The organism is Bradyrhizobium sp. AZCC 2230 (genome assembly GCF_036924495.1).
Taxonomy (GTDB): Bacteria; Pseudomonadota; Alphaproteobacteria; order Rhizobiales; family Xanthobacteraceae; genus Bradyrhizobium; species Bradyrhizobium rifense.
The window spans coordinates 5,750,009-5,805,617 of the sequence record NZ_JAZHRS010000001.1 but is presented as its reverse complement, the minus strand read 5'-3'; the positions used below and the strand labels follow the sequence as shown (position 1 = coordinate 5,805,617).

The 55,609-nt window shown below is 64.1% G+C and carries 57 protein-coding genes (2 of these 57 cut by a window edge); 32 read left to right on the top strand and 25 right to left on the bottom strand.

Annotation, left to right across the window (positions count from 1 at the left end):
• Positions 1-298 carry the end of a pyridoxamine 5'-phosphate oxidase family protein gene (locus V1280_RS27800; RefSeq protein WP_334531620.1) on the top strand. 359 nt of this gene lie to the left of the window's left edge, so the window shows 298 of its 657 coding nt (coding positions 360-657); its start codon lies off the left edge, out of view; it ends in the stop codon at positions 296-298.
• Between the two features lie 4 nt (positions 299-302).
• Here V1280_RS27800 and V1280_RS27795 read toward each other — a convergent pair whose 3' ends face one another.
• Positions 303-1,448, bottom strand: coding sequence for an acyl-CoA dehydrogenase family protein (locus V1280_RS27795; RefSeq protein WP_334531618.1), 1,146 nt, complete (start codon positions 1,446-1,448; stop codon positions 303-305).
• A 134-nt stretch (positions 1,449-1,582) separates the two neighbouring features.
• A complete protein-coding gene (locus V1280_RS27790; protein WP_334531616.1) occupies positions 1,583-2,527 on the bottom strand; it encodes an SDR family NAD(P)-dependent oxidoreductase in 945 nt (314 codons plus the stop codon).
• 75 nt (positions 2,528-2,602) lie between these two features.
• Between V1280_RS27790 and V1280_RS27785 the strand changes: the two genes are divergently transcribed.
• Entirely contained in the window at positions 2,603-3,259 is a 657-nt protein-coding gene (locus tag V1280_RS27785) for a TetR/AcrR family transcriptional regulator (protein ID WP_334531613.1), read from the top strand.
• A gap of 24 nt (positions 3,260-3,283) precedes the next feature.
• On the top strand, positions 3,284-3,961 hold the full coding sequence (locus tag V1280_RS27780; protein WP_334531610.1) for an alpha/beta hydrolase family protein: 678 nt from the start codon (positions 3,284-3,286) through the stop codon (positions 3,959-3,961).
• A gap of 3 nt (positions 3,962-3,964) precedes the next feature.
• On the opposite strand, the gene V1280_RS27775 is transcribed toward V1280_RS27780, so the two are convergent.
• Positions 3,965-4,939, bottom strand: a complete 975-nt coding sequence (locus tag V1280_RS27775) for a ketopantoate reductase family protein (protein ID WP_334531607.1) — start codon at positions 4,937-4,939, stop codon at positions 3,965-3,967.
• Positions 4,940-5,100: 161 nt separating this feature from the next.
• On the opposite strand from V1280_RS27775, the gene V1280_RS27770 reads away from it, so the two are divergent.
• Complete coding sequence (locus tag V1280_RS27770) at positions 5,101-5,904, top strand: enoyl-CoA hydratase-related protein (protein WP_334531604.1); 804 nt, start codon at positions 5,101-5,103, stop codon at positions 5,902-5,904.
• Positions 5,905-5,910: 6 nt separating this feature from the next.
• Here the strand turns inward: V1280_RS27770 and V1280_RS27765 are convergent, their stop codons facing one another.
• The gene (locus V1280_RS27765) at positions 5,911-6,795 is read right to left on the bottom strand and encodes a LysR family transcriptional regulator (protein ID WP_334531601.1); all 885 of its coding nucleotides are present in this window, start codon (positions 6,793-6,795) and stop codon (positions 5,911-5,913) included.
• A 111-nt stretch (positions 6,796-6,906) separates the two neighbouring features.
• Here V1280_RS27765 and V1280_RS27760 point away from each other — a divergent pair, with 111 nt between their 5' ends.
• The 4 genes from V1280_RS27760 (at position 6,907) to V1280_RS27745 (ending at position 11,072) form a co-directional block, all read left to right on the top strand.
• Positions 6,907-8,271: an FAD-dependent oxidoreductase gene (locus tag V1280_RS27760; RefSeq protein ID WP_334531599.1), complete on the top strand. Its 1,365-nt coding sequence runs from the start codon at positions 6,907-6,909 to the stop codon at positions 8,269-8,271.
• Positions 8,272-8,304: 33 nt separating this feature from the next.
• Entirely contained in the window at positions 8,305-9,309 is a 1,005-nt protein-coding gene (locus tag V1280_RS27755; protein ID WP_334531597.1) for an ABC transporter substrate-binding protein, read from the top strand.
• Between the two features lie 175 nt (positions 9,310-9,484).
• On the top strand, positions 9,485-10,258 hold the full coding sequence (locus tag V1280_RS27750; RefSeq protein ID WP_334531595.1) for an ABC transporter ATP-binding protein: 774 nt from the start codon (positions 9,485-9,487) through the stop codon (positions 10,256-10,258).
• Positions 10,251-11,072 carry an ABC transporter permease gene (locus V1280_RS27745; RefSeq protein ID WP_334531593.1) on the top strand — a complete coding sequence of 274 codons (822 nt, stop codon included), beginning with the start codon at positions 10,251-10,253 and terminating at the stop codon, positions 11,070-11,072. The genes V1280_RS27750 and V1280_RS27745 overlap by 8 nt, the downstream gene beginning before the upstream one ends.
• Positions 11,073-11,191: 119 nt before the next feature.
• Here V1280_RS27745 and gtdA read toward each other — a convergent pair whose 3' ends face one another.
• Entirely contained in the window at positions 11,192-12,232 is a 1,041-nt protein-coding gene (gtdA, locus tag V1280_RS27740) for a gentisate 1,2-dioxygenase (protein WP_334531590.1), read from the bottom strand.
• Between the two features lie 108 nt (positions 12,233-12,340).
• On the opposite strand from gtdA, the gene maiA reads away from it, so the two are divergent.
• Positions 12,341-12,973, top strand: a complete 633-nt coding sequence (gene maiA / locus V1280_RS27735) for a maleylacetoacetate isomerase (protein ID WP_148776040.1) — start codon at positions 12,341-12,343, stop codon at positions 12,971-12,973.
• On the top strand, positions 12,963-13,475 hold the full coding sequence (locus tag V1280_RS27730; protein ID WP_334531585.1) for a MarR family winged helix-turn-helix transcriptional regulator: 513 nt from the start codon (positions 12,963-12,965) through the stop codon (positions 13,473-13,475). The genes maiA and V1280_RS27730 overlap by 11 nt, the downstream gene beginning before the upstream one ends.
• 197 nt (positions 13,476-13,672) lie before the next feature.
• On the opposite strand, the gene V1280_RS27725 is transcribed toward V1280_RS27730, so the two are convergent.
• The 5 genes from V1280_RS27725 to V1280_RS27705 all read right to left on the bottom strand — a co-directional run bounded on the left by V1280_RS27725 (position 13,673) and on the right by V1280_RS27705 (position 19,000).
• Positions 13,673-15,286 (bottom strand): benzoate-CoA ligase family protein, encoded by a 1,614-nt coding sequence (locus V1280_RS27725; RefSeq protein ID WP_334531582.1) that lies wholly within the window; start codon positions 15,284-15,286, stop codon positions 13,673-13,675.
• Positions 15,283-16,437, bottom strand: coding sequence for an FAD-dependent monooxygenase (locus V1280_RS27720; RefSeq protein WP_334531579.1), 1,155 nt, complete (start codon positions 16,435-16,437; stop codon positions 15,283-15,285). The genes V1280_RS27725 and V1280_RS27720 overlap by 4 nt, the downstream gene beginning before the upstream one ends.
• Before the next feature lie 190 nt (positions 16,438-16,627).
• Positions 16,628-16,843: a hypothetical protein gene (locus tag V1280_RS27715; RefSeq protein ID WP_334531576.1), complete on the bottom strand. Its 216-nt coding sequence runs from the start codon at positions 16,841-16,843 to the stop codon at positions 16,628-16,630.
• A 119-nt stretch (positions 16,844-16,962) separates the two neighbouring features.
• Positions 16,963-17,784 carry a cysteine rich repeat-containing protein gene (locus V1280_RS27710; protein WP_334531574.1) on the bottom strand — a complete coding sequence of 274 codons (822 nt, stop codon included), beginning with the start codon at positions 17,782-17,784 and terminating at the stop codon, positions 16,963-16,965.
• Positions 17,785-17,998: 214 nt separating this feature from the next.
• Positions 17,999-19,000, bottom strand: a complete 1,002-nt coding sequence (locus V1280_RS27705; protein WP_334531572.1) for an NADP-dependent oxidoreductase — start codon at positions 18,998-19,000, stop codon at positions 17,999-18,001.
• Positions 19,001-19,209: 209 nt separating this feature from the next.
• Here V1280_RS27705 and V1280_RS27700 point away from each other — a divergent pair, with 209 nt between their 5' ends.
• Both V1280_RS27700 and V1280_RS27695 read left to right on the top strand, forming a co-directional pair.
• Positions 19,210-20,505 carry a dicarboxylate/amino acid:cation symporter gene (locus V1280_RS27700; protein WP_334531570.1) on the top strand — a complete coding sequence of 432 codons (1,296 nt, stop codon included), beginning with the start codon at positions 19,210-19,212 and terminating at the stop codon, positions 20,503-20,505.
• A 12-nt stretch (positions 20,506-20,517) separates the two neighbouring features.
• Positions 20,518-21,438, top strand: coding sequence for an amino acid ABC transporter substrate-binding protein (locus V1280_RS27695; protein ID WP_334531567.1), 921 nt, complete (start codon positions 20,518-20,520; stop codon positions 21,436-21,438).
• Positions 21,439-21,489: 51 nt separating this feature from the next.
• On the opposite strand, the gene V1280_RS27690 is transcribed toward V1280_RS27695, so the two are convergent.
• The 3 genes from V1280_RS27690 to V1280_RS27680 form a co-directional block, all read right to left on the bottom strand.
• Entirely contained in the window at positions 21,490-22,527 is a 1,038-nt protein-coding gene (locus tag V1280_RS27690) for an IS4 family transposase (protein ID WP_334531564.1), read from the bottom strand.
• Positions 22,482-22,799 carry a hypothetical protein gene (locus tag V1280_RS27685; RefSeq protein ID WP_334531561.1) on the bottom strand — a complete coding sequence of 106 codons (318 nt, stop codon included), beginning with the start codon at positions 22,797-22,799 and terminating at the stop codon, positions 22,482-22,484. The genes V1280_RS27690 and V1280_RS27685 overlap by 46 nt, the downstream gene beginning before the upstream one ends.
• A 344-nt stretch (positions 22,800-23,143) precedes the next feature.
• Positions 23,144-23,950 (bottom strand): ATP-grasp domain-containing protein, encoded by an 807-nt coding sequence (locus tag V1280_RS27680; RefSeq protein ID WP_334531558.1) that lies wholly within the window; start codon positions 23,948-23,950, stop codon positions 23,144-23,146.
• Between the two features lie 385 nt (positions 23,951-24,335).
• On the opposite strand from V1280_RS27680, the gene V1280_RS27675 reads away from it, so the two are divergent.
• The 4 genes from V1280_RS27675 (at position 24,336) to V1280_RS27660 (ending at position 28,305) form a co-directional block, all read left to right on the top strand.
• Entirely contained in the window at positions 24,336-25,109 is a 774-nt protein-coding gene (locus V1280_RS27675; protein ID WP_334531556.1) for a ferredoxin--NADP reductase, read from the top strand.
• 129 nt (positions 25,110-25,238) lie between these two features.
• On the top strand, positions 25,239-26,117 hold the full coding sequence (locus tag V1280_RS27670) for a patatin-like phospholipase family protein (RefSeq protein ID WP_334531553.1): 879 nt from the start codon (positions 25,239-25,241) through the stop codon (positions 26,115-26,117).
• Between the two features lie 213 nt (positions 26,118-26,330).
• On the top strand, positions 26,331-27,956 hold the full coding sequence (locus V1280_RS27665; protein ID WP_334531550.1) for an FMN-binding glutamate synthase family protein: 1,626 nt from the start codon (positions 26,331-26,333) through the stop codon (positions 27,954-27,956).
• A gap of 106 nt (positions 27,957-28,062) precedes the next feature.
• A complete protein-coding gene (locus tag V1280_RS27660; protein ID WP_334531547.1) occupies positions 28,063-28,305 on the top strand; it encodes a PilZ domain-containing protein in 243 nt (80 codons plus the stop codon).
• A gap of 22 nt (positions 28,306-28,327) precedes the next feature.
• Here the strand turns inward: V1280_RS27660 and V1280_RS27655 are convergent, their stop codons facing one another.
• The 4 genes from V1280_RS27655 to V1280_RS27640 form a co-directional block, all read right to left on the bottom strand.
• Positions 28,328-29,626 carry a hemolysin family protein gene (locus tag V1280_RS27655; protein WP_334531544.1) on the bottom strand — a complete coding sequence of 433 codons (1,299 nt, stop codon included), beginning with the start codon at positions 29,624-29,626 and terminating at the stop codon, positions 28,328-28,330.
• 127 nt (positions 29,627-29,753) lie between these two features.
• Positions 29,754-31,730, bottom strand: a complete 1,977-nt coding sequence (locus V1280_RS27650) for a carbohydrate porin (RefSeq protein WP_334531539.1) — start codon at positions 31,728-31,730, stop codon at positions 29,754-29,756.
• 408 nt (positions 31,731-32,138) lie between these two features.
• Entirely contained in the window at positions 32,139-32,399 is a 261-nt protein-coding gene (locus tag V1280_RS27645) for a hypothetical protein (protein WP_187437280.1), read from the bottom strand.
• 139 nt (positions 32,400-32,538) lie between these two features.
• Entirely contained in the window at positions 32,539-33,345 is an 807-nt protein-coding gene (locus V1280_RS27640) for a creatininase family protein (protein ID WP_334531534.1), read from the bottom strand.
• A 140-nt stretch (positions 33,346-33,485) separates the two neighbouring features.
• Between V1280_RS27640 and V1280_RS27635 the strand changes: the two genes are divergently transcribed.
• The 7 genes from V1280_RS27635 to V1280_RS27605 all read left to right on the top strand — a co-directional run bounded on the left by V1280_RS27635 (position 33,486) and on the right by V1280_RS27605 (position 39,887).
• Positions 33,486-34,508: an ABC transporter substrate-binding protein gene (locus tag V1280_RS27635; protein WP_334531531.1), complete on the top strand. Its 1,023-nt coding sequence runs from the start codon at positions 33,486-33,488 to the stop codon at positions 34,506-34,508.
• 203 nt (positions 34,509-34,711) lie between these two features.
• Positions 34,712-35,527 (top strand): ABC transporter ATP-binding protein, encoded by an 816-nt coding sequence (locus V1280_RS27630; protein ID WP_334531529.1) that lies wholly within the window; start codon positions 34,712-34,714, stop codon positions 35,525-35,527.
• Positions 35,524-36,342: an ABC transporter permease gene (locus V1280_RS27625; RefSeq protein ID WP_334531526.1), complete on the top strand. Its 819-nt coding sequence runs from the start codon at positions 35,524-35,526 to the stop codon at positions 36,340-36,342. Before V1280_RS27630 ends, V1280_RS27625 begins: the two co-directional genes overlap by 4 nt.
• Complete coding sequence (locus tag V1280_RS27620) at positions 36,342-37,331, top strand: 2-hydroxyacid dehydrogenase (RefSeq protein ID WP_334531523.1); 990 nt, start codon at positions 36,342-36,344, stop codon at positions 37,329-37,331. The genes V1280_RS27625 and V1280_RS27620 overlap by 1 nt, the downstream gene beginning before the upstream one ends.
• A complete protein-coding gene (locus V1280_RS27615) occupies positions 37,331-38,023 on the top strand; it encodes a protease inhibitor Inh/omp19 family protein (protein WP_334531519.1) in 693 nt (230 codons plus the stop codon). Before V1280_RS27620 ends, V1280_RS27615 begins: the two co-directional genes overlap by 1 nt.
• Positions 38,024-38,170: 147 nt before the next feature.
• Positions 38,171-38,569, top strand: a complete 399-nt coding sequence (locus V1280_RS27610; protein WP_334531516.1) for a YciI family protein — start codon at positions 38,171-38,173, stop codon at positions 38,567-38,569.
• 31 nt (positions 38,570-38,600) lie between these two features.
• Positions 38,601-39,887, top strand: coding sequence for an RNA polymerase sigma factor (locus tag V1280_RS27605; RefSeq protein WP_334531513.1), 1,287 nt, complete (start codon positions 38,601-38,603; stop codon positions 39,885-39,887).
• On the opposite strand, the gene V1280_RS27600 is transcribed toward V1280_RS27605, so the two are convergent.
• Entirely contained in the window at positions 39,884-41,365 is a 1,482-nt protein-coding gene (locus V1280_RS27600) for a peptidoglycan-binding protein (RefSeq protein ID WP_334531510.1), read from the bottom strand. The two genes, V1280_RS27605 and V1280_RS27600, sit on opposite strands and share 4 nt — an antisense overlap.
• A 281-nt stretch (positions 41,366-41,646) precedes the next feature.
• Between V1280_RS27600 and V1280_RS27595 the strand changes: the two genes are divergently transcribed.
• Positions 41,647-42,021 (top strand): hypothetical protein, encoded by a 375-nt coding sequence (locus V1280_RS27595; RefSeq protein ID WP_334531507.1) that lies wholly within the window; start codon positions 41,647-41,649, stop codon positions 42,019-42,021.
• A gap of 159 nt (positions 42,022-42,180) precedes the next feature.
• A complete protein-coding gene (locus tag V1280_RS27590) occupies positions 42,181-42,486 on the top strand; it encodes a YMGG-like glycine zipper-containing protein (RefSeq protein WP_148776013.1) in 306 nt (101 codons plus the stop codon).
• Between the two features lie 59 nt (positions 42,487-42,545).
• Here the strand turns inward: V1280_RS27590 and V1280_RS27585 are convergent, their stop codons facing one another.
• The gene (locus V1280_RS27585) at positions 42,546-42,971 is read right to left on the bottom strand and encodes a tautomerase family protein (protein ID WP_334531503.1); all 426 of its coding nucleotides are present in this window, start codon (positions 42,969-42,971) and stop codon (positions 42,546-42,548) included.
• 159 nt (positions 42,972-43,130) lie between these two features.
• Between V1280_RS27585 and V1280_RS27580 the strand changes: the two genes are divergently transcribed.
• Positions 43,131-43,712 carry a TetR/AcrR family transcriptional regulator gene (locus tag V1280_RS27580; RefSeq protein WP_334531500.1) on the top strand — a complete coding sequence of 194 codons (582 nt, stop codon included), beginning with the start codon at positions 43,131-43,133 and terminating at the stop codon, positions 43,710-43,712.
• 25 nt (positions 43,713-43,737) lie between these two features.
• Positions 43,738-44,142: a VOC family protein gene (locus V1280_RS27575; protein ID WP_334531497.1), complete on the top strand. Its 405-nt coding sequence runs from the start codon at positions 43,738-43,740 to the stop codon at positions 44,140-44,142.
• A 14-nt stretch (positions 44,143-44,156) separates the two neighbouring features.
• On the opposite strand, the gene V1280_RS27570 is transcribed toward V1280_RS27575, so the two are convergent.
• The 3 genes from V1280_RS27570 to radC form a co-directional block, all read right to left on the bottom strand.
• The gene (locus V1280_RS27570; protein WP_334531494.1) at positions 44,157-44,948 is read right to left on the bottom strand and encodes a bestrophin-like domain; all 792 of its coding nucleotides are present in this window, start codon (positions 44,946-44,948) and stop codon (positions 44,157-44,159) included.
• 229 nt (positions 44,949-45,177) lie between these two features.
• Positions 45,178-46,413, bottom strand: a complete 1,236-nt coding sequence (locus V1280_RS27565) for a prenyltransferase (RefSeq protein ID WP_334531492.1) — start codon at positions 46,411-46,413, stop codon at positions 45,178-45,180.
• Positions 46,414-46,480: 67 nt separating this feature from the next.
• Positions 46,481-47,194, bottom strand: a complete 714-nt coding sequence (radC, locus tag V1280_RS27560; protein ID WP_334531490.1) for a RadC family protein — start codon at positions 47,192-47,194, stop codon at positions 46,481-46,483.
• Positions 47,195-47,387: 193 nt separating this feature from the next.
• Between radC and V1280_RS27555 the strand changes: the two genes are divergently transcribed.
• Together V1280_RS27555 and V1280_RS27550 are read left to right on the top strand one after the other, a co-directional pair.
• On the top strand, positions 47,388-47,954 hold the full coding sequence (locus tag V1280_RS27555) for a TetR/AcrR family transcriptional regulator (RefSeq protein WP_334531488.1): 567 nt from the start codon (positions 47,388-47,390) through the stop codon (positions 47,952-47,954).
• A gap of 54 nt (positions 47,955-48,008) precedes the next feature.
• Positions 48,009-48,977 carry a quinone oxidoreductase family protein gene (locus V1280_RS27550; RefSeq protein ID WP_334531485.1) on the top strand — a complete coding sequence of 323 codons (969 nt, stop codon included), beginning with the start codon at positions 48,009-48,011 and terminating at the stop codon, positions 48,975-48,977.
• A gap of 42 nt (positions 48,978-49,019) precedes the next feature.
• Here the strand turns inward: V1280_RS27550 and V1280_RS27545 are convergent, their stop codons facing one another.
• A complete protein-coding gene (locus V1280_RS27545) occupies positions 49,020-49,859 on the bottom strand; it encodes an intradiol ring-cleavage dioxygenase (RefSeq protein WP_334531482.1) in 840 nt (279 codons plus the stop codon).
• 248 nt (positions 49,860-50,107) lie between these two features.
• Between V1280_RS27545 and V1280_RS27540 the strand changes: the two genes are divergently transcribed.
• Both V1280_RS27540 and V1280_RS27535 read left to right on the top strand, forming a co-directional pair.
• Positions 50,108-50,548: an antibiotic biosynthesis monooxygenase family protein gene (locus V1280_RS27540; protein ID WP_334531480.1), complete on the top strand. Its 441-nt coding sequence runs from the start codon at positions 50,108-50,110 to the stop codon at positions 50,546-50,548.
• Between the two features lie 66 nt (positions 50,549-50,614).
• Positions 50,615-51,532 carry a sigma-70 family RNA polymerase sigma factor gene (locus V1280_RS27535; protein WP_442895169.1) on the top strand — a complete coding sequence of 306 codons (918 nt, stop codon included), beginning with the start codon at positions 50,615-50,617 and terminating at the stop codon, positions 51,530-51,532.
• 22 nt (positions 51,533-51,554) lie between these two features.
• Here the strand turns inward: V1280_RS27535 and map are convergent, their stop codons facing one another.
• Both map and V1280_RS27525 read right to left on the bottom strand, forming a co-directional pair.
• Positions 51,555-52,373: a type I methionyl aminopeptidase gene (gene map, locus V1280_RS27530; RefSeq protein WP_200470446.1), complete on the bottom strand. Its 819-nt coding sequence runs from the start codon at positions 52,371-52,373 to the stop codon at positions 51,555-51,557.
• A 120-nt stretch (positions 52,374-52,493) separates the two neighbouring features.
• Complete coding sequence (locus V1280_RS27525; RefSeq protein WP_334531473.1) at positions 52,494-53,810, bottom strand: mechanosensitive ion channel family protein; 1,317 nt, start codon at positions 53,808-53,810, stop codon at positions 52,494-52,496.
• Positions 53,811-54,024: 214 nt separating this feature from the next.
• On the opposite strand from V1280_RS27525, the gene V1280_RS27520 reads away from it, so the two are divergent.
• Positions 54,025-55,609: the 5' portion of a potassium/proton antiporter gene (locus V1280_RS27520; protein WP_334531470.1), read on the top strand. The gene runs 209 nt beyond the window's last position; only the first 1,585 of its 1,794 coding nucleotides appear in the window; the start codon lies at positions 54,025-54,027; its stop codon lies off the right edge, out of view.

The following is a 55,609-nucleotide window of genomic DNA, read 5'->3' as shown; positions in this document are numbered from 1 at the left end:
AAAGGAGCGCCTGGTCGCAGCCTTCGTCGAAGACATCATGCCGGGCCACATCGTTCGTCCGCCGAAGAAGAAGGAGTTGGCCGCAACGATCTTCCTTCGCTTTCCCATTTCCGAGGCATCGGCGAAGATTCGAAATCACGGCGTCGTCGACCCGGAAGAAGATCATGCCTTGGACGTCTGGGCGGGTGTCGTGCCCCTGAAGCTCGTGGCCGGCGAGCCTCGGAATTGCGCGGATCTCAAGTCGGGCATTTCCACGCCGGACTATGCGAAGCGCTACACGCGGCCAACAACGAAATAGCTGACTACAGCGACCTTGCGATCAACAGCTTCATGATCTCGTTGGTTCCGCCATAGATCTTCTGGATGCGGGAATCGATGAAGATGCGCGAGATCGGGTATTCCTGCATATAGCCGTAGCCGCCGAACAGCTGGAGGCACTCGTCGGCGGTCTGGACCTGCTTGTCCGAGCACCAGTATTTCGCCATCGAGGCGGTGACGGTGTCGAGATCCCCAGCGACCAGGCGCTCGATGCACCAGTCCACGAAGACGCGCGCGATCATGGCTTCGGTCTTGCGCTCGGCGAGCGTGAAGGCGGTGTTCTGGAAATCCAGCAGCGGCTTACCGAACGCCTTCCGCTCTTTGGTGTATTCGGTGGTGAGCTTGATGGCGCGCTCCATCGAGGCGACGGCGCTGACCGCGAGCGACAGCCGCTCCTGCGGCAGTTGCTGCATCAGCTGCGCAAAGCCCTGACCTTCTTCCTTGCCGAGCAGGTTTTCCGGCGACACCGTGACATTATCGAAGAACAGCTCTGACGTGTCGGAGGCGTGCAGGCCGATCTTGTCGAGGTTGCGCCCGCGCTTGTAGCCATCGGCGCCCGCGGTCTCGACCACGATCAGCGAGATGCCCTTGGCGCCGGCCTCGCCAGTGCGCGCGACGACGACGACGAGATCGGCAGCCTGGCCGTTGGTGATGAACGTCTTCTGGCCGTTGATGACGTAGGAGTTGCCCTGCTTCTTCGCTGTGGTCTTCACGGCCTGCAGGTCCGAGCCGGTGCCGGGCTCGGTCATGGCGACGGCGCCGACCATCTCGCCCGAAGCCATCTTCGGCAGCCAGCGCTTCTTCTGCTCCTCCGATCCGTAATTGAGGATGTAGTGCGCGACGATGGCGCTGTGCACCGAAACGCCGGTCGTCAGCTCCGGCACGGTGCTTTCGAGATCCTCCAGCACGGCGGCGTCATAGGCGAAGGTCGCGCCCAGGCCGCCATATTCCTCCGGCACACTCGCGAGCAGCGCGCCCATCTCGCCCAGCCCGCGCCAGGCGGAGCGGTCGACCATCTTCTGCTCGCGCCATTTTTCGGCGTGCGGCGCCAGATCCTTGGCGAGATACTTCCGGAACTGGTCGCGGAAGACGTCGAGCTCTTCGGTCATCCAGGAGGAGCGGTAGGGCATGGCGGCCTCGATCGTTGATGGCGATGTGCCCGCTCAGCCGTGCCACAACGCCGGACGCGGGCGCAAGCCCGCAGCCTTGCTACGCCTGCCGGCGCTGCCAATGATTGTGTCTTGAGGCTGCGCCGGCGGATGCCCTATCCGGCCTGCGCGGTCTTGCCGCCATCGACGACGAACTGGCCGCCCGTCGTGTAGGGATGATCGTCAGAGGCGAGCACGAGTGCGAAGGCTGCGATCTCCTCCGCGGTCGCCACGCGCTGCATCCCCGGCACATGGGATTTGGCCCATTGCGCGATGGCCAGGTGCCAGGCGGCATCAGGGAGATTTTCCATGCCGGCGAGCCTGCGGATGAATGGCGTGTCCGTGGTGCCGGGGATCAGGGTATTGATGCGGATGCCGTACTGGGCATATTCGAGTGCCGCGGCCTGAACCATGCCGACAAGCCCGCGCTTGGCCGCGGAATAGGCCGAGCGATTTGCCGTCGTGGCGATGGCGTTGGATGAGGAGGTGACGACGATCGATCCACCCTCCTGCAGCATGTGTGGAATCTGGTACTTCATCGAGAGGAACACGCCGCGCAGGTCGGTATTGATCACGTCATCGAATTCGGCCGCGCTGTACTGATGCAGCGGCTTTTCGATGGAGATTCCGGCATTGTTGAACGCCACGTCGAGCCGGCCATGGAGATCGATCGTCTTGTCGACCAATGCCTTGACCTCGGCCTCGTTGCGCACGTCGGCCCGGACAAACGCCGCGTCGCCGCCGCCCGCCTTGATCTCGTCTTGCACCCTCGCCCCGCGCTCGACGTTGCGTCCGCAGAACACGACCTTACCGCCTTCGGCGGCGAACATCAGCGCGGCGGCGCGGCCGATGCCGGAGGTGCCGCCTGTCACGATGATAACCTTGTCGGCGAAGCGGCGCCTCCCGCTGGGCTTCTGCTGCGGCAGCGTCGCGCCCTGGCCGAGCGCGATGCCGCCGGCAAGGCCGCCGACGGCGCTTGCCAGCATGCCCAGCGCGGCGCCGCCGACCAGATGCCGCCGCTTTACGCGCGAGGCTGCGGTGCTATGCTGCATTTCGGTCATTTCGAACTCCCGGCTGTCCAATCTTAACAGTGTTAAGATAGATAGCCCTCAATCTGAACAGTGTCAAGTTTGCGCATGACGAAACCGATCGCGCCCGCGCGCGCCAAGCCGAGCCACAAGGTTCCGAAGCCGGAAGCCGGCTATCATCATGGTGAACTTCAGGAAGCCCTGATCGCGGCCAGCGAGGCCATTCTCGCCGAGCACGGCGCCGAAGCTTTCACGCTGCGCGAGGCCGCCCGCCGCGCCGGCGTGTCTCCGGCGGCGCCGTCGCATCATTTCGGCAACGCGCAGGGCCTGCTGACCGAGGTGGCGATTCGCGGCTATGATGCACTTGCAGGCGCGCTGCGGGACGCCGCGTCCCGCAAGCAGGATACGCGCGAAAAGCTCCACGCTCAGGGCCTGGCTTATGTCGAATTCGCGCTGAAGCATCCCGGCCGCTTCCAGATGATGTTTGCGAACAAGCGCCTCGTCGCAGATGATCCGCGTCTCAGGCAGGCGAGCAGAGCGGCCGGCCGCGAGTTCGAGATCATCATCGCCGAGCTCGTCGGCGGGACGCCCAAGCAGGCGAAGACGGCGGCTGCGGCAGCCTGGTCGACCGTTCACGGCTTTGCCAAGCTTGCCCTGGAAGACAAATTCGGTTCAGTCAGGAGCGAGGCCGGATACCGCGAGATCATGACGACGCTCAATCACATCCTGAACTATCTCTGGCCGGCGAGCAGTGCGCGCCGCTAAATGCAAATCAAGGGGTGAACGCGTATGATAGCCAAGGCGACAGAGTTCAAGCTCGACATCGCCCGCATCGGTGCGGTTTCCGCGATCCTGATGCGGCCGGACAATGCGCGCGCTTGCTACGTTCTGGCGCATGGCGCCGGCGCGGGGATGCGGCATGCGTCGATGGACAAGATCGCGGAAGGCCTCAGCGATCGCGGCGTCGCGACGTTCCGCTTCAATTTTCCCTACATGGAAAACAAGCAGGGCCGTCCCGACCAGCCGGCGGTCGCGCATGCCGCTATCCGTGCGGCGGTCGAGGAGGCGGCGCGGCTCTGCCCCGGACTAAAGCTGGTGGCCGGCGGAAAATCGTTCGGCGGGCGCATGACGTCGCAGGCGCAAGCCAAGGCGGCGTTGCCGGGTGTGAAGGGGCTCGCCTTCCTCGGCTTTCCCCTGCATGCCGACAAGAAGCCGTCGACGGAGCGGGCCGAACATCTCGCCCATGTCGAGCTTCCCATGCTGTTCCTGCAAGGCACGCGCGACGGGCTCGCCGATCTCGGCCTTCTCAAGCCCGTCGTCGCGGCGCTCGGCGTAAAGGCGACGCTGCATGAGATCGAAGGCGGCGACCACTCCTTCGCAGTGCTGAAAAAGTCGGGCCGCACCAACGATGAGGCGCTTGCCGAGGTGCTCGACACGCTCGCGGCCTGGATCGACAAGCTCGCCTGAGGTTCACGCCAAATAGAGCCCCTTGTCGCGCGCCTTCTGGATCGCCAGCGCTGCGATGAGATCGAGCGTCGGCGTCGACAGGCCGGCGGTGCGCGCGAAGGCGGCGGGCGCCTTCACCAGCACGTCGATCTCCATGGCGCGGCCGAGCTCGTAATCCTGCAGCAGCGATGGCTTGTGATTCGGGGCGGGGCCGCTGCGCGTCACGCGCTTGACCTCGGGGATGAAGTGCTGGGCGATGTCGTTGGCCTCGTTCAGCATGCGCGGGATGAGCTCGGAGAAAGCGGGGTCGTCGCGCACGCCGCGCGCGGTCTGGCCGGTCAGCAGGCACAGCACCGATAGCGACATGTTGGTCAGCAGCTTTGACCAGATCGCTTCGCGGATCTCGGCCACCGGGGGCGATTCCAGCCGTGCGTCATTGAAGACGCCACGGAGTTTCGTGATGCGCTCGCAATTGCGGTCGTCGCATTCGCCGATCAGGAGGCGATTGCGGTCCGGCGTCAAATTCTGCACCACGCCGGGCGCAGTCACCTCGTTGGAGGAGAAGACCACTCCACCGATGATCCGCTCCTTCGGGATGCAGGCGCGCAACCGCCCTCCGGGATCGAGGAAGGAAATGTCCGGCGGCGTCGGGTGCCGCGGCGGCAGGCCGATACCGTACCACCAGGGAATGCCGTTCTGGGCGAATACGATGGCGGTGTCGTCCTGGAGCAGCGGCTTGATGCTGGAGACCAGTCCGGTCAGAGCCGTGGCCTTCAGCGTCGAGATCACCACATCCTGCGGACCGAGCTGGGCCGCATCGCCGGATGCGTTCACCTTGGCCGAGACCTCGGAATCGCCGACGCGCAGCTTCAGGCCATTGGCGCGCACCGCCTCGAGATGCGCGCCGCGCATCACGCATGAGACCTCGTGGCCGGCGCGTGCGAGCCTGACCGCGAGATGGCTTCCGACGGCACCCGAGCCGAAAATGCAGATGCGCATATATATATGTCCCGTCCCTGATCCCTTTGGTCGTCGCCCGGCGCCACCATGACACAAGCCGCCATGCGATGGGCGCGACCGCCCCACGCCGGAAAGATATGGATCGGGGTCTATCGCCTCGTCCATAGTGCGCGGCAATCAATCTGACCGGAGGATCGCCGATGACTGCCAGCCCCGTCCTGTGGACCTTCGACAAGCGTGGGGTTGCGACCGTCACGTTGAACCGGCCCGAGGTCAACAATGCCTATGACGGCGCCTTGATTGCCGGCGTGCTCGCGGCCATGGACGAATTGGGCAAGAAGCCCAACCTGCGCGTCGTCGTGCTCAGAGGCAATGGCAAGCATTTTCAGGCCGGCGCCGACCTCAAATGGATCAACGGCGTGCGGCCGCAATCGAAAGAGGCCAACGAGGCCGCGTCCCGGGCGACGTTCGAGGCCGTGCAGCGGCTCAACACGCTGCCGATCCCGACGGTGGCGTTAGTGCAGGGCGGCTGCTTTGGTGGCGGCACGGGCGTGATTTCGGCCTGCGACGTCGTGATCGCCGCCGACAACGCCCTGTTCTCGATCACCGAAGTGCGCTGGGGCCTGACCGCCGCCATCATCATCCCCCAGCTCTGCGACGCCATTAGTGTACGGCAAGTCCGCCGCTACGCACTGACCGGCGAACGCTTCGGCGCCGAAGACGCCCGCCGCATCGGCCTCGTCCACGAGGTGGTACCGCTAGCTGATCTCGAAGCCGCCGGTGCCAAGGTGGTCGAGCAGTTGCTCGCCAACGGCCCGGAAGCGATGGCCGAGACCAAGCGGCTCGCGCTGGAAAGCTCATTCGGCGGGATGGCGGTGGACGATGCGGCCTACACGCGGCTCGTGCAATTGCATTCGCTCAAGCGCCAGAGCCCGGAGGCGGCGGAGGGGCTGGCGTCGTTCGCCGAGAAGCGCGCGGCGAACTGGGGCGGCGGGAAGGGCTGACGCAATTCACAGCGACGACGCGAGCGACGTTTTCAGCAGGGTCAGCAGCGCCTGCACCGCAGCCGCATTGCGCCGCCGTTCGGGGATCGCGGCCTTCACCCATAATTCCGGAATCGGAAAGTCGCGCAGCACCGGCTTGAGCGTACCGTCGCGCAACGCATCCGCGACGAGATAATGCGACATCAGCGTGATGCCGTTGCCGGCGATCGCGCTGCGCGCCAGCACATGTCCCTCGTTGGACGACAGCAGCGGGCTGACCTGGATGTTGATGCGACCGCGCGGTCCGTCAAAGATCCATTCCGGGCCGGTCGGCAGGAAGCTGAGGCAGCGATGCTCGACGAGGTCGCGCGGATGCTTTGGCGTGCCGTGTTTCTTCAGATAGGCCGGTGAGGCGCAGAGCAGCCGCTTCAGCGCGCATAACGGTTCGTCGACGACGCCGCCGAAGGAGTGAGGGAAGGCGCCGATGGCGATGTCGAAGCCTTCGGTGACGGGATCGACCGGGCGGTCGATCAATACGATCTCCAGCTTCAGCCGTGGATTCTGGGTCTGGAAAGCGCTGAAGGCGTCGGCGAGCCGCGCCACCGTCAGCGACGTTGGCGCCTTGATGCGGAGATGATCGACGAGATCATGGCCCTTTTCGCCCATGCGCGAGAGCAGATCGGTGGCATCGGTGACCACGCCGCGGGCGCGATGCACATAGCGTTGGCCGGCCTCGGTCAGCCGCAATTGCCGGGTCGAGCGGTGAAACAGCGGCGTGCCGATCCGCGCCTCCAGCTGCGTGACGCGCTTGGCCACGACTGAGGTCGAGACGCCAAGCTTTCGTGCGGCGGCGGAGAAGCCGGCTGCGTCCGCCGTGGCGAGGAACGCCTGAAGGTTTACCAGGATGTCCATTTTGACCTTTCTCGATTCGAGAAAGCTGATCGCGTATATTGGTGGATTGTAGCGCACCTCGCGTTAATTCATAGTCGGCCCCAAGCAAGAGATTTGGGAGAAGGACGCGCCATGCGGGCCACGATGATCGAAGAACCTGCGCGCCAGGTGCCGCTTTACGGCGAATATGAAGTCGTCGTGCTCGGCGGTGGCCCCGCCGGCATCGTGGCAGCGGCGTCAGCCGCGCGCGCCGGGCGGAAAACGCTGCTGATCGAGCGCTACGGCTTCCTCGGCGGCATGGGGACAGCGGCCGGCGTCACCAATTTCTGCGGCCTGCATGGCAATGTTTACGGTGAGGCCGTCCGGCTGGTGCAGGGCATGGCGTCCGACCTGCTGGCGCGGATCGATCGTCTGAACGGCCTCAATGCGCCGCATCTGATCCTCGGCAAGGTCTTCGCCCAGGCCTATGACACCGCGGCCTACAAGATCGCAGCCGACGAGCTGCTGGCGAGCCACAAGGTCCACATTCTCTTCCATGCGCTCGGTGCCGGCGTCGTGATGGGCGATGACCGCCGCATTGACGCGCTGATGGTCGAGACCAAGGCGGGCCGGCAGGCGGTACGATCAGAGATTTTCATCGATTGCTCCGGCGACGGCGATCTCGCGGTCTGGGCCGGCGCGCCGTTCGACATTGGCGATGAACACGGCCATCCGATGTACCCGTCGATGATGCTCCGCCTCAACGGCATCGATCCCGCAAAGGCGGGCGATGCCTGGCGGACCATCCCGCAATTGATGGAACAGGCCACCGCAGCCGGCACGCACAAATTCCCGCGCAAGAGCGCGATCGTGCGGCCGCAAAAATCCGGCATCGAATGGCGGGTGAATTTTACCCAAATCGCGCGCGAGGACGGCTACGCCATCAACGGCGTCGAGCCCGACGATCTCACTCGCGGCGAGATCGAGGGCCGCAAGCAGGCGCTCGCAGCCTATGAATTCCTGCGCACCGTGCCGGGGTTTGAAAAATCCTACATCGTCGATCTGCCGCCGCAACTCGGCATCCGCGAGACCCGGCGCATCAAGGGCGGCTACCAGCTCAGCGGCGAGGATGTGCTCGGCTGTGCCTCGTTCGAGGATTCCATCGGCGTCAATGGCTGGCCGATCGAGGCCCATGTTCCCGGCGACGTCGTCTTCACCTTCCCGCCGATCCCGGAATCGCGCGGCTATAACGAGCTGCCGTACCGGATGCTGGTGCCCGAGGGCGTCGATAACCTCTTGGTCGCCGGCCGCTGCGCCTCGATGACCCATGAGGGGCAGTCGGCGGCGCGGGTTTCCGGGGCCTGTTTCGTGATGGGGGAGGCCGCGGGCTCCGCAGCCGCCCTGGCGCTGTCCGGAAATCGGGTCCCGCGTGACTTACCCGTTGAAAAATTGCAGGAAACGTTGAAACAACAGGGCGCCTTTATCGGGCGGGACCAGCCGGTGCCCGAGGGCCTGTAACGGACTGCAAGAAGAACCATTGGAGGAAGCGGGATGATCGGGATTGCGCGGCTCGCGGCAGCTGGCCTTTTGGCGATGATGGCGATGGGCACGGCCCGGGCCGAGGACGCACTGAAGGCCAAGATCGGCGTGCTCCGCCTGTCGTCCTCCGCGCCGGTCTTCATCGCGCAGGACAAGGGCTACTTTCGCGAGGCCGGCCTCGACGTCGAGCTGAAATTTTTCGACGCGGCGCAGCCGATTGCGGTCGCCACCACCTCGGGCGATGTCGATTTCGGCGTCACGGCTTTCACCGCCGGCCTCTACAACCTCGCCGGCAAGGGCGTGCTGAAGGTGATCGGCGGTATGAGCCGCGAGAAGGCCGGCTATCCCCTGATCGGTTATTTTGCCAGCAACAATGCCTACGCGAGCGGCCTCAAGACGCCGAAGGATCTCGCGGGCAAGCGCATCGCGGTCACGCAGGTCGGATCGAGCTTCCACTATTCGCTCGGCCTGCTCGCCGACAAATACGGCTTCAAGCTCTCTGAAGTGAAGATCGTGCCGCTGCAGTCATTGTCGAACGCAGCCGCCGCGCTGAAGGGCGAGACCGTCGATGCGGCGCTGCTGCCGGTCTCCACCGCGCGAAAGCTGATGGATGAAGGCGGCGCAAAATTCCTGGGCTGGGTTGGTGACGAGACGCCCTGGCAATTGGGCGCGGTGTTCGCCTCGCCGAAGACGCTGACCAACAAGGTGCTGGTGACAAAATTTCTCGATGTGCTCGCAAAAGCCGATCGCGAATATCACGACGTCATCCTGGCTTCGATGAAGGACGGCGTCGCTCCGATCAACGAGCAGACAAAGCCGCTGCTGGAGATCATCGCAAAATACACCAACCTGCCGGTCGAGCAGGTGGTTGGCAACTGCGCCTATATCGACCCGGACGGCAAGCTCGACGTCAAGAACGTCGACAACCAGATCAAATGGCTCCAGGAGCAGGGCTTTGCCGACAAGGGCTTTGATGCCAATACGATCATCGCCAAGGACTTTGTGAAGGCGGATTGATGCTGCGCTCACCTTTCCAGACCCGTCATCCTGAGGTGCGAGTAGCGCAGTGCACCTGCACTGTGCTGCGAGCCTCGAAGGATGAACGGCCGAGCTACATCCGGGCCGTGCACCCTTCGAGGCTCGCTTCGCGAGCACCTCAGGATGACGGGGCGCGACTGGGGGCGTGTAGCTAATGGACCTAATCGCCAACCACATCTCTCACCGCTTCGGCGATCTCGCCGTGCTCGACGACATCTCGTTCACGGTGAGTGCGGGCGAGGTGGTGGCGATCGTGGGGCCCTCCGGCTGTGGCAAGAGCACGCTGCTGTCGATCCTCGGCGGGCTGCTGCAGCCGACATCCGGCGCGCCCGAGTTGCGTGGCACGCCGCCTGTGGACAGTCTCAATCCGCTGACCTTCGTGTTCCAGGATTTTGCATTGCTGCCCTGGGCAACGGTCGAGGAGAACGTCGAATTCCCGCTGCTCCATACCCAGCTCTCGGCCGTGCAGCGCCGCGCGCTGGTCGAGGATGCCCTGCGCCGCACGGGACTGACCGATTTTCGCAAGACCTATCCAAAGCAGCTCTCCGGCGGCATGCGCCAGCGCGTCGGCATTTCGCGCGCGCTTGCGGTCAAGCCTGCCATCCTGCTGATGGACGAGCCGCTCTCGGCATTGGACTCGCAGACGCGCGAGCTGCTGATGGAAGACTTCGTCCGCCTGCTCGCCGATGGCGGCATGGGCGCGGTCTATGTCACGCACAATCTCGAAGAGGCGGCGCGGCTCGCCGACCGTATCGTCGTGCTGTCGCGGCGGCCGGGTCGCATTCGCGAGGTCGTCGCCGTGCCGATGACGCGCGCTGAACGCGGCGAAATCGCTGCGCGCGAAAAGCTGCTGGCGCTGCAGAACCAGATCTGGTCGCTGATCCGCAACGAGGCGATCGACGCCGAGCGCGAGGTGCAGCATGCTTGATCGCGCGACGGACACATCAACCAAGGATGATACGACGCGGCGCGTGCGTTTCCGCGGCGCGGGCTTCGTGCCAGCCTCCAGCCGCTTCGCCGGCTGGATCGCGCTCGCCCTGGTCATCGCCATCTGGCAGGCGGCGGGGAGCACCGGCCTCGTCAATCCGCTGTTCCTGCCGGCTCCTTCGGCCATCGTGCGGGCGATCTATCAGCTCGCGATGTCGGGCGCGCTCTGGCAGCACCTCTCGGCGTCGATCCTTCGCATCGGCGTCGGCTGGCTGCTGGGGACCACGGCTGGCGTCGCGGTCGGCTTCGCCATCGGCCTGTCGCGGCTGGCGCGCAGCGTCGGCATCACCTTCATCTCGGCGCTGTTTCCGATCCCGAAGATCGCGCTGCTGCCGCTGCTGATCCTCTGGCTCGGCATCGGCGAAGAGCCGAAGATCGCGACCATCGCGCTTGGAGTGTTCTTCTCGACTGCGATCTCGGTCTATAGCGGCGTCGATGCGGTGCCGCGCAACCTCATCCGCATGGCGCAAAGTTTCAACGTTCCCTTCGCCACCATCGTGCGCAAGGTGGTCTGGCCGGGCGCGCTGCCCGCCATCCTCGCCGGCTTTCGCATCACGGCGTCAGTGGCGCTGCTGCTCGTCGTCAGCGCGGAGATGATCGGCGCGCAATACGGCATCGGCGCCTTCGTGCTCCAGGCCGGCAATCTCATGCAGACCGATCAACTGCTCGCGGGCGTGGTGATCCTGTCGGTGTTCGGGTTGGTGGTGGGGAGGGTGATTAATCTGCTCGAGATCAAGCTGCTGCACTGGCGGTAGCCAAATTCACCGCAGCCGTAGGGTGGGCAAAGCGAAGCGTGCCCACCATTCCTTCATGAGTCGCGAAGACGTGGGCACGGCGCGTTGCGCCTTTGCCCACCCTACGAGACCGGTGACCGTCACGCGTTCCCGCGATCCTCGCGAAACAGATCCAGCTTCTGCTGCACCGGCCGGTCCGAGAAGCTGAACAGCACGGCATCCGCATCCGCCTCGTGCGTCACCCATTGCCAGCTCGGCACCACGAAAAGATCGCGCGGGCCCCACTCGAAAACCGCATCGCCAATGCGGCTGCGGCCCTTGCCTTCGATCGGACAGAACACCGTCGCGTCCGTCGCGCGATAGCGTGCGGTCTTGAACCCCTTCGGCAACAACTGAATGAATGTCCCGATGGTCGGCATCGCGAAATCGCCGGTCTCGGGGTTGCTGAACTTGAGCTTCAGCCCGTGGCAGGCGTCCCACTCCTGGCTGTTACGCGCTTGCTCCAGCGCTTCGCGGGTGTAGGCATAGGGATAGCTGAAGATCGGCGAGGTTTTTGAGCTCCGCTTCACATCGACCGGCAGCAGATTGTGGCCGTAGCGGGCAAAGCTGTCGCCGGCAGGCTTTGTGATCTTCTGCTGGTCTTCCTTGGAGCCTTCCGCGAAGGAGCAGTCGAAGAACTGCACCAGCGGAATATCGAGGCCGTCGAGCCAGAACATCGGCTCGCTGGTTTCGTTGGAATGATCGTGCCAGGTCATCGACGGCGTGATGATGAAGTCGCCGGGCGCCATCGCGGTACGCTCGCCGTCGACGGCGGTGTGGGCGCCCTTGCCCTCGAGCACGAAGCGCAGTGCCGACTGGCTGTGGCGGTGCGCGGGCGCGACGTCGCCGGGCACCACCATCTGCACGCCGGCATAGAGCGATGTCGTGATCCTGGACTGACCGCGCAGGCCCGGGTTCTCAAGTACCAGCACCCGCCGCTCGGCCTCCTTGGCCGTGATCAGCTTGCCGGCCTCACGCATGTAGTCGCGGATGATGTCGAATTTCCACAGATGCGGCCGGCAGGCGCTCTTCGGCTCCGGTGTGATCAAATCGCCCATCACCGTCCACAGCGCGGTGAGATTTTCGCCGTCGATCTTCTTGTAGAACGCCTCGCGTTCCGGCGTCTTGGTCACGGCTTCCATGGCGCAACTCCCGTCGTTTTTCTAGATTGACAGCATACTGACAATCTTTTTAGCGTCAATGGCGGCCGCTCTTGCTAAGTAACGAGAAAATTCAGAGGGAGAGTTCCGATGAAGCTGCACGGCTATTTCCGGTCCAGCGCCGCCTACCGCGTGCGCATCGCGCTGAATCTCAAGGGCCTCGGTGCCGAGCATTTGCCGCATCATCTTCGCAAGGGCGAACAATGTGCGCCCGCCTATCTCGCGATCAATCCGCAAGGCCTGGTGCCGGCGCTGGAGGATGATGCGGGCGTGGTGCTGACCCAGTCGGTCGCGATTATCGAATGGCTCGACGAGACGCACCCCAATCCGCCATTGCTGCCGAAGGATACGCTGCAGCGCGCCAAGGTGCGGGCGTTTGCGCTTGCGATTGCCTGCGACACCCACCCGGTGCAGAATTTGAAGGTGCTGGCGCGGCTGCGCGAGCTTGGGCTGCCCGAAGAGAAGGTCCAGGATTGGGCCGCCTGGGTCAATCGCGAGGGGCTGTCGGCCTGCGAGACGCTGATCAGGGACGAGAAGGGCCCGTTCTGCTTCGGCGATGCGCCGACCTTGGCCGATCTCTGCCTGGTGCCGCAGCTTGCCAATGCGCGCCGCTTCGGCGTCGATGTCGCGGCGTATCCGCGTCTGCTCAAGGCCGAGGCCGCCGCCAAGGCGTTGCCCGCCTTCGCCAATGCCGCTCCGGAGAAGCAGCCCGATGCCGAGTAAGCCTCTTCCTCCGATCACGATAGACGCGGTCTATGCCGCGCCGGGCTATCTGTTCCGGCGCATGCAGCAAATCGCGGTCTCGATCTTCATGGAGGAGTGCAAGGCATTCGATCTCACGCCCGTGCAATATGCGGCGCTGATCGCGATCCACACCCATCCCGGCATCGATGCGACGCGGCTGTCGGCGGTGATCGCCTTCGACCGCTCCACGCTCGGTAGCGTGATCGAACGGCTCCAGGCCAAGGATTTTGTCGAGCGCAAGCCGGCGCCAGAGGACAAGCGGATCAAGCTGCTCTATCTGACCAAGCCGGGCGTAGCGATCCTGCGCGAGATCATCCCCGCTGTCGAACGTGCGCAGGCGCGCATGCTGGAGCCGCTCAAGCCCACCGAACGCAAGGCGCTGATGGGGCTCATGGCGCAGCTCGTCGATCTCAACAACGAGGCCTCGCGGGTGCCGCTGCGGGCGGAGGATGCGCTGGAGCATCTGGGGAAGGGGGGATGAGGGGAGTGATTTGCCAATTTGGGAGCTAAAAACTCCGCTGTCGTCCCGGACAAGCGAAGCGCAGATCCGGGACCCATACGCCGCAGCAGCAGTTTAGCGAAGATGGGCAATGACCAGCTCGCGCAACAACTATTGCTGCGGCGTATGGGTCCCGGCCTTCGCCGGGACGACACTGAGGGTGTAACGGCACGTGTACCTCACATCCGCAACAACGCCTGCCGATCAATCTTCCCCGTACCCGTCTTCGGCAGCTCGTCGATGAAGATCACCTCGCGCGGATATTTGTAGGGCAGCAGCTTGCCCTTGACGTAATCCTGCAGCCGCCGCGTCGCGTCGCTCTGGTCAGTGGCGCGGTTGTTCATGACCACTACGGCCTTCAGCGTCATGCGCCGGTCCGGCAGTTCGGCCGCGAACACGGCGCATTCGCGAATCTCGGGATGGTCGGCGAGGCACAGCTCGACCTCGAGCGGATAGACCCACTGGCCCGAGATCTTGATGAGATCATCGGCGCGGCCGCGGAAGAAGTGAAAACCGTTGCTGTCGCGAACGAAGCGATCGCCGGTGTAGATCCAGCCGCCCTCGCGAATGGTCTCGGTGGATTTGTCCGGCCGGTTCCAGTACAGCGGCGTGTTGGAATCGCCGCGTACCCACAAGATCCCTTCCTCATTGTCGCCGACGTCGCGCCCCTCCTTGTCGCGCAGCGCGACCTCGTAGCCGGGAACGCGCAAGCCCGCCGCGCCGAGCTTCTTCTGCTCGGGGCGGTTGGAGAGATAGATGTGCAGCACCTCGGTCGAGCCGAGACCTTCGACGATCTCCAGGCTCGTGAGCGCCTTCCAGCCGTTGAAGACATCGGCCGAGAGCACTTCGGCAGCTGACAGTGCCATGCGCAGCGACGAGAAGTTCGTCTGTTGCGCGCCCTCGGCCTTGGTCAGCGAGGTATAAAGCGTCGGCAGACCGAAAAAGACCGTCGGCTTGTACTGCTCGATCGCGGCGAAGATCGAAGCAGGCTTCGGCTGTCCCGGCAGAAGCAAAGTTGCCGCGCCCGCGGAGAACGGAAAGGTGACGGAGTTGCCAAAGCCATAGGCGAAGAAAATCTTCGGCACCGAGAAGCAGATGTCGTCCAGGGTCAGCTTCAGCACGTTTTGCGCAAAAGCGACCTCGCTATAGGCCATGTCGTGCTGTAGATGCACGATGCCCTTGGGCCGGCCGGTCGAGCCGGAGGAGTACATCCAGAACGCCATCTCGTTGCGATGCGTCGGCGCTTCGGCCAGCTCGGCCGGGAATTGCGAAAGCCAGTTCGCGGCAGCCATCGCCTTGGGCGCGGCGTGATCGCCGACATCGCCGTTGACGACGATCAGCGCGCGCAGCTCCGTGTCCTTGCAGGCCTCGGTGTTGAAACGCGCGCAGAATTCGGCGTCCGCCACCGCAACGGTCGCGCCGGAATCGGCGAGATAGAATTGCAGCAGGTCCGGCGGCGTCAGTGTGTTGATCAGCAGCGGCACGAAGCCGGCGCGCACCGCGCCGAAGAAGGCGGCGGGATAGGCCGGCGTGTCGTCGAGGAACAGCAGCACGCGGTCGCCGCGCTTCAGGCCGAGGGAGGCAAAACCGTTGCCCCAGCAGCAAGCCTCCGCACAGAGCTCGGCATAGGTCCGCGTGCCCGCCGGGCCAATCAGCGCGAGCTTGCCGCTATGGCCATTGGCGAGATTGTCGAACAGCACGCAGCTGGCGTTGTAGATTTGCGGAACGGCAAACCCGATCTCGCGGGCGCCCGCGCTGTCCGCGGGCACCTGGTCGCGTATCTCGTTGCTCATGCCGTAGCCTCGCCATCCGCGTCTCCGCCGTTCTTCGCGGCCTCGTATTGCGCCATGAAGGTTGGCGACATGTGGCGCAGACGCGCATCGTCGATGCGGCCGGAGCGGGTGATGTAGCTATAGGCGAAATCCATCAGGCCGAGCTGCATGTGCTGGGCAAAGTGCTCGTACCAGAAGGCGCTGGTGCGCGCGGCATTGATGAGCTTCTGCACCACCGGCTTGCGCGCCGCCTGGTAGCGATGCAGCGCAGTCGTCAGATGCGCATCCGATTCCAGTGCCTTCACCAGCGCGACGGCGTCCTCGATCGCGAGCCGCGTGCCGGAGCCGATCGAGAAATGTGCCGAGTGCAGCGCATCGCCAATCAGCACCATGTTCTTGAACGACCAGTGCTCGTTCCAGACCCAGGGAAAATTGCGCCAGACCGATTTGTTGGAGACCAGGCAGTGGCCGCCGAGCGTGTCGGCAAACACCTCCTCGCAGACGCCCTTGGACTGCTCGACGTCCTTGTAGGCGAAGCCATAGGCCTGCCAGGTCGCGTGATCGCACTCCACCAGGAAGGTGCTCATGCTCGGCGAGTAGCGGTAGTGGTGTGCGTTGAAGGCGCCACGATCGGTTTTCACGAACGTCTGCGACAGCGTGTCGAAGCGCTTTGAGGTGCCGTACCAGACGAATTTGTTGGAGGAGTAGGACAGCGAGGTACCGAAATCGCCCTCGTAGGCGCGGCGCACCAGCGAATTCAAGCCGTCGGAGGCGACGATCAGATCGTGGCCGTTGAGCTGGTCGATCGTTTGGATCTGGGTGTCGAAGCGCGCCGTGACGCCGGCATCGAGCGCGCGCTGCTGCAGGAACTGCAGGAGCTCCAGCCGGCCGATCGAGGAGAAGCCGACGCCGTCGATGGCGATGCTGTCGCTACCGTGGTTCAGCGTGATGTTCTCCCAGCTCTCCATATGCGGCGCGATCGCATCGACCGTCTCGGGGTCGTCAGCGCGCAGAAACTCGAGAGCTTGGTCGGAGAACACCACGCCAAAGCCCCAGGTCGCGTCGGCCGGGTTCTGTTCGAACAGGTCGACTTGATCCTCAGGGTGACGCTTCTTCCAGAGATAGGCGAAATAGAGCCCACCGGGCCCCCCGCCAATCACGGCGATCCGCAAATTCTGCCTCCCTAATTGACAGTATACTTACTATATCAGGGTAGACTAATGAGCTCCGGCTTCCCACGCCAGCGGAATTATCGCAAAGGCGTGGCACGCCGCAGCGCCGTCGCGAGCACGCGCATTGCGTGTGCCCGAAACCGTCAGGTGCGAATCATAGCCAAAGCGCGCCGGATTAGCCACCCGGGTGTCAGACGCAGCGCTTCACGTAGACCCCGTTCACCAGCACCCTGGTACAGCGGACCACGGGAACCGGCTTGCGGACAACGACCGCCGCGTTCGGTCCGGCGCAGCCGGCGCGATAGACGCCGCGGGCGCATACCACAGCAATGGCATCAGACGACTCGAAGGTCATGGTCGCCGCAAAGGCGAGCAGCGCGGAAGTGATCAGCAGAAATGCACGCATGTGTTTCTCCCGGTCTTGTCGTGATTGAAATTGGATGTCGGCAAAAAATTAGTCGCAAGAGGCGCGCGAAAATTCACGCGCGCCGCCCACCATCGATGGCAGTGTGAGCTGCGCGCCGCTTATCGCGCAGCGAACGGCGCAAGCACGTCCTTGCAGCCGGGCGAAAGCGACGCCGCGTTGCTGGCGATGCATTGCACGATGCGGCCGCCACCGGGCTGGACGCCGGCGCAGAGCGTGCGGATGTCGGCGCCGCAGGCGGAGCGGACGATGAACAGCTCTTCGCGCGGCCGCAGCAGGCGCAGGACGATCACAGCGGGCGCGGCTGCCGGCGCGGCTCCGGCAGCCGGTGCGGCAGCAGCACCTGGCGCAGCCGTCGCTGTTGCGCCGCCGCCACCGGCCGCAGCGGTCACGGCCTTCGCGCAAGCCGCCGAAACCTTGGCCTTGTTCTTCTCCAGGCACTCGAGCGCAGGAGCACCGCCCGGCGGCACACTGGCGCAAACCTTGGGATAATCGCTGCGGCACGCGCTCTTGACCGCCCCAACTTGCGCGCTGCTCGGCTGCCTGGCCGCCGCTGCTTTCGGAGCAGTTTCTGCAGCCGGCTTCGCCGCAGGCTCGGCAGCCGGCGCTGCCTCGGTCTTTGCGGGTTCAGATTTGGCCGGCGCTGCTTCGCTCTTCGGCGCCGCAGCCGGCTCGACTGCGCGAACCGCGGTCTGGCATCCCGACGACAGGCTCGACATGTGGCTCTGCAAACATTGATACGCCTCGACGCCGCCGGGCGTCACGCTCGCGCAGTGCGCCATGAAATCCGAGCGGCACGCGGAGCGGATGGCGCTCTTCTGCGCCTCGGTCGGCGCTTGCGCGAATGCGCTTGTTGCAGTTGCGAAGAGCGCTGCGGCGAGCAACGCCTTTCGCGTCGAAACATGTTTCAACGTGTTGAACATCTGGGTGAATTCCTGCCCTGTCGGCAACGCCGATGATTTTTCTAAATGTAATGCAAACGCAATCGTCGCGAGTGATGCCTCGCGACCGGTATCTTGGCCGCTTTGGTCACTACCGCAAGTAGATAATACCTGCGGAATTGCGACGTAACTTAGAGCATGATCCGGAAAAGTGTGCAGCGGTTTTCCGAAAAGATCATGCTCAAAGGATACGTCGTCACAGCTTGACCATGCGCTTGCCGCGGTTCTCGCCGGCGAGCAATCCGATCAGCGCCTTCGGCGTGTTCTGCAATCCGTCGATGACGTCTTCCTGCACCTTCAGCTTGCCGGACTTGACCCACGCCTGGAGATCGGCGAGCGCGCGCTGGCTCTCCTTCATGTAGTCCATCACGATGAAGCCCTGCATCACGAGCCGCTTCACCACGATCAGGCCGGGCACGCCGCGCGGGCCGTGCGCCGACGGCGCCCCGTCATATTGCGAGATCGCACCGCAGCAGGCGATGCGGCCGTAGTTGTTCATCTGCGGCAGACAGGCTTCCAGAATGTCGCCGCCGACATTGTCGAAATAGACGTCGATGCCCTTCGGGGCCGCCGCGCGCAGGGCCTTGAACGTTGCGCCGTCCTTGTAGTCGACTGCCGCGTCGAAGCCGAGTTCGGAGGTCAGCCAGTGGCATTTGTCCGCGCCGCCGGCGATGCCGATGACGCGACATCCCTTGATCTTGGCGATCTGTCCGACAATCGAGCCGACCGAGCCCGCGGCCGCCGAGACCACGACGGTCTCGCCTTCTTTGGGCTTGCCGACCTCGAGCAGGCCGAAATAGGCGGTGAGGCCGGCGATGCCGAACACACTGAGCAGATGCGTCATCGGCTCGAGCTTCGGCATTTTTGTCAGATGCTTTGCCGGCACCGCGGCATATTCCTGCCAGCCGGTGTCGCCGAACACGATGTCGCCGGGCGCAAGCCCCGGCGCCTTCGAGCTCACGACCTCGGCGATGCCGCCGCCGGCCATCACACTGTTGGCCTCGACGGCCGAGCGATAGGTTGCGCCGTGCATCCAGGCGCGGTTGGCGGCGTCGAGCGAGATGTAACGCACGTGCAACAAAGCCTCGCCGTCCTTCGGCTCAGGCATTGCACCTTCAACCATCTTGAAGTGCTCGGAGCCGAGCTTGCCGCTGGGCTTTTCCACCAGAAGAATTTGGCGATTGACGCTACCGGTCATGGCGTTTCCTCTCTGATTGTTTGACGATTATTGATGCAGTTGCAGCCAAGAAAACGTGCAAGCCGCATTCGTTGTGCGCTGCATGAAGGCTAGATCGCGGACCAAAGTTTCGCAACGGGAACATCCCGCCACCGCGTCCCACGCCAAGCGTGTTGCGTAGTCGTCATATCTGCGACATCATGAAGCGGTCGGTGTAGTGGGGGTCATTAATGTCGAACAGGTTTACGCAATACATTCTAGGCGCGATGGTGCTGGGCATCATCATGGGCTCGGCGATCTACAATTTCCTGCCCGATACGCGGGGCGACTGGGCCTCGTCCATCAACCTGATCGCCGTGATCTTCCTGCGCCTGATCAAGATGATCATCGCGCCGCTGGTGTTTGCGACCCTGGTCGGCGGCATCGCCCATATGGGCTCGGGCTCCAAGCTCGGCCGCATCTTCGCCAAGACCATGGGCTGGTTCGTCAGCGCCTCCTTCGTTTCGCTGATGCTCGGCCTCGTCATGGTCAACCTGCTCCAGCCCGGCGCCAACTTCCCGGGCACGCTGCCTGACAAGGCGCAGTCGACCGGCCTGCCGGTTTCCGCCTTCTCGATCGAGAAATTCCTGACCCATCTGATCCCGACCTCGATCGCGGACGCGATGGCGCAGAACGAGATCCTCCAGATCGTGATCTTCGCGGTGTTCTTCTCGGTGGCGATGGGTGCGCTGCCGGAGCGCTCGAAGCAGATCCTGGCGCTGATCGACGACCTCGGCCACATCATGCTGAAGGTGACGAGCTACGTGATGCTGTTCGCGCCGTTCGCGGTGTGGGCCGCCATCACCGCGACGGTCGCCAAGAACGGCCTGCTGGTGCTCTGGAAGCTCATCGTGTTCATGGGCGGCTTCTATCTCTCGCTCTTCATCCTCTGGGGCATCCTGGTGATCGTCGGCTTCATCGTGATCGGGCCGCGCTACAGCCATCTGCTCAGGCTGATCCGCGAGCCGCTGATGATCGCGTTCTCCACCGCGAGCTCGGAAGCGGCTTATCCGAAGACACTGGAAGGACTGAACAAGTTCGGCGCCTCGTCGCGGATCTCGAGCTTCGTGCTGCCGCTCGGCTATTCCTTCAACCTCGACGGCACGATGATGTACTGCACCTTTGCGAGCATCTTCATCGCACAGAGCTACCACATCGACATGCCGCTCGGCACGCAGTTGGCGATGCTGGCAACGTTGATGATCACCTCGAAGGGCGTCGCCGGCGTGCCGCGCGCCTCCCTCGTCGTGATCGCCTCGACGTTGTCGCAGTTCAACATCCCCGAGGCGGGGCTGTTGATGATCATGGGCATCGATACCTTCCTCGACATGGGCCGCAGCGCCACCAACGTGATCGGCAACACGCTGGCGACCTCGGTCGTGGCGAAGTGGGAAGGCGAGCTCGGGCCCGAGCATGCGATGGGACCGGGCGATGCTGTGCCGGGCGACATGGTGCCGGGCGAAGTACCTGCGATGGCCGGCCACTGACGGGAGTGCGGCATGCGCCCTTTGACGGCGATTTCGGGCGGCCTGTTGCTGGCAGCGTGTCTGCTGGCGACCGGCGCCTCCGCCCAGACCGGCGGCAGCGAAGGGCTAAGCCCGACGCTGCTCGCCATCAAGAACGCACACACCGTGCGGCTCGGCTATCGCGAAAGCTCGCCGCCGTTCTCCTTCCTCGATCAGGCCAACCGCCCGATCGGCTACAGCCTCGAACTCTGCGAGGCCATCGTCGAGGAGATCGGCGTCGAGGTCGACGATCCCAATCTGAAGATCGACTACGTCAAGGTCACCTCGGACGACCGCATTGACGCCGTGCTCCAGAACAAGATCGACCTGGAATGCGGTTCGACCACGGCCAATTCCGAGCGCGGCAAGCGCGTTGCCTTCTCGCCGCTGATGTTCGTCGCCGGCACCAAGCTGATGGTGCCGAAGGCGTCCAGCGTCCAGTCGCTGACCGATCTGAAGGGCAAGACCGTCGCGGTGACGAAGGGCACCACCAACGAGCAGGCAATCCAGGCGGCCGACAAGAAGTCGTCGCTGGGATTGAACATCGTCGTCGGCGCCGATCACGAGCAATCGTACCAGATGCTTGTCGACGGCAAGGCCGATGCCTTCGCGACCGACGATATTCTGCTCTCGGGCCTGATTGTCCGGCACAAATCGCAGAACAAGTTCCGCGTCACCGGTGACTATTTGTCCTACGACCCCTACGGCATCATGTTCCGCAAGGGTGAGCCGCAATTGTCCGCCGTGGTGGACCGCACCTTCCGCAAGCTCGGCTCCAACCACGACCTCGTGCCGCTCTACAACAAATGGTTCATCGCGCGGATGCCGACCGGCGAGCGGATGAACGTGCCGATCTCGCTGCAGCTCGAGGAAGCGTTCAAGGCGATGGACGATTCCGCGAGCGCGAATAATTAGGGCTCGTGCCGCAAGCTCGGTGCACCCTCTCCCCTTGTGGGACTGTTCGATTCACACATCGCGCAGGCCCAAGGTGGCGCCAAATTTGATGCTCTGGAAGGCTTCGAGCCCGAGGCGCATGGTTTTTGGCCCCGGCTTGCCGTAGTAGCCGTCCCATCCGCCTAGTCGGGCAATGACCCAGGCGGCGAAGGCCAGCGAACCTTTTGGGTACGCGTTCTTTTGCCGTTCGGTCTTGCCTTCCAGTTTTGCCGAGACGGCCTCGATGATGGGTTGATCGGCAGGATCGAAGACCTCGAGCAGGGTCTGGCCGGTGGTGCCATCGCGCGACTTGACCAATTGCATCACCGCTACGGCTGCGACGGCGACAGCAGCGGCGAAGCGGATCATGACCTCGGGATCGCTGATGTCGGCGGCCTCGATATCGAAGCCCCCAGTCTTCAACGTGTGGAAGTATTCCTCGATGATCCAGCGCATCCGATAGAGTTCAACGACGCGCCGCGCTTCAGCGATGTTGGTGACCGGATGGGTCGTCAACAGCCGCCAGTGGATCGGCTTGCCGCCCTCCGGCGTCGATGTCTCGCGGATATCGACCATGGTCAGCTTGACCGTTTCGGGCAGATCGGCAGCGCCATGCAGGGGCCTGCGCAGGGTCACAGACGAGAAGCGGACGACCAGTTCGCTGCTGCGCGCCTTGCGTCCCGGAGCCGCGGGAATGTTGACGTTGAGCCGGCCGTCCTCAGGCAAACTATCGATATGAGAGAACAGCAAATCAATCTGCTGCTCTTCCTCGCCCGTATCGATCCGCCGGTTCTGGCATGCCCGCACGATCAGATGCGCCTGTGACGGACGGTACGCGAAGTGCTCGTAGATGTCGCTTTCCCGATCCGAGACCACCGTGATGCTCGCAGCCTCCGTCAACCCCCTCGCGGCGCGCCTCGTGCTATCGAGCCAGCGTTGCGATTCCTTCTCTTGCGTGGTTCGCGACCGTCGATGCTTGGCCTTGCCGCCCGTCCGGTTCCACACCTTGGCATCGACGAGACCAATCACGCCACCATTGCCGGCATCGGCCGCCAGAGCCGCATGCAGCAATAGGCCCCGCAGCGCTCGCCTTTTCCGATCGGCCCATAGCCATTGGCTTTCGCACGTCGCCCACCCAGCGAGAGCTCACTCGTATCCTGCGCCACGACGACGTCGCGGCCCCGTGCACGCTCCGCCGTGCGTTCCGCCGCCTGCGCGGCTATCTCTTCCGCCGTCACCGCCTCGTTGCGCAGAAAGCGCGTGAACTGGATCTCACGTGCGCGGTCTCGTTGCGCGAGCTGGCGGATGCACGAGCCGGGCCGCGCAACAAGTGCCGCATGCAAACGAGCCCCCCTTTTTCCAGCCGCAGATCGCCAAATCGACCCAGCCCATAATTCATCCCACGCATCGCTCGCTCCCGCGAATCATCTCTCAACTCACGGAATCAGCGATCAAATTCCTCCGCAAGATGTGTGAATTCAACAGCCTTGTGGGAGAGGGTGGCTCGTCGCGTAGCGGCGAGGCGGGTGAGGGGTCTCTATCCTCACGAGTAGTCTCGCGAATGGAGAGAACCCCTCATCCGGCGCCATAGCCGAAGCTTCGCTTCGGCGTTCTTAAGCACGGCGGCCGCAGGCCGCCTACGCCACCTTCTCCCGCAAGGGGAGAAGGGAAGGAGGCCGCGTGGCATTCAGCGTTCTTCCCCAAACACCCGATCCAGCGCCGCATCGTACGTCGCCTGCACCAGTTCCGGATGCAGCTTGGCCAGCGCTTCCATCATCACGCCGGAATTGATCTCGAGCACGCGCCAGTCGCCGTCCACACGCACCACGTCGATTGACGCGAAGGCGATTCCGATGGCGCTCGCGGCATCGGTCGCGAGCTTGACACAGGCCGCGCGGACCTCGCCGTCCTCCAGCAGCACCGGCTTTGCGCCGGCGTCGAGATTGTGCCGCCAATCCGCGCCACGCTGCTTGCTGTAGACGACGCGGGGTACATCATCGAGCAGGATCACACGGACCTCGTCCTCGATCTCGACATAGGGCGAGATCACGAGCCCCGTGCTCATCGAAAAGACTTCGCCAGCCGCGTGGTCGAGCTCCGTCTCTGTCGTCACCCTGAAGACCGATCGTCCTGACGTCCCCTCGTTCGGCTTGACCACCACGCCTTGCGGATTGTCGTGAAGCAGCCCAACCATGGCCTCTCGCCAGGCGGCATCGACAACATTCCTGCCCAGCTTCGGGTTGAGGAAGAGGTGATGCGGAATGCAGGGCACGCGTGCAAGCGACAGCGCCTCTGATGTCGCCGATTTGTCGTTGGCGAGGCGATGTGCGATCGCGCTATTGAGGCCGATATCGTAGCCGAAGGCGAAGCGGCGCATCTCGCCGCGGCGCATCGCGATCAGCCAGCCACCGGCGCGGACATCGACGTCGATGCGATGGCGTGCGCCATAGCTCCTGATCGCCTGGACGAAGATCCGCTCGCCGCTTGCCGTCATGTGTTCAGTCGCTTGTCCTGATCATTCCTGTCGCCAAAAGCCGCAAAAATGCGGGAAACGGCGCCAAACCGGGGTGAAAGTGAGAGCTATTCTTAATGAAATTCTCGCGAGCAGGATGGAAATTAAGTGCTGCAATTGCGCCGAAAAGGGAAAAGAAATTGCCGACTGCACGCCCCGGACAGCAGATCCGTTAATGATGTGGCCATTTCCGCCGCAAATGCCGCTTTGACCGGCATCAATTGCATCCGGAACGAGGTTGATTATTGGTCTCAATGGCGTAGATCACACACGCGAAATCCTCCGCCATGGCAATGGTGTCCGCCCCGTTTCAGGGCCGGGCAATGCTTTTGCCCTAAAACCGCAGACATTCGGAATATCGAAAATCATGAGCGCGTTTTACCGAGAGAAGGTTCTTTCCGTCCAGCACTGGACCGACACGCTGTTCAGCTTCCGCGCCACGCGCGACACCGGCTTCCGCTTCCAGAACGGCCAGTTCGCGATGATCGGCCTCGAGGTCGATGGCCGTCCGCTGCTGCGCGCCTACAGCATGGCCAGCGCCAACCACGAGGAAGAGCTCGAGTTCTTCTCGATCAAGGTGCAGGACGGTCCGCTGACCTCGCGCCTGCAGAAGATCAAGGAAGGCGACACCATCCTGGTCGGCCGCAAGGCCACCGGCACGCTGATCACCGACAACCTCATCCCCGGCAAGCGGCTGATGCTGCTCTCGACCGGCACCGGCCTCGCGCCGTTCGCCAGCCTGATCAAGGATCCCGAGGTCTATGACCAGTTCGAGAGCATCGTGCTGGTGCACGGCTGCCGCCAGGTCTCCGAACTCGCCTATGGCGAGAAGCTCGTCGCGAATTTGCGCGAGGACGAGCTGTTCGGCGAGCTGCTCGCTGACAAGCTGATCTATTATCCGACCGTGACCCGCGAGCCGTTCCGCAACCGCGGCCGCATCACCGATCTCATCAGCTCCGAGCAGATCTTCAACGACATCGGCCAGGGCCCGCTCGACATCGCAACCGACCGCATCATGATGTGCGGCAGCCCGGCGATGCTCGAAGAGCTGAAGGTGATGTTCGAAGGCCGCGATTTCATCGAAGGCTCCGGCAACAAGCCCGGCCATTTCGTGATCGAGAAGGCGTTCGTCGAGCGGTAGTCGCCGCTCGGCCCTCACCATCCTCCCCCGACTTTGTTATTGGCGTCGCCCGCGCGCGGCTTGTTATAAGCGCGCGCTGAAATCTCGCGGCGATGTTGCGGTGCGAGAGGTGGGGGAGCTGCGCACGCCTTGTCCGCGATCGACCATGGTCGTCCGCCGAGACCGACGGCCTATGTGCTGGCGGGCGGCGGCAGTTTCGGGGCGATCCAGGTCGGCATGATGCATGCGCTGGCCAAGCACGGGGTCGTCGCCGATCTCGTGGTCGGCTCCAGCGTCGGCGCGATCAACGGCGCTTATTATGCCGGCGATCCCTCGCTCAAGGGCGTGCTCGGGCTGGAGGCGATCTGGCGCAGCCTGAAGCGTCACGACGTCTTCCCGGTCACATGGCGGACCCTGCTCGGCTTCATGTGGCGGCGGGACTTTCTGATTCCCCATGACGGCATCCGCAGGCTGATCGAGGATCATCTACCCTATCGCAACCTGCAGGAGGCCCAGCTTCCTCTGCACATCGTCACCACCGATTTCGTCTCCGGCGAGAGCGTGGTGCTGTCGGACGGCCCGGCGGTCGAGGCGATCCTGGCGTCGACCGCGATCCCCGGCGCCTTCACGCCGGTCCATTACCGGAACCTGTTCCTCGCCGACGGTGCGATCTCCTCCAACACGCCGGTCCGGATCGCGGTGAAGATGGGCGCAAAGCGGCTGATCGTGCTGCCGGCCGGACACGCCTGCGCGGTCGCAAGCCCGCCGGTCGGCGCAGTTGCCAATGCTCTGCACGCGCTGACGCTGCTGACCGCGCGCCAGCTGGTCGCCGAGCTCGAAGCGCTCGCCCCCGATATCGAATATGTCGTAGTGCCGCCGCTCTGCCCGATGGTCGGGTCACCCTACGATTTCTCGCGCACCGGCGAGCATATCGATCGTGCGATCGAAGCCACCAGCGAATGGCTAGCTCAGGGCGGCCTCGAGCGGCACGGCGTGATTCCGCACGAGGCGCAGCTACATAGCCACTGAATTGGTCACTGAATTGTCATGTCATTGAATCTATTGCACTGCAAAAGCCCGCGTCCGGACGGATTGATTTGAAGCGTGCGGATTCGGTAGCCTCAAGACAGGTCCGCGTCATATCTATAGACGCGGCGCGGGCGTATCATACCCCGTCATGCTGACGAGAGGGACGTGTTCGTGGCCAACGAGAACAAAACGCAAGCTTCGTCTGAAGGGCTGATGGAAACCCTTCTGCTTCCCTTCTCTCCGCGCTTCATCATCCTGACGATCTGCGCGGTCGTCACTGCCCTGTTGATCGGCATCGGCATCGCCGATCGCAAGATCTTCGACATCCTGCTGATCCCGATCGTGATCTTCGGCGCGCTTACGCTGCTCGGTGTCCGCGATCTCACGCAGAAGGGCCATGCGGTTCTGCGCAACTACCCGATCTCGGCGCATATCCGCTTCCTGCTCGAAGAGATCAGGCCGGAGATGCGGCAGTATTTCTTCGAGAGCGAGAAGGACGGCATGCCGTTCTCGCGCGACATCCGCGCGGTGGTCTACCAGCGCGCCAAGATGCAGCTCGACAAGCGTCCGTTCGGCACCCAGGAGGACGTCTATCGCGAGGGCTATGAGTGGATGCATCACTCGGTGTCGCCCAAGGCGCATGCCGAGGAGAAGTTTCGCGTCACCATCGGGGGGCCGGACTGCGCAAAGCCCTATTCGGCCTCGGTGTTCAACATCTCGGCCATGAGTTTTGGCGCGCTCAGCCCCAATGCGGTGCGCGCGCTCAATGCCGGCGCCAAGAAGGGCGGCTTCGCCCATGACACCGGCGAGGGCGGCTTCAGCCCCTATCACGCCGAGATGGGCGGCGACATCATCTGGGAGATCGGCTCCGGCTATTTCGGCTGCCGTCATCTCGACGGCACCTTCGATCCCGAGGCGTTCGCGCGCGTTGCGAGCCAGGACCAGATCAAGATGGTCGAGCTCAAGATCAGCCAGGGCGCCAAGCCCGGCCATGGCGGCGTGCTGCCGGCGGCGAAGGTCTCTGAGGAGATCTCAAAAATCCGTGGCGTGTCGATGGGCGAGGACTGCATCTCGCCGGCCTCGCATCGTGCCTTCTCGACGCCCGTTGGCATGATGCAATTCATCGCCGAGATGCGAAAACTCTCCGGCGGCAAGCCGGCCGGCTTCAAGCTCTGCATCGGCCACCCCTGGGAGTTTCTGGCGATCTGCAAGGCGATGCTGGAGACCGGCATCTATCCTGATTTCATCGTCGTCGATGGCAACGAGGGCGGCACCGGCGCGGCGCCGCTGGAGTTCATGGATCATCTGGGCATGCCGATGCGCGAGGGCGTCAATTTCGTCCACAACGCGCTGGTCGGCATCAACGCGCGCGACCGCATCAGGCTTGGCGCGTCCGGCAAGATCGCCACCGCCTTCGACATGGCCCGCGCCATGGCGATCGGTGCCGACTGGTGCAATTCGGCGCGCGGCTTCATGTTCTCGCTCGGCTGCATCCAGTCGCTGAGCTGCCATACCGATCGTTGCCCGACCGGGGTCGCGACGCAGGATCCGACGCGGGCGCGCGCGCTCTACGTGCCGCTCAAGATCGACCGCGTGCACAATTATCACCACGCCACGCTGCACTCGCTGACCGAGCTGATCGCCGCAGCCGGTCTGACCCATCCGCAGGAGCTGCGCCCGGTCCATTTCAGCCAGCGGACCTCGACGACCAACGTACAGTCGTTCGCACAGCTCTATCCGGCGCTGCGCCGGGGCGAGCTGCTCGAAGGTACGGAAGACCCGCGGTTCCGCGACGCCTGGCGGATGGCGCGGTCGGATACGTTTCAGCCGGCGCTGTGAGCGGGCGATCCACCGCATGATACCGCCGTATTCCGATACGGCGTAAATTCATCGGGAGCCGGTTGCATTTTAACCTCCGTGTCAGCTTCGGGTGTAAATTGGCCCGATGGACGAAGACCGACGCAACAAGGCCAGGCACCGCGTATTGAAAGCCGGAACCATCGAGTTCGGCGGCGGCGCGATCGACTGCACCGTCCGCAATTTCTCCGACACCGGCGCAGCCCTCGACGTCACAAGCCCGGTCGGCATTCCCGAGCATTTTACCCTGTCGATCAAGGCGGACGGCGCGCATCTCGCCTGCACGGTGGTGTGGCGCAAGGAAAAGCGGATCGGGGTGCGGTTCGGGTGAGGGAGGTGGTGCGAGCGCTCGCTCACCCCGTCTCGACTTCACCCAGCCGGCTCGCCAAAATCTTGTCGATCCTCCTGCCGTCGAGATCGACCACCTCGATATGCCAGCCACTGAGGTCGAACGCGTCGCCGACATTGGGCAGCACGTTGAATTGCTGGAGCACGAGACCAGCCACCGTGTTGTAGCGATGATGCGGCGGCAGCTCGATGCTGAGCAGTTCGCCGAACTCGTCGACCGGCATCCAGCCCGAGACGAGCAGCGACGAGTCCGCGCGCCTGACGTAAGCCGGCTCCGGCGGGCCTTCCTCGGAATGGAAGGCGCCGACGATCGATTCCAGAATATCGGCGGCCGTGACCACGCCTTCGAAGGCGCCGTACTCGTCATAAACAAAACCGACGTGAACCGGCGCAGCCCTCAGGATTGCCAGTACATCGCGGGCATCGGCTGACGCTGGAATGCTTGGCGCTTCGCGGACGAGTGCGCGCAGATCCGGCGCGCGTTCGTTCATGTACGCGACCAGCAGGTCCTTCGCCTGGAGCACGCCGATGGGCGCGTCGCGATCGCCGTCGGAAACAGGAAAGCGCGAATGCGGGCTCTTTGCGATGATCGCTTGAATTGCTTCCGGAGCATCATTCAGGTCGATCTCGTTGACCTCCGTGCGCGGCGTCATGATCGCGCCGACCGGCCGGTCGCCGAGCCGCATGACGCCCGCGATCATCTCCTTTTCGCCTGACTCCAGCACGCCGGCACTTTCGGCCTCGTTGACGAGATGGTGGATTTCGTCCTCCGACACCTTCTCCTCGGCCTTGCCGCCGCGCCCGAGCAGCGCGAGGATCAGCTTGCCTGAGAGATCGAGCAGGAAGACCAGCGGCAGCGAGATCTTCGCAAGCCAGTCCAACGCCGGCGCGACCTTGACTGCGATGCTTTCGGGGTCGCGCAATGCCACCTGCTTCGGCACCAGCTCGCCGACGATCAGCGTCGCATAGGTGATGATAGTGACGACGATGCCGACGCCGACGATGTCGGCAATCCCTGGGGACAGACCGAGCTCGATCAGCCATTGCGTCAGCCGCTGCCCGAGCGTCGCGCCGGAGAACGCGCCCGAGAGCACGCCGACCAGCGTGATGCCGATCTGCACCGTCGAGAGAAACTTTCCGGGATCGGCGGCAAGCCGCAGCGCGCGCTCGGCGCCGCGCACGCCCTTGGCGGCCAGCAGCGACAGCCGCGCCGGGCGCGATGAGACCACAGCCAGTTCGGACATGGACAACAGGCCATTGATGACGATCAGGACGACGACGACGATGAGTTCGACAGACAACATTGTGCGCTGGGGAAAGGGGATGCGGACCGGCGGACGCCGGACTAAGCCCTTTATATATGAAGGCGATGCGCGTTTTGCCCGGTTCCGACCAAATTGTCGCACTGTCGGGACATGTGTTCCCGAAAGCTCAGAACTCGGCGTGCAGGCGGCCCGAGAAGATCGAGACCGGGCCGCGGTCCGCGTTGTAGGCGGGATTGACGACGAGCTGATAGTCGGCGGTCAACGTCACGCCCTTGATCACCGAATAGGCGTAATAGGCCTCGAGGATGCGTTCGGTGCGATAGTTGAGCTGGCCGTCGCCGATCACGAGGCCGGTGCCGCCGGCGGCGAGGAAGTCGCGGTGCGCGGCCGACAGGCCGTTGATGGCGCCGCCGATGCCGACCGTATCGTCCGGTCGCCCCCAACGGCTGCCCTTGATCGACAGGCCGCCCGACAGGCTGCGGTCGATGTCGGTGAAGGACAGGATCTGGTTCTGGCCGTCGTTCCAGCTTGCGCGCGCAAACAGTCCGACATCGTTGACGATCTGCTGCTCGAGATTGACGTAGAAGCCGTATTTGAGCCGGTCGCGCTGGGTCGCGGTGACGATGTCGTTGATGTCGAGCCCCGGATTCGCCGCGGCCAAGTCTACCACTTGCTGGTAGTTGGCGGTGTTGCCGCTGTTGGCGAAGACGCCGACGCGCAGTTTGCCGGGCTGCTCGAGGAGCGTGTGACGCTCTTCGAACTCGACCACGGTGCCGCCGGTCTTGAAGGTGAGCACGTCGCTGTTCGGTGCGGCCGGCACCTGGAACAGGCCAGCACGGATCGCCCAATCCTTGCGGTTGAGCTCGACCACGGCGCCGCGGGTATAGCCGGGCAGGTCGGCAGGGAAGTCGTACGCGGCGGACGCCCACATCGCCCAGTTCATGAAGTCGGCGCGCGGGTCCTTCGCATAGGAATTGCCGTCGAAGAAATCGCCGACGGCGAAGCGGCCGACAATCAGCGTGACGCGATCGATGTCGCGTTTGCCGGCAAGCTGGTTCGGTGCGTCGTCGACCGCTTCCTGCTCGCCACCGAGTCCAAAGGTCTGCTTGAGATAGTAGCGCTGCGCCCGGATCTTCGGGAAGGGCGCGCCGGCCTTCTGCGCTTCGCCGTTGGAGAAGCCGGCAAGTCCGAGCGTGCCGTTGAGGCCAAATCCCTGTGCGAGCTCGGGGTTGAAATAGAACTCGCCGCCGTCCCAGAGTTTCGCACCCAAGAATGCCGTCGTCGTCCACGTCGCCTGAAACTGGCCGCCGCCGGGCAGGCTCTGCGGGCTCGCATAGGGCGAGTGGATCGGCCCATAGCCCTGCGGCAGCACGGTCGTCTGGGCGTGGACGTTCCAGGCGTCGGACTCCGGAAGCTTGGATTTTCCATTGACCGCCGGCATCCACGGCGTGTCGCCGAACTGATAGTTCAGGCCGAGCTTGAACAGATGGATGCGCGGATCGACGTTGACGCTGCCGAGGCCAAAGCCGCTGAGATCGAAAGTCTTGCGGGAGAGGTCGACATATTCGTATTCGGCCTTCGCGGTCCAATTGCCGCTGACGGCGTATTCGAGGCCGAGGCCGGCGGTCCATCCGGTCTGGTAATGGCCGACCGGAAATAATCCGGTGATGCCGTCGCCGTCGTTGACGTTGATGTGGGTATGGCCCCAGGCGAAGCCGCCGGTGACATAGGGCATGAATCTGTCGAAGGCATAACCGATGCGGCCGCGCACGGTGCCGACATAGTCGATCGTGGTGTGGAAGGGCGCCGGTGAATGTGCGAGTGCCGGACCGTCAGACGGACTCGTGAATGTCGAATCCGCCTCGATGCCGAGCACGACGCGGTTTGCGAGCTGGCGATTATAGCCGAGCTGATAACCGCTGGTGAGCCCGGTCGCGCTATGTGGCAGGACCACGCCCTGCTCGGGCATGGGATTGGTGCCGGGCCCGAAGCCCGCATCGCCGTAACCGAAATGGCCGCCCACATAGAAGCCGGTCCACTCGTAGACGGTTTTCGCGGCGCGCGCCTTCAGCGGCAGGTCGGCAGCGACGCCGGCCCCCGGCAGCACGAGCACGCCCGAGGCAAGCGCCGCGGCCGTACGCAAATAGCGATGTCGGTGACCTCTCAACGTCAAAACTACGCCCCCAGACGCGACTGTGCCCCAACCGCGCCCGACATCCCTGCCGATTCGCGGTGCTCCTGTCATCAGGGTCCTGGCTGTTCGCGCGACCGGACGAGACGAGCTCGTTTCGATGCGTTTCACCCCAAGGTCATGCCAAGTCCCTGTGCTTGTTGCGAACCTTATTGCAAGTAATTCGCAATAGCAACTAGTCCAGAAAGCCGCAGACGATGGTTCGCATCGTTATGTGACGGGACTGCAACAAATTCCCGGTGCAAAAACGGATGACCCCGCCCGGGGGGACAGCCGGGCGGGGTCGGGGCACGACACGGGGTGGATGAGGCGCCCGTGTCGGACGCAGGATCCACGTAAGATCGGCCTCAGAGCCTTAAATCAGTAGCAAGTACGAACGTTGCCGACGAACTGGCCGTACGCGTTGTACTGGGCGACCCAGCCGCAGCGATGATAGCCGTAATAGGGCTGGTTGCTGGCGGCGATCGCGGTGCCGACGATGGCGGCGGTGGCGATGCCGGCGCCCACGCCCCAGCCCCAGCCGAGCGGCTTGGCCTGAGCAGTCGACGTGGTGGATGCGACGCCAGCGGTGACGGTGAGGGCGGCGAGAGCGACGGCGGCAATCTTGGTCTTGATCGACATGTGAAACTCCATCCGGGTTGAGGCGGTCCGTTGTGGCCCGCGTGCCCAATTGGACGGAGGCTTGCCGAAACCGGTTCGAACGCGCCTCGGACGGCCTGGGAATTCGACTCTTTTATGAGTGATTCCAAAAGGATGCAGGCTAGCCGAGAGGGCCTTTGGCGAGCCTGTTCACGTCGAAGTTATCGACCTCAGTCAGCAGCTCGCAAAAGGCGCGCGCGCCCTGGTCGATGAGCTGCTCGCCCTTCTCGATCACGGCCAGTGTCGCATTGCCGACGGCGCCGCTGGCGTTGAGATCCTGCGCCTGCCAGGCAAAGGGCGCGGGCCGCTGCGTCGAGAGCCAGCGATATTGTGTCTCCATCGCGACGCTGCTCGCGGGAAAATCCGCGATCGCATCGGCGCGCACCTGCTCGGGATAGCGCGCCAGCATGATCGAGGTCTCGACCGCACCGCCATGGATGCCGTGACGCACTTCATCGGCCGGGAACAGCTTTTCCGCGCCCGACAGGCGCGACCACGACGTCGTCACCGCGAACAGTTTTTGATGCGCACGAAGATCCTGCGCCACCAGCATCATCGCCGCGCTGTTGCCGCCATGGCTGGTGATGATGACGAGCTTTTTCACGCCGCGTCGCGCGACATCCTCGCCGATTGCGGTCCAGCGCTTCAGCGCCATTTCGGTCGGCAGCGTCTGCGTGCCCGGATAGTCGATATGCTCGGTCGAGATGCCGACCGGTTCAACAGGCAGGAACGTCGCCGGAATGGTCGCGGGCAGCACCTCCTGCACACGCGCGAGATAGGCGTCGGCGATCAGCACGTCGGTCTCGAGCGGCAGATGCGGGCCGTGCTGCTCGGTCGCCGCCAGCGGCAGCACCGCGATCCAGCGCGATACGTCCGCAGGGTTCGCATCGGCCCAGCGGATCTCGGTCCAGTCGCGCGGAGGCGTCATCAAGGTTTCTTTGCCCGAATTTGTCACGTAGTTTGGTGTTATGGAGGGGACGCGGGCCTGACCGGTTCGCGTCCCCGAATGTCTTGCGGTTTTATCGCGTTGGTCTGGCATCGGCCAGACACGATCGACGGAGTCCCATCATGAGCCCTTCCCATCTGCGGCGAGCGTTAACGGCAGGCCTGCTGGCCACTTTCATGTCGGTCCTGCCGGCGCGCGCGGAAACCCTGGACAAGGTCACTTTCGGCACCAATTGGGTCGCCGAGGCCGAGCATGGCGGCTTCTTCCAGGCGGTCGCCGACGGCACCTACAAGAAATATGGGCTCGACGTCACCATCGTTCCGGGCGGGCCCAATGAGAACAACCGGATGCTGCTGATCGCCGGCAAGATCGATTTCTTCATGGCTGCGAACACGCTGATGTCGTTCGACGCGGTCGCCAACAACGTCCCCGTGGTGACCATCGCCGCGGTCTTCCAGAAAGACCCGCAGGTGATGCTGACGCAGCCGGATGCGAAGGTCACCAAGATCGAGGAGCTCAAGCCGCTGACGCTGTTCGTCTCCAAGGAGGGCATGACCAGCTACTTCCAGTGGCTCAAGTCCGAATACGGTTTCAGCGAGAAGAACGTCCGTCCCTATAATTTCAATCCGCAGCCCTTCATCGCCAACCCCAAGAGCGCGATGCAGGGCTACGTCACCTCCGAGCCCTTCGCCGTCGAGAAGGCCGCCGGCTTCAAGCCCAACGTCATCCTGCTCGCCGATGCCGGCTTCAACACCTATTCGACCCTGATCGAGACGCGCCGCGACCTGGTCGAGAAAAAGGCGGACCTGGTGCAGCGCTTCGTCGATGCCTCCATGATCGGCTGGTACAATTACATCTACCGTGACAATTCCGCCGGCAATGCCATGATCAAGCAGCTCAATCCGGAGATGACCGACGATCTGCTGGCCTATTCCGTCGCCAAGATGAAGGAATACGGCATCGTCGATTCCGGCGAGTCCTTGAAAAACGGCATCGGCGCGATGAGCGACGATCGCTACACCTCCTTCTTCAACAAGATGGTGAAGGCCGGCGTCGTGAAGGGCGATCTCGACTTCCGCAAGTCCTACACGCTGCGCTTCGTCAACAAGGGCGTCGGTGTCGAGCTGCGCCCCGCCAAGCCGTAACGCATGTCGAGATCAGACCGAGCTGCAGCCGCATCGTTTACCTCTCCCGTAGGGAGAGGTCGCGTCGCATCGCAAGATGCGATGCGGGAGAGGGGCTGCGCTCTCTCGTGGGACTTGATCCCCCTCACCCGGCGCTACGCGCCGACCTCTCCCCGTTGGGGAGAGGTGGCCGACCGCCGCCGACGACTGGCAGCCGACTGTCAATGGTAGAGACCAAAACGTCGCCCACGGTCGAGGCCAGCCTGACGGCGCTTGCCGTCAGCCTGCGCGGCGTGACGAAGGCCTATGACAACGGCGTCATGGCGCTCGGTCCCTTTGACCTCGCGGTGCGCAAGGGCGAGTTCATCTCGCTGCTCGGTCCGTCCGGCTGCGGCAAGTCGACGGCGCTGAGACTGATTGCGGGGCTTAGCGCTGCGTCATCAGGCACGGTGCGGATGTCGCGTCATGAAGGCCCGGCGCAGATCGGCCATAGTATCGGCTTCGTGTTCCAGGAGCCGACCCTGATGCCCTGGACCAGTGTGCGCGAAAACGTGCGGCTGCCGTTGAAGCTTGGCGGCGTTCCCAAGGCCGAAGGGCGGGCGCGGGCCGATGCGGCGCTCGCCAGCGTCGGTCTCGCCGATTTCGCCGACGCTTATCCGCGTGAATTGTCCGGCGGCATGAAGATGCGGGTGTCGCTCGCCCGCGCGCTCGTTACCGATCCTGATATCCTCCTGATGGATGAGCCGTTCGCGGCGCTCGACGAGATCACGCGATTCCGTCTCAATAACGATCTGCTCGCGCTGTGGCGCAGCCTTGGCAAGACCGTCATCTTCGTCACCCATTCGGTGTTTGAATCCGTCTATCTGTCGCAGCGCGTCGTGGTCATGACGGCGCGGCCCGGCCGCATCCAGGCCGACATCCGCATCGAGACCGTCGAGCCGCGCGGTGAGGAGTTTCGCACCTCGGCGGCCTATTCCGATTATTGCCGGCGCGTGTCGGCCGCGCTGGCGCCGTCATATTCGGGACAGTCGATGCTATGAACGCGCAAGCCCCCGTCACCGCAAAGCCGTCAGGCGCGCAAAACGCCGTGCGTTTCGTGCTGCCCGTCATCGTGTTCGCGGCCGGCCTTGCCGCCTGGGAGCTCGGGGTTCGCATTCGGGAGATCCCGCCTTACGTGCTGCCGGCGCCCTCGGTCATCTCCCTGACGCTGATCAAGGACTGGGCGGTGCTGTCACAATCGCTTGCGACCACGCTGCTGACGACGCTGGAAGGTTTTGTTGCCGCCAGCATCGGCGGCGTCGCGCTGGCGTTGCTGTTCAACCAGTCGAAATGGGTGGAATACTCGCTGTTTCCCTATGCCGTCGTCCTCCAGGTGACGCCGGTGATCGCGATCGCGCCTCTGTTGCTGATCTATCTGGAACAGCAGACCGCGGTCGTCGTCTGCGCCTTCATCGTCGCCTTTTTCCCGGTGCTGTCGAACACCACGCTCGGGCTGAATTCGGTCGATCGCAACCTCGCGGGCCTGTTCCAGCTCTATGGCGCCTCGCCACCGCAAACCCTGCGCTTCCTGAAGCTGCCGGCAGCGTTGCCCTATATCTTGGGCGGCCTGCGCATTGCCGGCGGCCTGTCGCTGATCGGCGCGGTCGTGGCCGAGATCGCAGCGGGAACAGCAGGCGCCGGCTCAGGCCTCGCCTACAGAATCGCCGAATCCGGCTATCGATTGAACATACCCCGCATGTTCGCAGCGCTGCTTTTGCTGTCACTGGCCGGGATTGTCATCTATGGGGTGCTGGCGCTAGTTTCCCACCTCGTTTTACGGCGCTGGCATGAGAGCGCGCTTGGAAAGGAAAACTGATGTCTACCGGTTCGATTTCGTCCGACAAGATCGACCTTCTGATCTATGGGCCGGTGCGGCCGATCCTCGAGAACGGGTTTTCCGATCATTTCGTCGTGCACAAGGCCGAGACGCGCGGCGACCTCGAGCGGCTGACGCCGGCGATCCGCGAGAAGATCCGCGGTGTCGCGGTGACCTATCACACCGTCCGCGCCGACAAGGATTCGCTGTCGCAATTGCCCAAGATCGAGATGGTGGCGAGCTTTGGCGTCGGTTACGACCACATCGACGCCAAATACGCCGCCGAACACAACATCATCGTCACCAACACGCCCGACGTGCTGACCGAGGAGGTCGCCGACGTCGCGATGGGCCTGCTGATCTCCACCGTGCGTGAATTCGTCAAGGCCGACCGTTACGTCCGCTCCGGTCTCTGGCAGACCCAGAATTATCCGCTCAGCGTCGGCTCGCTGCGTGACCGCAAGGTCGGCATCGTTGGCATGGGCCGGATCGGCCAGGCCATCGCGCGCCGGCTCGATGCCTCGCTCGTGCCGGTGGTCTATCACTCGCGCAATCCGTCCAAGGACGTCTCCTACAAGCACTATCCCGACCTGATCGAGATGGCGAAGGCGGTCGATACGCTGATGGTGATCGTGCCGGGCGGCGCCTCGACCAACAAGATGATCAATGCCGAGGTGCTCAAGGCGCTCGGCCCGCGCGGCGTGCTGGTCAACGTCGCGCGCGGCTCTGTCGTCGACGAGCAGGCGATGATCCAGGCGTTGAAATCCGGCACCATCCTCGCCGCCGGCCTCGACGTGTTCGCAGCCGAGCCCAGCGTGCCGGAGGAGCTCAAGACCATGCAGAACGTCGTGCTGCTGCCGCATATCGGCTCGGCCTCCGTCGTGACGCGCAACGCCATGGACCAACTCGTGGTCGACAACCTCAAATCCTGGTTCGCCGGCAAGGCGCCGCTGACGCCGGTGGCTGAAACGCCGTTCAAGGGGCGCTGATGACCGCCCTTCGGGTCGTTGCTTTGCTGATCGCGGCCTGTATCGCCGTGATCGGCGCTGCGCGTGCGCAGGACGCGACGACCCTGAAGAAGGAGATGGTTGGTCAGTGGGAGCTTTCGACCACCGAACGCAGCAAGACCTGCGTCGTCACGATCAAGGGCGACCCGGTGGCGCAGGGATTCAAGCTCGAGCTCGAGCCGGCCTGCAAGACCGCGCTGCCCTTCACCAAGGATATCGTCGCCTGGAGCGTGAAAGGTCTCGACATCGTCCGCTTGCAGGATGCGACCGGTGAATCCGTGATCGATTTCACCGAGGTCGAGGCCGGTATTTTCGAGGGCCTGCGCCAGGGCGAGGGCGTCTACATCCTGCAGGACCTCGCCGCCGCCCGGTCGATGGCCAAGTCGATGGACCAGATGATCGGCGACTGGGCCATAGTGCGCGGCAACGGCCAGCCGGTCTGCGGATTGACGTTGACCAACACGGAAGCCGATCAGGACAATTTCCAGGTCTTCCTGAAGCCGAAATGCGATGCGGCGATCGCCCAGTTCAACCCGACGCAATGGCGGCTCGAGCGCGGCCAGATCATCCTGATGTCGAAATCGGGCGACGCCTGGCAGTTCGAGGCCGACGACAACGCGCAATGGCGGCGGGTTCCCGATACGGCCGATCCCCTGATCATGCTGCGCCAGTAGGCGCCCGTTTGTTCCCGTAATTTCTGCCTGCAATTTTTCCGTTGCTGATGTCGATCCGGCCCCGGCCAGATCGTCATCCCAATAGCGAGCTGATCGCGCGACTGAACCGGCCGCATCTCGCCTCAACAGGAGTTTTGCATGCGCTTCATGTACATCGTCACCTCCCCAAAGCCCATGGCAGGTCCGTCCCCGGCGCTGGCGGAGGCGATGCAAAGGATCTCCGAACGGGAGATCAGGGCTGGCCGGATGCTCGACAATGGCGGCCTGATGCCGCTTGCGACCGGCGCGCGGGTGCATGTCGCCGATGGCGAGCTCAGCGTCATCGACGGCCCGTTCGTGGAGGCCAAGGAGGTGATCGGCGGCTATGCCATCTTCGAATTGCGCGACAAGGACGAGGCCCTGGCGATGGCCAAGGAATTCATGCAGTTGCACCTCGACCACATGCCGGGTTGGGAAGGCACTTGCGAATTGCGGGCGTTCGCTGCGCCGGGCGTGGACGTGGCCTGCGAAGTCAACGCGCGTGCAGGGGTAGCCGCCCACGCCTGATGGACACCACCGCTCGTCTCCTTCGGCGGCGATGACGGCCGCCGACACCGACATCGATCGCGTCATCCGCGCCACGATTCACGCAACCTGGCGCGTCGTGCAGCCGCGGCTGATCGCGACGCTGTCGCGGATGCTGCGCGACGTGCCGCTTGCGGAAGAGCTGACCCAGGACGCGCTGGTGGCGGCGCTGGAATCCTGGCCCATCATCGGCGTGCCCGAAAATCCCGGCGCCTGGCTCATGACGACCGCCAGGCGCCGGGCGCTGGATCATTTGCGCCGCGGCAAGATTCGCAGCGAGAAGCACGACATGCTGGCGCACGACATGTTGCAGGAGCAGGCGACCGTGCCGGATTTCGATGCTGCGCTCGACGATGATATCGGCGATGAATTGTTGCGGCTGGTCTTCACCGCCTGTCATCCGATCCTGTCGCGCGAGGCGCGCGCGGCGCTGGCGCTGCGCATGATCTGCGGCTTGACCACGTCCGAGATCGCGCGCGCCTATCTCGTGCCGGAAGCAACCATCTCCCAGCGCATCGTCCGGGCCAAGCGGACGCTGTCGGGATCCGGCCTCGCCTACGAGACGCCGAGCGGGGAGGCGTTGTCGGAGCGCCTCGCCTCGGTGCTGGAGGTGGTCTATCTCATTTTCAACGAGGGCTACCTCGCGGCGCGCGGCGAGGAATGGCTGCGGCCGCAGCTCTGCGACGAGGCGCTGCGCATGGGCCGCGTGCTCGCGGGCCTCGCCCCGGACGAGCCCGAGGTTCACGGCCTCGTCGCCCTGATGGATTTGAATGCCGCGCGGGCTCGCGCGCGGACCGACGCGAGCGGTGATCCCATTCTGCTGATGGACCAGGATCGCGCGCTCTGGGACCGCTCGCAGATCCGTCGGGGCCTGCGCGCGCTCGAACGTGCCCGCGAGCTCGACGGTGCAGGACGGTTTTACGTGATCCAGGCGGCGATTGCGGCGTGTCACGCCACGGCGGAGACGCCTGCAGATACCGACTGGCGTCGCATCGCGCAGCTTTACGCCGAGCTGGCGCTTCTGGTGCGCTCGCCGATCATCGAGCTCAATCGCGCGGTCGCGGTCGGCATGGCCGAGGGACCGCAGGCCGGGCTCGACCTGCTTGACGAGATCCGCAGCGCGCCAGAGCTGTCGGCCTATCATCATCTGCCGGCGGTTCGTGGTGATTTCCTGCAAAAGCTCGGGCGGCTCGCAGAGGCGCGGCAGGCGTTCGAGGCCGCCGCACATCTTGCCACCAACGGGCGTGAGCGCGCGCTGATGGAGCGCCGCGCTGCGGCGCTCCACGATCAGGATAGCTAAGTCGTCGGCTTGGGCGGTGGCGCAGTGCCCTGCGCCCACTTCTCCATCTTTCCAAGCACGCCCCAGGCCGTGAGCGCGAGCGATATCGGGAGAGCGAATTGGCTAAGCCCCGGCACCGCGGTCGCGATCGTCCCCAACAGTCCGGCGATACCTCCGGCATTGGGGCTTGCCGTCACCGCGGAGAGTAGCGCGGTGATGAGTGAGCCGCCGATACCGAGCGCCGTCTTCTTGCCGTCCAGCATTTTGCCGATGGTTTCGCCGAGCGCGCCGTTGACCTGGCCGAGCACGGGCTTGTTGCCGAGCAAGGCGCCGAGCAGGTCGACCACCTGTTTGAGCTGATCGGCCGGAGCGGGATTCGCTGGCGTGGTCGTTCCGGGTGCTGTCTTGGTGATGAGAGCGAGGAGCTGTCCAAGCACGCTAACCGTCGGGTTGGCCGCCGGAATTGGGCCCACCGGGACGTTTGCTCCCGGCTGCAAGGCCTGCGTGAGGCTCTGCAATTGGTTGAGGATCTGAGATAGCTGGGTGGACTGCCCTGCAGGCATTGTCCCTATCGGTGGGATCGCTATCGGCGTTGCACCTGTTGGGCTGGCTCCCGGCTGCAGACGCTGTGCGAGGTTCTCCAGCCGACCCAGGATCCGGGACAGATCCACATTTTGCGTCCGGACCGGCTGCATTCCAGCGCGCGTGATGGCGGCAATCGTGGTGCCGTCGAGCAGGCCGGTATCCTCGAGGGCGTGTTGTTGCTGAAATTGCGAGACCGCCGCCTGGGTCTTCGGTCCGCTGATGCCGTCTTCGTCGAGCGGCGGATTGGCGCCGAGCTTGTTGAGCGTCTGCTGCATCAGCAGCACCGACGACGCCACGTCTTCGTCGGGCTCGGAACGAGGGGCAATGGACGGGCTGTCGTCGATCGTGATCGAGGAATCCTGCGACATCATCGCATGCAGGACGACGGCGGTGCCGAGCTGCGTATCGACATGGTTCGGGTCGAAGACGTGGTCCGCGACGAACTTGCCGCCCCTCGCCTCGGTCGGTCCGTAGAGGGTCGAGCCGCCGTAGAGATAGGGCGAGTTGACGCCCTTGGCGTGATAGCCGAGGCCGTTGAAGCATTCGAGCCGGTACAGCGTACGCGCGATGCACCAGTCCTGCGTGCCGACGAAGTGCTGGATCCGCAGCGCGTCCACGGCACCGTCGACGAATGAGGCGAACGGGCCGCGGCCTTTCGGAACGAGGCATGTCACACGCTTCAGCGACTCGCCGTTGCCGAGATAGGTGTCGAGATCGAAATTGGACTCGCGATAATGGCAGAGCGCGACGAAATACCAGGGCACGCCGGTCAGCCGCTCGACCTGCTGATAGGTCGCCTTGCCGTTGATGGCCTTGCGTGCCGTCGCGTTGGCCTCGCCAAGGCGTGCGGGCCGGATCTCGAGATTGGCCCAGTTCCTCTCATATTCGCTCTTGAGACTCTCGTATGACACCATCTCCCGCTCCCGCGAATTGTTAAAATTATCGGTTCGTTGTGCAAATCAGGCGTGAGCCGCGTGCCGTCGGCGGCCAGGGCTCTAGGTGTGATCCGGCGAATGTGGCAGGCCATCGCTGCAGTGCATGTGAAATGGCTTACACGTGCAGCGCGAAAGGTGCGGTCAAAGGACGCAACATCGGATCGGCGCACGCGTGAATGTGAGGTCGCTACCCGCCGTCCGGGAACCGGCCGGGCGGCCGTCCGTTAGCACTGCAGACGGTCTGCTCAAGGGATCCTGCGATGGCCAAGCGCGTCCTCGCGATCGGCATCGAACCCGGCAGCGCCGACTACAGCGCGTTTCCGCAGCTCACGCCGGCGCTCGTCCGCAACTATATCGAAGCGCAGCTGCTGCGCCTGCGCGGTCTCGGCTACGAGGTCACGAGCTGTCTGATCGATCTCGACGCCGCCGCGGAAGGGGCCGTAACGGCGGCGCTGCGCGACGAGCACTTCGATTGCATCGTCATCGGTGCGGGCCTGCGCGAGCCGAAGGAACGGCTGCTGTTGTTCGATAAGGTGCTCAACCTCGTCCACTGCCTGGCGCCGCAGGCCGCGATCTGCTTCAACACGACGCCCGCCGACACAACGGAAGCCGTGCAGCGCTGGGTCGCGCCGTAACTGCGGCAAGCATATCCTCGATCGGAGGCCTCCACTTGTTGTCGCGACAGGCTGGCCCTGTGACGTAAAGGGCGGGAAGCGAGCCGGATTCACGCGATTATTCTGGCCCGGGATCGTCTCAAACGCTATGACTGGCCGCATCAGATGGGAGGATTCGGAATGCTTCGACGTCTTGGTATTGCAGCGTGTTTCGCTGTCGCGATGGCCGTACCGGTCCATGACGCGGTGGCGCAGGATGCTGTCGGTGGCGCCATCATCGGCGGTGTGGGCGGAGCGATTTTGGGCGGCGCGCTTGGCGGCGGCCGCGGCGCCGCCATCGGTGCTGTCGTCGGCGCCGGCACGGGGGCTGCGATCGCCTCCGAAGGCGAGCGTCGCCGGTCCGGCTATTACGCCTATCAGCGCGGCTGCTACATGCAGCGCCCGGATGGCCGCTACGTCCCGGTCGACCCGCGATACTGCTACTGAATGACGTTGCGCCGGCGCCGTCTCGCGCGCGCCGGCGCTGTCATGCCTGATCGCTGCGGTCAGGCAGCGCTGGCGCGGCTGACGGCGTCGCCAAGCTCGGCATTGGTGTAGGCCTTGCCGCCGATGCCCCACAGGCCGTCCACGGCATAGACCATGTTGACGAAAATCCGCTCGCGCGGATGACGGCCTTCCGCGGCCCTGAACGCGATGTCGGTGGCCTCTTTGATGAAGCCCGCCTTTTGCTCCGGGCTCGCCAGCGCGAAGGACGGGACTTTCAATTCGACCACGACGATGTCGTTCGACGTCCCGCCGGCGAAGGACCGGCCTTTCGGGACGGTGCTGATCTCACCGATTACGTTCGGCGTGAGGAACGCATTGCCCGCGAGATCATGGTGCCTGAGGAATGAGGCGGTCAGCTCGGCGAACATGGTTTTCTCGGCGGCTGCACTGAAGATGCCATCCGTGGCGACGACGGTGATCGGCATGACCAAAACTCCCTTCGTGATGTGAGCGTCGCGAACGCCGGCTGCGATCGCGGCTTGCGATAAGATTGCGATCGTTATATAACGATCGTGATTGCAATCGCACGACGAGGGCGATGCCGTCAATGATAAAATAACGATCGTGATCTGAAAGGTGCCGTCGTGCGATACAAGTCCGGACACAAGGAAGAAGCCCGCGCGCGCATGGTCGCGGCTGCCGGCCGCGGCTTTCGCCGCCAGGGTTTTGGCGGCATCGGCGTCGACGGCCTTGCCAAGGAGGCCGAGGTCACCTCCGGCGCGTTCTACGGGCACTTCTCGTCCAAGGGCGAAGCGTTCAAGGCTGCGCTGGTGGCGGGCCTCGACGAGCTGCGCCAGGGAGTCGAAAGCCTGCGGGCCGAGCACGGCGCCAAATGGGTCGCGGCGTTCGTCGATTTCTATCTCGGACAAAAGCGGGTCTGCGAGCTGGGAGCGAGCTGCGCCTTGCAGAGCCTGACCTCGGAGGTGCAGCGCGCAGATGCGGGAATCAAGACCGTGTTCGAGGCCGAGATCGAGGGCGTCGTGACCGCGGTTGCCGACGGCTTGCCGGGCCGCTTGGCCAAGGACAGACGTGCGCGCGCCTGGGCGCTGCTCTCGATCCTGTCCGGCGGTGTCACGATGGCGAGGGCCGTCGCCGACAAGGATGTCAGCGCGGCGATTGCGTCCGCGTGCCGCGCGGCTGCGCTCAAGGCCTGCGCAGAGACCTGATCAATTCAAGCGAGGAGTGCGAGATATGCGCCTGTCGAACTATCTCTTTTTCACGACCCAGTGCGAACCGGCGCTTGCCTTCTACGCCGCCTGCGGTCTCGGCAACGTCACCGAGATCATGCGCCATGGCGAGCCCGGCATGCCGCTCAGGAATCCCGCGCTGCGGGGCAAGATCATGCACGCGAAGTTCGAAGGCCCCGGCATCTGCTTCTATGCATCGGACAACGACGACGCCGAGCCAATGCGCGGCTCCGCCCATATCCTCATGATGGATGATCAGGAGGCGACGACGGATCTGTTTGTGCGCCTCGCCGAAGGCGGCACCATCACCACGCCGCTCGGGATCCAGCCCTGGGGCGACTATTACGGCAAGCTCACCGATCGCTTCGGCGTGCAATGGATGCTGAGCTGCACGCTGGCGCACGCCTAGCGCCGCTGGCGAAATCAACTTCGTCCCGCCGGCGCCTCCGGCATGATCTGGCGCAGCGGCTCCGGCGAGATCGATATCTGGCCGGTGAACGGGCGGTCGTGCGCCGCGATCAGGAGCACCGAGGTGGCGACGCCGGTCGCGAACAGGCCCATCGCGATCGCCGATCCCAGGCGGTTGTCGCAATGAACGAAGCCGATCACCAGCAGCTCGCACAGGGCCTGCAGATACAGGCACCACCATTTCACCGCGTTGACCGAGGCCAGGCTGACGATGATCCGCTGCCGCCGCGCATCGAGCGCCTGCTCCAGCGCGGCGACGATCTCGCGCTGCGCGGTCTCCTGCCCCCGCCCTTGCGGCGTCGTCGCGACGACCAGCTGCAACGCCTCGGCGAGCGCCGGCGGTGTCGCCTTCAGCGAGGCCTCCTGATGCGCCATCATCGGCCATTCCACGGTGACGGCCTGACCGACATAGTCACGCACCAGCCCACGTAGCTTTGCTTCCTGCTCCGCGGGCAGGCCGGCGGCGAGCAGAACAGCGCTGCGCAGCGCGCTGGCCTCGCGGCTCACCGCCGCGCCGGCGCGGTCGCTGTCACCCCAGACCTGTGCCGCGGTGAAGGCGACGAACAGGCCGAAGATGATGCCGAGCACCGGCAGCATGCCCGGCGAGATCGCCTTCAGCGCTTTCGCCCGCTCCTCCGTCGCCACCAGCGCGATCGCGGCGAATACGGTCGCGGCCAGAAGATAGGTGAACCCGAAGATCACCAGCGCCATCGCGGGCACAGGCAGGTTGTGCAGCCAATCGCTCATGCTGTTCCTGCTACGCGATTCGCGGAGCTAAATCAGCCGCATCCTGCGCGGCCTGGCGTGTCCGCTTTGCCGACCATGCACGGGGATCAGCGCGCTCGGTGTGGCTAGTTGTCCGTGAGCAGAGCAAATCGGCGCCTGTCGATTCGCTCACGCACCAACTGTCCCGCCGCCGCGCAAAGGTCGGGCGCATAGATTTGGCAATTTTCCCGTTTCGCGATTCCCCGGTCGATCAGATCCAAAAGTCGTGCAGGCGCCATATCAGGCGAGGCGGCGATGCGCCCGGTGACGACGTGCCTCTCCGTCTTCTCGTGATCAGCGTGATCGATGTCGGGATTGCGCCAGCAATTTTCACACATGATCTTGAAGCTCTCCGAGTGCGAATAGATGACGGTGTCCCCTCCAGCTCTTCGCTCATGTCGGCCAATTGCCGTGCCGTCTGCTGTGTGCCCGCGAAATCGAAAAACCGGTAGTTTCGACGCAGAAGCGTTGCCAGATGGGGGAAGACCGGAATCTGCTGCTCGCCGTACATATGATTGGTAATGGGCGCGCCATCCATGAGGATGACGTCGCCGTAATCGACGCCGAGATTGCGGTATAGCACGCTGCGGACAATGCCGTGGCACGGACTCAACCGTTCGATCCATACCGTCTCCTCATCGCCTGGGTCATCAAGGTCTGCCGTACGCTCTGCAAGAGGTCGTTCGGCGAGCTTCACCTTGCAGCCAAAATATCCGCCGTCCGGCAATCCAAACCGCCCAAGCTCGACTTTTTGCCCCATCCGCTTCCACACGTCCAAGGCTGTCTCGGCGTCGCCGGCGCCGGTGGCGCAGATTCCAAGGTTCCATTCGTAGCTGTCGACAACCTCTTGCGAGAGGCGTGCCGCAGCCCGGTTGGCCGCTACGCCTTCGGCAAATCTGCCGCGCGTCTTGTAGAAGAGCCCCAGATTGTAATGGTGCGCGCTCTTGTGCGGATTGATCTCGGCGAGCTTCCGGAGACTGTGCTCGGCGATGGTATCGCGCTGGCGCGCCATCATGCGCGCCGCCGTCGCCAGCCCGCGCAATATCTCTTCCTGCTCGGCTTTCCCGTCGTAGAGTCTCGCCAGACGGTCCAGCTTCTCGACCATCGTTTGAAATATTGGATGCGCCGGCGCCGCGGCGTTCAAATCATCAATGTCGCGGACGGCTTCCAGGCATAGGCCGATCCCCGAGAGAATAGCTGTATCATCATCGTGAGCATTTGCTATCTCTGAAAGCAGGTCCGCGGCCTCTTCCCTTGCGAGGCTTCGCTCGTCGACAATCCATAACAGCGCCCTGGCCGCCTCAGTCTGGTGGCGCTGGACCCTTCGAAGCGGCTGTATTTTTTGCGATGCGGCCTGCTTGCGGCCCGCTTGTCCCTCCGCGACGGCGTCTCGTGCAATGGCGCCGATCTCTTCGGAAGAGAGAACCGCGCTGGGGCCGTTCAACATGGTGGTCTCCGTGGCGGCTCCCGGTATGGCAGGGACGGGTGCTGTAACACGTCTCAACGTGGCGAGATTATATCAACCTCATGCCCCGCAAGCTCGCATGGCCGTTCTTGCCGACGATGATGTGGTCGTGCACGGCGATGCCGAGCGGCTTGGCGATGTCGATAATCGCCTTGGTCATCTGGATGTCGGCTTGCGAAGGTGAGGGGTCGCCGGAGGGGTGGTTGTGGACCAGGATCAGCGCGGTGGCCGACAGCTCCAGCGCGCGCTTGATCACCTCGCGCGGATAGACCGGGGTGTGGTCGACGGTGCCGGTCTGCTGCACCTCGTCGGCGATCAGCTGATTGCGCTTGTCGAGGAAGAGCAGGCGAAATTGCTCCTTGTCGGCGAAGGCCATGCTGGTGTGGCAATAGGCGATCACCTCGTTCCAGGACGACAGCGCGTTGCGGCTGTTGACCTCGCCCTTGGCGACGCGGTGCGCGGCCGCCGCAATCAGCTTGAGCTGGTTGATGGCGGCTTCGCCGACGCCGTCGACCTCGCGCAGGCGCGCCACCGGCGCATGGACGACCTCGGCGAACGAGCCGAAAGTCTTGATCAGCAATTTCGCGAGCGGTTTGGTGTCGCGCCGCGGCAGCGCCGGAAACAGCGCCATCTCCAGCAGCTCGTAGTCGCTGAGCGCGTCCGCGCCGGCGCTGTAGAAGCGCTCGCGCAGCCGTTCGCGATGGCCGAGATAATGCGGCGCTTCGTCTGGCTTGATCTTGTCGTGGTCGGTTTTGGCGGGCATCGCGCACAAGCATGCCGTTCCGGGGGCGTTTTGCAACCACGAAGTGTCATGGCGCCGGCGGCTGGTCTTTCAGGGATCCGGTAGCAACAATCCCGTTTGCTGGCCAAGCCGGCTCGATCAGGCGCAGTGATTCAGCCGGACGCGGGCGGCATGCGTAATTGACTGTTCATTCCAGAACGGCTATTGCAAGCTCATGGCGAGACCGAAGGAGTTTAATAAGGAAGAAGCGCTCGATGCCGCGATCGGCGTGTTCCGCGAACATGGTTTTGAGGGGACCTCGACCCCGATGCTCGTGGAGGCGATGGGCATTGGACGCCAGAGCATCTACGATACCTTCGGCGACAAGTGGCAGCTCTATTGCGCATCTGTCCAGCGCTATGCCGCCGCCGAGACGGGCGCTCATCTTTCCATGCTGCGGGGACGGCCGCGCGCGATGGAAGGCGTCAGGGCCATGGTCGAGCGCGTCGTCGATGAGGCGCATCAAGCCTGCCTCGGCGTCGGTTCGATGTGCGAGTTCGGCCGCACGCGGGACGATCTCGCCGAGATCCATCACGCTGCCGGGCGGCCGCTTCGCCTCGCGGTTTCGAAGCGAATTCGCGAAGCGCAGGCCGACGGCGATGCTTCGGCCGATATCGATGCCGACGAAGCGGCGGAGTTCCTGCTGGCGAGCTTCGCCGGCATCCGCATTGCCGCCCGAGGCGGCGCAAAGGCCCGGCACTTGCGAGCGCTCGGCGACATGGCGCTGCGCGCTCTGTCGTAAGGCGGATTTTTTTTGGATAATTTTGGAACGATCAATCAAACAAGGAGCAACGGCATGAAGGCTGTGGTCATGAATCGTCGGGGCGGTCCCGACGTCATCGCTTGTGTCGAGCGACCGGACCCGATACCGGGCCCAGGTGACGTGCTGGTCGAGATCGCGGCCGCAGGCGTCAACTTCATGGACGTGGGTGTCAGGCAAGGAACCATCTGGGCCGGCATGCCCGATCCAAAAATCCTGGGCGTCGAGGGCGCGGGCCGGGTTCTCAGGGTCGGCGACGCGGTCGATGGATTCGGGATCGGCCAGCGTGTGGCCTGGGTCTATGCGCCCGGAAGCTACGCTGACAAGGTTGTGGTCCCTGCGACCTCGCTGGTGCCCCTGCCCGATGCGATCGACGACAGGACTGCCGCGTCGGTGATGATGCAGGGGCTCACCGCCAGTCATTTTGCGACGGATTTCTATCCGGTGCAGCAAGGTGATATCGCCCTCGTTCACGCCGCCGCGGGTGGCGTCGGCCTGCTCCTGACCCAGATCATCAAGCTGCGAGGTGGACATGTGATTGGCCGCGTCTCGTCGGCCGACAAGATGGCGGTCGCGAAGGAGGCGGGCGCCGATCATGTGATCGTGGACACCGAGGGCGAGTTCGCCCGCGAAGCGGTGCGGCTGTCAGGCGGCGAGGGCGTGCACGTCGTCTATGACGGCTCTGGTCCCAAGACCTTCCAGGGTTCGCTCGATGCGCTCCGGCGCTCGGGCACGTTCTGCTGGTACGGACCTGTGCTCGGCGGCCCAGGACCGCTCGATATCATGAGCCTGCCGAAGAGCGTCAAGATCGGTTACGCCACGTTCTTGGATCACATTCACACGCCCCAACTGCTCCGCGCGCGCTCGACCCAGCTGTTCGACTGGATCATCGAGGGCAAGCTCAATATCAGGATCGGCGGGCAATATCCCCTGGTGAGCGCAGCGAAAGCCCACGCCGACATGGAGAGCCGCGCGACGACCGGCAAGCTGCTCCTGATCCCGTGAGCGCCGTAGGCTTTACTCGTCGGGGGCTAGGCGTCGCAGGCCTCACTTGTCGCGCTTCAACCCCGGCACCAATGCAGCGAGCCGGTCCCTGACCGGACGTCCGAACATCGCCCCGCCCATGCCGCCGGGTGGTGGCCCCGGCGGCGGACCGCCGGGCGGCGGTGGGCCTGCGCGTCCGACGGTCGCCTCCGCCCGGCGGTCGACGCCGAGCGTTAGCATCGCGACATAGCGGTCACGCTCCTCCTTCACCGCGCAGAAGGCGCGATGCTCGGGATCGGAACGTTCGATGACGTGATCGTTGGCGTTGATCACCATGCGCTGCCGTGCGCGATCGCCATAGTCGGGCACGTTGGTGTAGATGAATTCGTTCAGCGCATCCGGCAGGAAGGTCTGCCCGGTCAGCACGGTGCGATCGCTCAAAAACACCTTGAAATGGATGTGCGTGGTGCGGCCGTCATACCAGCCGGGATAGATGGTGTTGAAAATGACCCAGCCAGCGCCGTCGGTCATTTGCGTGCCGCGCAGGAACGTCTTGCCGGTCGCATCGACCTTGTGGTTGTCGCTCTGGCCAGGAAACGCCGAGTAGAGCCCCTTCGCGTCGCAATGCCAGATGTCGACCCGCGCGTCGTGAATCGCGGTGCACGATCCGGCCTCGATCACGCGCAGCCGCAGGGTCAGCGGCACGCCCGGTTTGCCCTCGGCGATGTCGGATCGGACGAGCTTCGGCTCGGAATAAAACGGCCCTTCCTCCGCCTGCGGTGTCAGGATGCAGGCAGGCTCACCGGCGACTGGCCCGGATGCCGCCTCCGCGCGGGTCTGCAGCAGGCCAGCGGCGCTGGCCGACACGAAGCCGAGAAAGCCGCGGCGCGTCGAGGTGCTCACTTCGTCTCTCCTGTCTGTCTGACGAGAGATCGTCATCGAGAAACAGGATGGCAAGATCAGGCTTTGAAGATGGCGACAATCAGCCCGACGGTTTCTGGCCGTTTCGGAGCCAAAGAGACCATCCCCCGGGACGGTTGAGCCACCGCAAAAAAAATCCGCACCGACTGTTTCCTTTTCACCGCCTCGTTCGTCTCAGCGCTGTGAACCTCGTCGAGCGGCCAGCAGAGCGTCCGCAAAGGAGAACATCGATGCCAGAGATCAAAGCCACGCCATCGCGTCGCGCGGTCGTCGCCACCGGCTTGAGTGCCGGCGTGCTGATCGCCGCTCAAAGCGTCCCGTCACACAGCCAGAACAGGAGTTCCAACATGGAAGCCACCATTCGCATCGGCAGCGACGTCACCACCCTCGTCAACGTCTTCACGGTCGAGCCGGACAACCAGCAAAAGCTGGTCCAGCTCCTGAAGGAGGGCACTGAATCCTTCTTCAGCAAGCAGCCCGGCTTCATCTCCTCCAGCGTCCACGCCGGCAAGGAGGGCGGGCGCGCGATCAACTATTCGCAATGGAAAAGCGCCGGGGATATCGAGAATTTCCGCAAGGATCCCAAATTCGCGCCGTACATCCAGCGCCTTGCCGCGATCGCGAAGGCCGAAACGATCCTGTGCGAGGTCGTCGAGGTCAATCATGCCTGAGCTTCGGCGGGTAGTGCCTCGATCCCGATTGAGGTATCACGCCTGTCGGCCACGGGGAGATCCGGCTTGGCAGATGATGTGACGAGCAACGGAACGGGGGCGGTCCGGGAGACCGCCCTTAAAGCCCTCGACCACCTGGCGGTGGCAATGCGGCCGCAGCTGCATCGCTACTGCGCGCGCATGACCGGCTCGGTCATTGACGGCGAGGACGTGCTTCAGGAGGCGCTGCTCAAGGCCATCGAGGCGGCGCCGCGGACCGAGCCGCTGGACAATCCGGAAGGCTGGCTGTTTCGCATCGCCCACAATGCCGCGCTGGATTTTCTGCGCCGGCGCGCGCGCCACAATGCTGTTCACTCCGATGAAGATCTGGACATGATCGCCGCCTCGACCAGCCTCGTGACCGACCGCCAGATCGTGGCTGCAAGCTTGCGGACCTTCATGCGGCTGCCGGTGGCGCAGCGAAGTGCGGTGATCCTGCGAGACGTGCTCGGCTATTCCGTCGACGAGGTCTGCACCATCATGGGCGGCAGCATTCCCACCACCAAGGGCGCCCTGCAACGTGGCCGCGCCCGTCTCCGCGAGCTCGCCGAGGAATCCGACGATATCAGGCCTCCCGAACTGGAGACGGCCGAGCGCGCCCGCCTGATGCATTATGTCGAGCGCTTCAACGCGCGTGATTTCGATTCCCTGCGCGACATGCTCGCCGACGACGTGCAGCTGGAGATGGTCAACCGGACGCGCAGGGCCGGCCGCAGCGACGTTAGCGAATATTTTGGTCGCTATGCGCAGACCGGCGCCTGGCATTGCGTTCCCGGTTTTGTCGACCGGCGTCCTGCGATCATCATGTTCGATCCGCAGGATCCGTCAGGCCCGCCGCGCTACTTCGTTCTCCTCGATTGGGAGAACGGCAGCATCGTCAACATCAGGGATTTTCTGTTCGCGCATTACGCGATCGAAGGCGCGGAACTGTTCACGCTGGATTGACCGGCGCGAGGCCGGCAGCAGATCAGCCGATCTGCTTCTCGCCGTGCCGCTCCGACAGCGTAAAAATCTCGACGCCGGTGGCGGTGACGCCGACCGAGTGCTCGAACTGGGCCGAGAGCGAACGGTCGCGGGTGACCGCGGTCCAGCCGTCGGAGAGAATCTTCACGTGCGGCTTACCGAGATTGATCATCGGCTCGATGGTGAAGAACATGCCGGGCTTGAGCTGCACGCCTTCGCCGGGCCGGCCGATATGGATGATGTTCGGCTCGTCGTGGAACATGCGCCCGAGGCCATGGCCGCAGAAATCGCGCACCACGCTCATGCCCTGCGGCTCGACGAAACTCTGGATGGCGTGGCCGATGTCGCCGGTGGTGGCGCCGGGCTTCACGGCGGCGATGCCGCGCATCATGGCTTCGTAGGTCACTTCGATCAGCCGCTCGGCCTTGCGCGCGATCGGGCCGACCGCATACATCCGGCTGGAATCGCCGTACCAGCCATCGACGATGAAGGTGACGTCGATATTGACGATGTCGCCTTCCTTCAGCGGACGGTCGCCGGGCATGCCATGGCAGACCACGTGGTTGAGCGAGGTGCAGGTCGAATAGCGATAGCCGCGATACATCAGCGTCGCCGGATAGGCGCCATGGCTGAAGGCGAACTCGCGGACGAACTCGTCGATGCGATCGGTCGGAACGCCGGGGCCGACGATGTCGGTGAGCTCGTCGAGGCACTTCGCCACCAGGGCACCCGCCTTGCGCATGCCGGCAAAGGCGGCCGGCCCATGCAGCTTGATCTGTCCGGTCTTGCGCAGGGAGGTATCGGTGGCTTCGACGTAGCTCATGCGGGTCTGGTTCTTCTGGCTCGGGCCCGATCGGGCGGAAAGGCTTGATTTCAGGCCCAATTTAATGATTGCGGGCCTTCGTGCAAGCTTAGCTTGGCCGCCATGCGCCCGAAAGCGGGCTCAATTCGGGACTTCTACGGTGGTTTCGACCGGCAGTGCACCGCCGCGGACGCGGATTTCGCGGACGGGGTAGGGAACCCGGATGCCCTCGCGCTTGAAGACGTCCCACAGCGCCAGCATCACGTCGCTTTTGACGTTGTCCATGCCGTCGGGGTCCGCAAGCCAGAGGGTCAGGGAGAACTTCATGCCGGCTTCGGCGAACTCGGTCAGGATGCAGTTCGGCGGCTTGGCCTTCTGCGCGCGCGGGTGGGCGGCCGCGGTCTCGATCGCGAGCTTGCAGACCAGCCTGGGATCGGCGTCGTAATTGGTGCCGAAGGTGATCTTCACCAGCGTGTTCTTGTCGGTGTAGGTCCAGTTGACGACCTTCTGCGTCACCAGATCCTCGTTCGGCACCAGGAACTCGCGGCCGTCGCCGGCGGCGACGGAAATATAACGCGTCTTCATCGCGCTGATGCGCCCGGTATTGTCGCCGATGGTGACGAGGTCGCCCGGCTTCACCGATTTGTCGGCGAGCAGAATGATGCCGGAGATGAAGTTGGCGACGATCTTCTGCAGGCCGATACCGATGCCGACGCCGACCGCACCGGAGAACACCGCAAGCGCCGACAGGTCGATGCCGACCGTGCCGAGCGCGAGCACGATCGCGATTGCAAGCAGTCCGATGCGGATGATCTTGACCAGCAGCACCTGGACCGACGGTGTCAGGTCCGTCGCCGAGTTGATCTTGCTCTCGGCGAAATTGCTGGCGATGTTGGTGAGCCAGAGCGCGAGGATCAACAGCGCGCCGGCCTTGAGCACCAGCAGCGGCGTCAGCCGCAATCCGCCGAGCACGATCGCATAGGAGTCGAGCAGGTCGACCGTAGTATCGAGCTGGCCGAGGATGGAGAGTGCTGCGACAAACCACGCCGCAACCGACACAAGCTTGACGAAGAAGGCGTTGCGCAGCACCGAGGTCAGCAGCCGGATCGCGAGCCAGGCGAGCCCCAGCTTGGCGGCGACCATCAGGAGGTAGCTGCGGCTAGGCCAGGTCGCGTGATACATCACCACGCGGGAGATGATCACCAGCAGGGTGAACACCGCCGTCGAGGCGCTGGAGACCATCACGCGGGCGAAGTGCCGAAGCGGCAGTGGCCAGCGTATCGCCAGCGACGTCATGTCGACGCGGTTGCGAACGGTCGCTTCCGCCGCATAAGCGATCCCGGCCGCGGCCAGAATGAGACCAAATTGCAGGTAGAACCAGGGCGAGGAGATCTCCGCCCCGACGCTGCGCGCGGTCGTCTGCACGAACTCCATGAGGTCTTTGAGGTCCATGTCCATCGGGCGGTCTCGTCGGGAAGCAGGCGGGAGGATTTGATTCGAAAGCGCCGCAGAATCCCACAAAGGAAGCGGCCGGGCCATCGATACACCGCGAAGTGAAGCGCGTTAAGGCCGCAAAATACGGGCAGATTGCCGCGAGCGGGAGAAAATGGGTTGGCGCGCCGGTGCGGCGACGATAAGGATGCAATTCCAGCGATTTGTACCCGGATGGTGGATGGCCTCACTCGACTCTTTCAGCATCACCATTCTGCTCGGCGCCGTCCTGGTCATGGCCGGTATCCTGTCGAGCCTGCTCGCGCTGCGCTTCGGCGCGCCGCTGCTGCTGGTCTTCCTCGCGATCGGCATGCTGGCGGGTGATGCGGGTCCCGGCCAGCTCCAGTTCAACGACGTCGGCACGACCTATCTGGTCGGCTCGGTGGCGCTGGCCCTGATCCTGTTCGACGGCGGCCTGAAGACGCGCTTTGCCAGCATCCGCACCGTGCTCGCGCCTTCCGTGGTGCTCGCGACCGTCGGCGTGCTCCTGACCGCGCTGATCACGGCGCCGTTCGCGAAATTCGCGCTCGACCTCAACTGGACGGAGTCGCTGCTGGTCGGCGCGGTGGTCGCCTCGACCGACGCGGCCGCGGTGTTCCTGCTGGTGCACACCCAGGGCCTGCGCCTGAGGCCGCGCGTCGGCGCGACGCTTGAAGCCGAATCCGGCACCAACGATCCCTTCGCCATCTTCCTCACCTTGATGCTGGTCGAATACATCTCGCTGGGCTCGAGTTCGCCCGGCCATGTGGTGATGGAATTCCTGCAAGAGGCGGTGCTGGGTGCCGTCGTCGGCTTCTTCGGCGGGCGTCTCGTCGTCATCGGGCTCAACAAGGTCGCGCTGCCGCAGGGCCTGCACGCGCCGTTCGTCACCACCGCCGCGCTCGTGATCTTCGGTGGCTCGCAGATCATGCACGCCTCGGGTTTCCTCGCCGTCTATCTCGCCGGCATCATCATCGGCAACCGGCCGACGCGTGCGCATAATTCGGTGGTGGCGTTTCTCGATGCCGCGACCTGGTTGGCGCAGATCGTGATGTTCGTGCTGCTCGGCCTGCTGGTGTCGCCGAGCCGGCTGGGCTCCAGCGTGCTGCCCGCGATCGGCGTCGCCTTCGTCCTGATGCTGGTGGCGCGGCCGATCGCGGTGTTCGTGTGCTTGGCGCCGTTCCGCTTCAACTGGCGCGAAAAGATCTTCATCGCCTGGACCGGCCTGCGCGGCGCGGTCGCGATCTTCCTGGCCTCGATCCCGATGCTGGTCGGCCTGTCGAAGGCCTATCTCTATTTCGACGTCGCCTTCGTCGTCGTGATCATTTCGCTGTTGCTGCAGGGCTGGACACTGGCGCCGGCCGCGCGCAAGCTGCATGTGGCGCTGCCGCGTGCCGAACGCGGCCCGCGGCGTGTCGAACTGGATCTGCCCGGCCAGCTCGAGCAGCAGCTGGTCGGCTATCCGGTGCGGCCCAAGAGCCTGTATTTCCGCCGCGGCCTGATCCCGTCCTGGTCCAAGCCGACGCTGGTGATCCGCAAACAGAGCATTTTGACGCCTGTGGAAGCCGATCCGATCGCGCCCGGCGATTACATCTATCTGCTGGCGCCGCCGGAAAAGGCCGAGGCGCTCGATCGCTTCTTCGTCGACATGCAGCCGAGCTCGGAGCCCGATCCGCATCTGCTCGGTGACTTCATGGTGTCCGGCGAGCACACGCTCGCCGAGCTCGCCGAGATCTACAGCGTGAAGGTCGGCGAGGACGACGGCAAGCTCACGCTCGCCGATTATT

Bases quoted from the DNA above. Each gene is read 5' to 3' on its own strand.
- V1280_RS27795 (WP_334531618.1), bottom strand. From the start codon at position 1,448: ATGCCCTACCGCTCCTCCTGGATGACCGAAGAGCTCGACGTCTTCCGC.
- V1280_RS27790 (WP_334531616.1), bottom strand. From the start codon at position 2,527: ATGACCGAAATGCAGCATAGCACCGCAGCCTCGCGCGTAAAGCGGCGG.
- V1280_RS27785 (WP_334531613.1), top strand. From the start codon at position 2,603: ATGACGAAACCGATCGCGCCCGCGCGCGCCAAGCCGAGCCACAAGGTT.
- V1280_RS27780 (WP_334531610.1), top strand. From the start codon at position 3,284: ATGATAGCCAAGGCGACAGAGTTCAAGCTCGACATCGCCCGCATCGGT.
- V1280_RS27775 (WP_334531607.1), bottom strand. From the start codon at position 4,939: ATGCGCATCTGCATTTTCGGCTCGGGTGCCGTCGGAAGCCATCTCGCG.
- V1280_RS27770 (WP_334531604.1), top strand. From the start codon at position 5,101: ATGACTGCCAGCCCCGTCCTGTGGACCTTCGACAAGCGTGGGGTTGCG.
- V1280_RS27765 (WP_334531601.1), bottom strand. From the start codon at position 6,795: ATGGACATCCTGGTAAACCTTCAGGCGTTCCTCGCCACGGCGGACGCA.
- V1280_RS27760 (WP_334531599.1), top strand. From the start codon at position 6,907: ATGCGGGCCACGATGATCGAAGAACCTGCGCGCCAGGTGCCGCTTTAC.
- V1280_RS27755 (WP_334531597.1), top strand. From the start codon at position 8,305: ATGATCGGGATTGCGCGGCTCGCGGCAGCTGGCCTTTTGGCGATGATG.
- V1280_RS27750 (WP_334531595.1), top strand. From the start codon at position 9,485: ATGGACCTAATCGCCAACCACATCTCTCACCGCTTCGGCGATCTCGCC.
- V1280_RS27745 (WP_334531593.1), top strand. From the start codon at position 10,251: ATGCTTGATCGCGCGACGGACACATCAACCAAGGATGATACGACGCGG.
- gtdA (WP_334531590.1), bottom strand. From the start codon at position 12,232: ATGGAAGCCGTGACCAAGACGCCGGAACGCGAGGCGTTCTACAAGAAG.
- maiA (WP_148776040.1), top strand. From the start codon at position 12,341: ATGAAGCTGCACGGCTATTTCCGGTCCAGCGCCGCCTACCGCGTGCGC.
- V1280_RS27730 (WP_334531585.1), top strand. From the start codon at position 12,963: ATGCCGAGTAAGCCTCTTCCTCCGATCACGATAGACGCGGTCTATGCC.
- V1280_RS27725 (WP_334531582.1), bottom strand. From the start codon at position 15,286: ATGAGCAACGAGATACGCGACCAGGTGCCCGCGGACAGCGCGGGCGCC.
- V1280_RS27715 (WP_334531576.1), bottom strand. From the start codon at position 16,843: ATGCGTGCATTTCTGCTGATCACTTCCGCGCTGCTCGCCTTTGCGGCG.
- V1280_RS27710 (WP_334531574.1), bottom strand. From the start codon at position 17,784: ATGTTCAACACGTTGAAACATGTTTCGACGCGAAAGGCGTTGCTCGCC.
- V1280_RS27705 (WP_334531572.1), bottom strand. From the start codon at position 19,000: ATGACCGGTAGCGTCAATCGCCAAATTCTTCTGGTGGAAAAGCCCAGC.
- V1280_RS27700 (WP_334531570.1), top strand. From the start codon at position 19,210: ATGTCGAACAGGTTTACGCAATACATTCTAGGCGCGATGGTGCTGGGC.
- V1280_RS27695 (WP_334531567.1), top strand. From the start codon at position 20,518: ATGCGCCCTTTGACGGCGATTTCGGGCGGCCTGTTGCTGGCAGCGTGT.
- V1280_RS27680 (WP_334531558.1), bottom strand. From the start codon at position 23,950: ATGACGGCAAGCGGCGAGCGGATCTTCGTCCAGGCGATCAGGAGCTAT.
- V1280_RS27675 (WP_334531556.1), top strand. From the start codon at position 24,336: ATGAGCGCGTTTTACCGAGAGAAGGTTCTTTCCGTCCAGCACTGGACC.
- V1280_RS27665 (WP_334531550.1), top strand. From the start codon at position 26,331: ATGGAAACCCTTCTGCTTCCCTTCTCTCCGCGCTTCATCATCCTGACG.
- V1280_RS27660 (WP_334531547.1), top strand. From the start codon at position 28,063: ATGGACGAAGACCGACGCAACAAGGCCAGGCACCGCGTATTGAAAGCC.
- V1280_RS27655 (WP_334531544.1), bottom strand. From the start codon at position 29,626: ATGTTGTCTGTCGAACTCATCGTCGTCGTCGTCCTGATCGTCATCAAT.
- V1280_RS27645 (WP_187437280.1), bottom strand. From the start codon at position 32,399: ATGTCGATCAAGACCAAGATTGCCGCCGTCGCTCTCGCCGCCCTCACC.
- V1280_RS27640 (WP_334531534.1), bottom strand. From the start codon at position 33,345: ATGACGCCTCCGCGCGACTGGACCGAGATCCGCTGGGCCGATGCGAAC.
- V1280_RS27635 (WP_334531531.1), top strand. From the start codon at position 33,486: ATGAGCCCTTCCCATCTGCGGCGAGCGTTAACGGCAGGCCTGCTGGCC.
- V1280_RS27630 (WP_334531529.1), top strand. From the start codon at position 34,712: ATGGTAGAGACCAAAACGTCGCCCACGGTCGAGGCCAGCCTGACGGCG.
- V1280_RS27625 (WP_334531526.1), top strand. From the start codon at position 35,524: ATGAACGCGCAAGCCCCCGTCACCGCAAAGCCGTCAGGCGCGCAAAAC.
- V1280_RS27620 (WP_334531523.1), top strand. From the start codon at position 36,342: ATGTCTACCGGTTCGATTTCGTCCGACAAGATCGACCTTCTGATCTAT.
- V1280_RS27615 (WP_334531519.1), top strand. From the start codon at position 37,331: ATGACCGCCCTTCGGGTCGTTGCTTTGCTGATCGCGGCCTGTATCGCC.
- V1280_RS27610 (WP_334531516.1), top strand. From the start codon at position 38,171: ATGTACATCGTCACCTCCCCAAAGCCCATGGCAGGTCCGTCCCCGGCG.
- V1280_RS27605 (WP_334531513.1), top strand. From the start codon at position 38,601: ATGACGGCCGCCGACACCGACATCGATCGCGTCATCCGCGCCACGATT.
- V1280_RS27600 (WP_334531510.1), bottom strand. From the start codon at position 41,365: ATGGTGTCATACGAGAGTCTCAAGAGCGAATATGAGAGGAACTGGGCC.
- V1280_RS27595 (WP_334531507.1), top strand. From the start codon at position 41,647: ATGGCCAAGCGCGTCCTCGCGATCGGCATCGAACCCGGCAGCGCCGAC.
- V1280_RS27590 (WP_148776013.1), top strand. From the start codon at position 42,181: ATGCTTCGACGTCTTGGTATTGCAGCGTGTTTCGCTGTCGCGATGGCC.
- V1280_RS27585 (WP_334531503.1), bottom strand. From the start codon at position 42,971: ATGCCGATCACCGTCGTCGCCACGGATGGCATCTTCAGTGCAGCCGCC.
- V1280_RS27575 (WP_334531497.1), top strand. From the start codon at position 43,738: ATGCGCCTGTCGAACTATCTCTTTTTCACGACCCAGTGCGAACCGGCG.
- V1280_RS27570 (WP_334531494.1), bottom strand. From the start codon at position 44,948: ATGAGCGATTGGCTGCACAACCTGCCTGTGCCCGCGATGGCGCTGGTG.
- V1280_RS27565 (WP_334531492.1), bottom strand. From the start codon at position 46,413: ATGTTGAACGGCCCCAGCGCGGTTCTCTCTTCCGAAGAGATCGGCGCC.
- radC (WP_334531490.1), bottom strand. From the start codon at position 47,194: ATGCCCGCCAAAACCGACCACGACAAGATCAAGCCAGACGAAGCGCCG.
- V1280_RS27555 (WP_334531488.1), top strand. From the start codon at position 47,388: ATGGCGAGACCGAAGGAGTTTAATAAGGAAGAAGCGCTCGATGCCGCG.
- V1280_RS27550 (WP_334531485.1), top strand. From the start codon at position 48,009: ATGAAGGCTGTGGTCATGAATCGTCGGGGCGGTCCCGACGTCATCGCT.
- V1280_RS27540 (WP_334531480.1), top strand. From the start codon at position 50,108: ATGCCAGAGATCAAAGCCACGCCATCGCGTCGCGCGGTCGTCGCCACC.
- map (WP_200470446.1), bottom strand. From the start codon at position 52,373: ATGAGCTACGTCGAAGCCACCGATACCTCCCTGCGCAAGACCGGACAG.
- V1280_RS27525 (WP_334531473.1), bottom strand. From the start codon at position 53,810: ATGGACATGGACCTCAAAGACCTCATGGAGTTCGTGCAGACGACCGCG.